This window comes from Halomonas almeriensis (genome assembly GCF_030409235.1).
Classification (GTDB): domain Bacteria; phylum Pseudomonadota; class Gammaproteobacteria; order Pseudomonadales; family Halomonadaceae; genus Halomonas; species Halomonas almeriensis.
In genome coordinates this window covers 1-56,672 of the sequence record NZ_JAUFPO010000005.1, presented here as the reverse complement: position 1 = coordinate 56,672, position 56,672 = coordinate 1, and the positions used below count along the sequence as shown (strand labels likewise).

At 64.5% G+C, this 56,672-nt stretch carries 51 protein-coding genes, 2 tRNA genes and 1 pseudogene (1 of these 54 running past the window's edge); 32 read left to right on the top strand and 22 right to left on the bottom strand.

Going from position 1 to position 56,672, the window contains the following annotated elements; all coding sequences use genetic code 11:
* A protein-coding gene (smpB, locus tag QWY74_RS02680) for an SsrA-binding protein SmpB (protein ID WP_264827553.1) crosses the window boundary here: on the bottom strand, positions 1 to 106 show its beginning. 386 nt of this gene lie to the left of the window's left edge; 106 of the gene's 492 nt are visible here — the first part of the coding sequence; its start codon is at positions 104 to 106; its stop codon lies beyond the left edge, outside the window.
* 129 nt (positions 107 to 235) lie between these two features.
* Here smpB and QWY74_RS02675 point away from each other — a divergent pair, with 129 nt between their 5' ends.
* Together QWY74_RS02675 and QWY74_RS02670 are read left to right on the top strand one after the other, a co-directional pair.
* The gene (locus QWY74_RS02675; RefSeq protein ID WP_264827555.1) at positions 236 to 670 is read left to right on the top strand and encodes a type II toxin-antitoxin system RatA family toxin; all 435 of its coding nucleotides are present in this window, start codon (positions 236 to 238) and stop codon (positions 668 to 670) included.
* Positions 660 to 986: an RnfH family protein gene (locus QWY74_RS02670; protein ID WP_264827556.1), complete on the top strand. Its 327-nt coding sequence runs from the start codon at positions 660 to 662 to the stop codon at positions 984 to 986. Before QWY74_RS02675 ends, QWY74_RS02670 begins: the two co-directional genes overlap by 11 nt.
* Before the next feature lie 6 nt (positions 987 to 992).
* Here QWY74_RS02670 and QWY74_RS02665 read toward each other — a convergent pair whose 3' ends face one another.
* Positions 993 to 1,466, bottom strand: coding sequence for an outer membrane protein assembly factor BamE (locus QWY74_RS02665; protein ID WP_320109345.1), 474 nt, complete (start codon positions 1,464 to 1,466; stop codon positions 993 to 995).
* Between the two features lie 33 nt (positions 1,467 to 1,499).
* On the opposite strand from QWY74_RS02665, the gene fur reads away from it, so the two are divergent.
* Positions 1,500 to 1,910: a ferric iron uptake transcriptional regulator gene (fur, locus tag QWY74_RS02660; protein WP_264827557.1), complete on the top strand. Its 411-nt coding sequence runs from the start codon at positions 1,500 to 1,502 to the stop codon at positions 1,908 to 1,910.
* A 137-nt stretch (positions 1,911 to 2,047) separates the two neighbouring features.
* On the opposite strand, the gene recN is transcribed toward fur, so the two are convergent.
* Entirely contained in the window at positions 2,048 to 3,721 is a 1,674-nt protein-coding gene (gene recN / locus QWY74_RS02655; protein WP_264827559.1) for a DNA repair protein RecN, read from the bottom strand.
* 217 nt (positions 3,722 to 3,938) lie between these two features.
* Between recN and grpE the strand changes: the two genes are divergently transcribed.
* From grpE to QWY74_RS02630, 5 genes are all read left to right on the top strand, one after another.
* The gene (grpE, locus tag QWY74_RS02650) at positions 3,939 to 4,580 is read left to right on the top strand and encodes a nucleotide exchange factor GrpE (RefSeq protein ID WP_264827560.1); all 642 of its coding nucleotides are present in this window, start codon (positions 3,939 to 3,941) and stop codon (positions 4,578 to 4,580) included.
* Positions 4,581 to 4,702: 122 nt separating this feature from the next.
* A complete protein-coding gene (dnaK, locus tag QWY74_RS02645) occupies positions 4,703 to 6,634 on the top strand; it encodes a molecular chaperone DnaK (RefSeq protein WP_264827561.1) in 1,932 nt (643 codons plus the stop codon).
* Positions 6,635 to 6,726: 92 nt separating this feature from the next.
* Positions 6,727 to 7,863, top strand: a complete 1,137-nt coding sequence (dnaJ, locus tag QWY74_RS02640; protein ID WP_264827562.1) for a molecular chaperone DnaJ — start codon at positions 6,727 to 6,729, stop codon at positions 7,861 to 7,863.
* A 254-nt stretch (positions 7,864 to 8,117) separates the two neighbouring features.
* Positions 8,118 to 8,399, top strand: coding sequence for a DUF2218 domain-containing protein (locus tag QWY74_RS02635; RefSeq protein ID WP_264827563.1), 282 nt, complete (start codon positions 8,118 to 8,120; stop codon positions 8,397 to 8,399).
* 3 nt (positions 8,400 to 8,402) lie between these two features.
* On the top strand, positions 8,403 to 9,290 hold the full coding sequence (locus QWY74_RS02630; protein ID WP_264827565.1) for a DMT family transporter: 888 nt from the start codon (positions 8,403 to 8,405) through the stop codon (positions 9,288 to 9,290).
* On the opposite strand, the pseudogene QWY74_RS02625 reads toward QWY74_RS02630, so the two are convergent.
* Positions 9,285 to 10,113, bottom strand: a pseudogene (locus tag QWY74_RS02625) (esterase-like activity of phytase family protein). The gene QWY74_RS02630 and the pseudogene QWY74_RS02625 sit on opposite strands and share 6 nt — an antisense overlap.
* A gap of 300 nt (positions 10,114 to 10,413) precedes the next feature.
* On the opposite strand from QWY74_RS02625, the gene dapB reads away from it, so the two are divergent.
* The 4 genes from dapB to greA all read left to right on the top strand — a co-directional run bounded on the left by dapB (position 10,414) and on the right by greA (position 16,375).
* A complete protein-coding gene (dapB, locus tag QWY74_RS02620; RefSeq protein WP_264827567.1) occupies positions 10,414 to 11,220 on the top strand; it encodes a 4-hydroxy-tetrahydrodipicolinate reductase in 807 nt (268 codons plus the stop codon).
* Positions 11,221 to 11,465: 245 nt separating this feature from the next.
* The gene (carA, locus tag QWY74_RS02615; RefSeq protein ID WP_264827569.1) at positions 11,466 to 12,614 is read left to right on the top strand and encodes a glutamine-hydrolyzing carbamoyl-phosphate synthase small subunit; all 1,149 of its coding nucleotides are present in this window, start codon (positions 11,466 to 11,468) and stop codon (positions 12,612 to 12,614) included.
* A 57-nt stretch (positions 12,615 to 12,671) separates the two neighbouring features.
* Positions 12,672 to 15,902, top strand: coding sequence for a carbamoyl-phosphate synthase large subunit (gene carB / locus QWY74_RS02610; RefSeq protein WP_264827571.1), 3,231 nt, complete (start codon positions 12,672 to 12,674; stop codon positions 15,900 to 15,902).
* On the top strand, positions 15,899 to 16,375 hold the full coding sequence (greA, locus tag QWY74_RS02605; protein WP_264827573.1) for a transcription elongation factor GreA: 477 nt from the start codon (positions 15,899 to 15,901) through the stop codon (positions 16,373 to 16,375). Before carB ends, greA begins: the two co-directional genes overlap by 4 nt.
* Positions 16,376 to 16,516: 141 nt before the next feature.
* Here greA and yhbY read toward each other — a convergent pair whose 3' ends face one another.
* Positions 16,517 to 16,843 carry a ribosome assembly RNA-binding protein YhbY gene (gene yhbY / locus QWY74_RS02600; RefSeq protein ID WP_264827575.1) on the bottom strand — a complete coding sequence of 109 codons (327 nt, stop codon included), beginning with the start codon at positions 16,841 to 16,843 and terminating at the stop codon, positions 16,517 to 16,519.
* Positions 16,844 to 17,025: 182 nt separating this feature from the next.
* Between yhbY and rlmE the strand changes: the two genes are divergently transcribed.
* The 16 genes from rlmE (at position 17,026) to QWY74_RS02520 (ending at position 34,065) form a co-directional block, all read left to right on the top strand.
* Entirely contained in the window at positions 17,026 to 17,709 is a 684-nt protein-coding gene (gene rlmE, locus QWY74_RS02595) for a 23S rRNA (uridine(2552)-2'-O)-methyltransferase RlmE (protein WP_264827576.1), read from the top strand.
* A gap of 211 nt (positions 17,710 to 17,920) precedes the next feature.
* The gene (gene ftsH / locus QWY74_RS02590) at positions 17,921 to 19,912 is read left to right on the top strand and encodes an ATP-dependent zinc metalloprotease FtsH (protein ID WP_264827577.1); all 1,992 of its coding nucleotides are present in this window, start codon (positions 17,921 to 17,923) and stop codon (positions 19,910 to 19,912) included.
* A gap of 141 nt (positions 19,913 to 20,053) precedes the next feature.
* A complete protein-coding gene (gene folP, locus QWY74_RS02585; RefSeq protein ID WP_435389109.1) occupies positions 20,054 to 20,917 on the top strand; it encodes a dihydropteroate synthase in 864 nt (287 codons plus the stop codon).
* Positions 20,910 to 22,259, top strand: coding sequence for a phosphoglucosamine mutase (glmM, locus tag QWY74_RS02580; RefSeq protein ID WP_264827580.1), 1,350 nt, complete (start codon positions 20,910 to 20,912; stop codon positions 22,257 to 22,259). Before folP ends, glmM begins: the two co-directional genes overlap by 8 nt.
* A 47-nt stretch (positions 22,260 to 22,306) precedes the next feature.
* The gene (gene tpiA / locus QWY74_RS02575) at positions 22,307 to 23,056 is read left to right on the top strand and encodes a triose-phosphate isomerase (RefSeq protein WP_264827581.1); all 750 of its coding nucleotides are present in this window, start codon (positions 22,307 to 22,309) and stop codon (positions 23,054 to 23,056) included.
* Between the two features lie 4 nt (positions 23,057 to 23,060).
* Positions 23,061 to 23,423 carry a preprotein translocase subunit SecG gene (secG, locus tag QWY74_RS02570; RefSeq protein ID WP_264827582.1) on the top strand — a complete coding sequence of 121 codons (363 nt, stop codon included), beginning with the start codon at positions 23,061 to 23,063 and terminating at the stop codon, positions 23,421 to 23,423.
* A 26-nt stretch (positions 23,424 to 23,449) separates the two neighbouring features.
* Positions 23,450 to 23,536: transfer RNA gene (locus QWY74_RS02565), tRNA-Leu, on the top strand.
* A gap of 119 nt (positions 23,537 to 23,655) precedes the next feature.
* Positions 23,656 to 23,732 (top strand) — tRNA-Met (locus QWY74_RS02560).
* A gap of 221 nt (positions 23,733 to 23,953) precedes the next feature.
* A complete protein-coding gene (gene rimP, locus QWY74_RS02555; protein WP_264827583.1) occupies positions 23,954 to 24,415 on the top strand; it encodes a ribosome maturation factor RimP in 462 nt (153 codons plus the stop codon).
* Positions 24,416 to 24,455: 40 nt separating this feature from the next.
* Complete coding sequence (gene nusA / locus QWY74_RS02550) at positions 24,456 to 25,949, top strand: transcription termination factor NusA (RefSeq protein ID WP_264827585.1); 1,494 nt, start codon at positions 24,456 to 24,458, stop codon at positions 25,947 to 25,949.
* Between the two features lie 28 nt (positions 25,950 to 25,977).
* A complete protein-coding gene (gene infB / locus QWY74_RS02545; RefSeq protein ID WP_264827587.1) occupies positions 25,978 to 28,533 on the top strand; it encodes a translation initiation factor IF-2 in 2,556 nt (851 codons plus the stop codon).
* An 18-nt stretch (positions 28,534 to 28,551) separates the two neighbouring features.
* Positions 28,552 to 28,941, top strand: coding sequence for a 30S ribosome-binding factor RbfA (rbfA, locus tag QWY74_RS02540; RefSeq protein WP_264827588.1), 390 nt, complete (start codon positions 28,552 to 28,554; stop codon positions 28,939 to 28,941).
* Positions 28,941 to 29,867: a tRNA pseudouridine(55) synthase TruB gene (gene truB, locus QWY74_RS02535; protein ID WP_264827589.1), complete on the top strand. Its 927-nt coding sequence runs from the start codon at positions 28,941 to 28,943 to the stop codon at positions 29,865 to 29,867. Before rbfA ends, truB begins: the two co-directional genes overlap by 1 nt.
* Before the next feature lie 89 nt (positions 29,868 to 29,956).
* Complete coding sequence (gene rpsO, locus QWY74_RS02530) at positions 29,957 to 30,226, top strand: 30S ribosomal protein S15 (RefSeq protein ID WP_141320481.1); 270 nt, start codon at positions 29,957 to 29,959, stop codon at positions 30,224 to 30,226.
* A gap of 388 nt (positions 30,227 to 30,614) precedes the next feature.
* Positions 30,615 to 32,750: a polyribonucleotide nucleotidyltransferase gene (gene pnp / locus QWY74_RS02525; RefSeq protein WP_264827592.1), complete on the top strand. Its 2,136-nt coding sequence runs from the start codon at positions 30,615 to 30,617 to the stop codon at positions 32,748 to 32,750.
* A 190-nt stretch (positions 32,751 to 32,940) separates the two neighbouring features.
* Positions 32,941 to 34,065 carry an MFS transporter gene (locus QWY74_RS02520; protein WP_264827627.1) on the top strand — a complete coding sequence of 375 codons (1,125 nt, stop codon included), beginning with the start codon at positions 32,941 to 32,943 and terminating at the stop codon, positions 34,063 to 34,065.
* Positions 34,066 to 34,146: 81 nt separating this feature from the next.
* On the opposite strand, the gene QWY74_RS02515 is transcribed toward QWY74_RS02520, so the two are convergent.
* The 11 genes from QWY74_RS02515 to dksA all read right to left on the bottom strand — a co-directional run bounded on the left by QWY74_RS02515 (position 34,147) and on the right by dksA (position 46,634).
* Entirely contained in the window at positions 34,147 to 35,322 is a 1,176-nt protein-coding gene (locus QWY74_RS02515; RefSeq protein ID WP_264827593.1) for an acetyl-CoA C-acetyltransferase, read from the bottom strand.
* A 299-nt stretch (positions 35,323 to 35,621) separates the two neighbouring features.
* Positions 35,622 to 36,002 (bottom strand): aspartate 1-decarboxylase, encoded by a 381-nt coding sequence (gene panD / locus QWY74_RS02510; RefSeq protein WP_264827594.1) that lies wholly within the window; start codon positions 36,000 to 36,002, stop codon positions 35,622 to 35,624.
* A gap of 40 nt (positions 36,003 to 36,042) precedes the next feature.
* Positions 36,043 to 36,906, bottom strand: coding sequence for a pantoate--beta-alanine ligase (gene panC / locus QWY74_RS02505; protein ID WP_264827596.1), 864 nt, complete (start codon positions 36,904 to 36,906; stop codon positions 36,043 to 36,045).
* Positions 36,906 to 37,697: a 3-methyl-2-oxobutanoate hydroxymethyltransferase gene (gene panB, locus QWY74_RS02500; protein ID WP_264827597.1), complete on the bottom strand. Its 792-nt coding sequence runs from the start codon at positions 37,695 to 37,697 to the stop codon at positions 36,906 to 36,908. The genes panC and panB overlap by 1 nt, the downstream gene beginning before the upstream one ends.
* A gap of 103 nt (positions 37,698 to 37,800) precedes the next feature.
* Positions 37,801 to 38,307, bottom strand: a complete 507-nt coding sequence (folK, locus tag QWY74_RS02495) for a 2-amino-4-hydroxy-6-hydroxymethyldihydropteridine diphosphokinase (protein ID WP_264827598.1) — start codon at positions 38,305 to 38,307, stop codon at positions 37,801 to 37,803.
* Positions 38,304 to 39,704, bottom strand: a complete 1,401-nt coding sequence (gene pcnB / locus QWY74_RS02490) for a polynucleotide adenylyltransferase PcnB (RefSeq protein WP_264827599.1) — start codon at positions 39,702 to 39,704, stop codon at positions 38,304 to 38,306. Before pcnB ends, folK begins: the two co-directional genes overlap by 4 nt.
* A gap of 944 nt (positions 39,705 to 40,648) precedes the next feature.
* The gene (locus QWY74_RS02485) at positions 40,649 to 42,052 is read right to left on the bottom strand and encodes a sigma-54-dependent transcriptional regulator (protein ID WP_264827601.1); all 1,404 of its coding nucleotides are present in this window, start codon (positions 42,050 to 42,052) and stop codon (positions 40,649 to 40,651) included.
* Entirely contained in the window at positions 42,030 to 44,990 is a 2,961-nt protein-coding gene (locus tag QWY74_RS02480) for an ATP-binding protein (protein WP_290313681.1), read from the bottom strand. The genes QWY74_RS02485 and QWY74_RS02480 overlap by 23 nt, the downstream gene beginning before the upstream one ends.
* A 14-nt stretch (positions 44,991 to 45,004) precedes the next feature.
* The gene (locus QWY74_RS02475; RefSeq protein WP_264827603.1) at positions 45,005 to 45,184 is read right to left on the bottom strand and encodes a hypothetical protein; all 180 of its coding nucleotides are present in this window, start codon (positions 45,182 to 45,184) and stop codon (positions 45,005 to 45,007) included.
* Between the two features lie 8 nt (positions 45,185 to 45,192).
* Positions 45,193 to 46,077, bottom strand: a complete 885-nt coding sequence (gluQRS, locus tag QWY74_RS02470) for a tRNA glutamyl-Q(34) synthetase GluQRS (protein ID WP_264827604.1) — start codon at positions 46,075 to 46,077, stop codon at positions 45,193 to 45,195.
* A 119-nt stretch (positions 46,078 to 46,196) separates the two neighbouring features.
* Positions 46,197 to 46,634 (bottom strand): RNA polymerase-binding protein DksA, encoded by a 438-nt coding sequence (dksA, locus tag QWY74_RS02465; protein WP_141320454.1) that lies wholly within the window; start codon positions 46,632 to 46,634, stop codon positions 46,197 to 46,199.
* 353 nt (positions 46,635 to 46,987) lie between these two features.
* Here dksA and QWY74_RS02460 point away from each other — a divergent pair, with 353 nt between their 5' ends.
* Together QWY74_RS02460 and sfsA are read left to right on the top strand one after the other, a co-directional pair.
* Positions 46,988 to 48,160 (top strand): pyridoxal phosphate-dependent aminotransferase, encoded by a 1,173-nt coding sequence (locus QWY74_RS02460; RefSeq protein WP_264827606.1) that lies wholly within the window; start codon positions 46,988 to 46,990, stop codon positions 48,158 to 48,160.
* On the top strand, positions 48,160 to 48,897 hold the full coding sequence (gene sfsA, locus QWY74_RS02455; RefSeq protein WP_264827608.1) for a DNA/RNA nuclease SfsA: 738 nt from the start codon (positions 48,160 to 48,162) through the stop codon (positions 48,895 to 48,897). The genes QWY74_RS02460 and sfsA overlap by 1 nt, the downstream gene beginning before the upstream one ends.
* Before the next feature lie 30 nt (positions 48,898 to 48,927).
* On the opposite strand, the gene metW is transcribed toward sfsA, so the two are convergent.
* Genes metW through QWY74_RS02430 form a run of 5 tightly spaced genes read right to left on the bottom strand, consistent with a single transcriptional unit; the run spans position 48,928 to position 52,952 of the window.
* Positions 48,928 to 49,542, bottom strand: a complete 615-nt coding sequence (gene metW / locus QWY74_RS02450) for a methionine biosynthesis protein MetW (protein WP_264827629.1) — start codon at positions 49,540 to 49,542, stop codon at positions 48,928 to 48,930.
* Positions 49,542 to 50,699: a homoserine O-succinyltransferase MetX gene (gene metX / locus QWY74_RS02445; protein WP_264827610.1), complete on the bottom strand. Its 1,158-nt coding sequence runs from the start codon at positions 50,697 to 50,699 to the stop codon at positions 49,542 to 49,544. Before metX ends, metW begins: the two co-directional genes overlap by 1 nt.
* A 48-nt stretch (positions 50,700 to 50,747) precedes the next feature.
* Positions 50,748 to 51,341, bottom strand: a complete 594-nt coding sequence (locus QWY74_RS02440; protein ID WP_264827611.1) for a YggT family protein — start codon at positions 51,339 to 51,341, stop codon at positions 50,748 to 50,750.
* A gap of 26 nt (positions 51,342 to 51,367) precedes the next feature.
* On the bottom strand, positions 51,368 to 52,192 hold the full coding sequence (gene proC, locus QWY74_RS02435) for a pyrroline-5-carboxylate reductase (protein WP_264827613.1): 825 nt from the start codon (positions 52,190 to 52,192) through the stop codon (positions 51,368 to 51,370).
* Positions 52,193 to 52,247: 55 nt separating this feature from the next.
* Entirely contained in the window at positions 52,248 to 52,952 is a 705-nt protein-coding gene (locus QWY74_RS02430; protein WP_264827615.1) for a YggS family pyridoxal phosphate-dependent enzyme, read from the bottom strand.
* 54 nt (positions 52,953 to 53,006) lie between these two features.
* Between QWY74_RS02430 and QWY74_RS02425 the strand changes: the two genes are divergently transcribed.
* Positions 53,007 to 54,053: a type IV pilus twitching motility protein PilT gene (locus QWY74_RS02425; protein WP_290313680.1), complete on the top strand. Its 1,047-nt coding sequence runs from the start codon at positions 53,007 to 53,009 to the stop codon at positions 54,051 to 54,053.
* 2 nt (positions 54,054 to 54,055) lie between these two features.
* Here QWY74_RS02425 and QWY74_RS02420 read toward each other — a convergent pair whose 3' ends face one another.
* Entirely contained in the window at positions 54,056 to 55,186 is a 1,131-nt protein-coding gene (locus QWY74_RS02420; RefSeq protein ID WP_290313679.1) for an anhydro-N-acetylmuramic acid kinase, read from the bottom strand.
* A 113-nt stretch (positions 55,187 to 55,299) separates the two neighbouring features.
* On the opposite strand from QWY74_RS02420, the gene tyrS reads away from it, so the two are divergent.
* Complete coding sequence (tyrS, locus tag QWY74_RS02415; protein WP_264827622.1) at positions 55,300 to 56,499, top strand: tyrosine--tRNA ligase; 1,200 nt, start codon at positions 55,300 to 55,302, stop codon at positions 56,497 to 56,499.
* Positions 56,500 to 56,672 lie beyond the last annotated feature (173 nt).

The following is a 56,672-nucleotide window of genomic DNA, read 5'->3' as shown; positions in this document are numbered from 1 at the left end:
GGCCGGCCTCGAAGGTCTCGTTGATGTGGTACTCGAAGCGCGCCTTCTTGTTCAGGGCGATGGTGTTACCGCCTGGACCCTTGCTCTTGCCTTTCTTGTTGGCCATGGAACCTCATATTCTGTCTTGCCGAAAATGGCCTTCCCCTTCGATATGGGGGGAAGCATGATACCATTCAAGGCCTGAAATCACTGCTCATGATACGCCTTGGGCCCTTTGAAGTCAGCGGAGAGGTCAATGCCAACGGTCAATCGGTCCGCCCTGGTGCGGCACACCCCCAAGCAAATGTTCGATCTGGTCAACGATTTCGAGCGTTACCCGGAGTTTCTGCCGGGATGCCGCGATGCCCGCCTGCTGGAGCAGGATGAAGCACACCTGGTGGGCGAGATGACGCTGGGTCGGGCCGGCATCGAACAGAGTTTTACCACGCGCAATGATCTGCAGGAGCCGGAGCGCATCGATCTGTCACTGGTCAGCGGTCCCTTCAAGCGTCTGACAGGGCGCTGGCTGTTCACGCCAATGGGCGAGGACACCTGCAAGGTCAGCCTGGAGATGGAGTTCGAGTTCGCCAACCGCCTGCTGGGCATGGCATTCGGCAAGCTGTTCCAGCAGGTGGCCGGCCAGCTGGTGGATTCATTTACCCGACGTGCCGATGAGCTCTATGGCCGCTGAGGCGCCGGGCCGGATTCAGGTCGAGGTCGCCTATGCGCTGCCTAGCCGGCAACGCATCATCACGCTGTCCGTGCCGGCGGGTACCACGGCGCGTGAGGCTGTGCAGCAGGCGGATTTGCCGAGCCACTTCCCCGAGGTGTCGCCGAGCGACTTTGCGCAAGCGCCGCTGGGTCTCTTCGGCAAGGCGCTGAATGATCCCCATCAGGTGCTGCGCGAGGGGGATCGCGTGGAAGTCTATCGACCACTGAAGATCGATCCCAAGTCGGCACGGCTTGCCCGGGCGGCCGCCAGGCGAGACTGGTTCACCGCCCCGTAGGGGATATCAGTCGTCTTCCGGGCGGACATTCAGCAGGTTGCCGGTCTGTGCGCCGGAGGACTCAGTGGGGCCGATGCCGCGCTCGTCGGCGACCTCAGGGGGCTTGGAGAAGTCGCCCTGGCGCTCCACATTGGCCACACGATTGCCCTGGAAGGTCAGAGTGATGCGGCGTTGCTCGGTGCCGCCATAGGCCTTGTCCAGATAATAGACGTAGTCCCACTCGCGCACCTCGAAGGGCGCCTCGAGCAGCGGACTGCCCATGATGTTGAGCACCTGCTGGCGCGTCATGCCGGTTTGGACCTGGGAGGCCATCTCGGCGTTCACCAGGTTACCCTGGGCGGTATCGCGCTTGTACACGCCGAAGTAGCTGCAGCCGCTGATCAGGGTCAGGGCGACGGTCAGAGTGGCGGTGAGGGTGACGGTTCGAGTCAGCTTTTGCATTTGCGCCTGTTCTTCACTATCGTGGTTTTGGTCGATCATACCCGACCCTACCTGATACTGCGAAGAGCGAACATGGCCGACCAAAACCACGAGTTACGCAAGGCCGGTCTGAAAGTGACCCTGCCGCGCGTCAAGATCCTGCATATTCTCGAGAACGCCACGGGCCAGCATCACCTGAGCGCCGAGGATGTCTACAAAACGCTGCTGGAAGCGGGCGAGGACGTGGGGCTTGCCACTGTATATCGCGTGCTGACTCAGTTCGAGACGGCCGGGCTAGTTACGCGCCATAATTTCGATGGCGGCCACGCCGTGTTCGAGCTGACTCAGGAAGAGCATCACGATCACATGGTGTGCCTGGACAGTGGTGAGATCATCGAATTTTTCGATGAGACCATCGAGCGTCGACAACAGGAAATCGCCGAGGAACACGGTTATGACCTGGTGGATCACGCTCTGGTGCTCTACGTCCGCCCCAAAAGCTAGGAAGCGTCGCCGCTGACAGTGCGGCTGCGGTCCCTGAAGGATTGCGCGTTTTCCTGTTGACTTCTTCACCTTGGCGGGTGAGGAGGTTTTTGTGTGTCGATCCGCCTGACACGGCGAGCCGGGGCGGCGCGTCTCCCTCAGTGATGCGCTCGCTGGCTGGCAGCCAGCATTTCGCGTGCGTGCGCCAGTGTCTGGTCGGTGAGCTGCATGCCACCCAGCATCCGCGCCAGCTCGCCCACGCGGCCGGCTTCATCCAGCACCGCCATCTGGGTCAGCGTGGTGTCCTCCTCGGCCTGCTTGGCGATGTGTAAATGATGGTGGGCCTGGGCGGCGACCTGGGGCAGGTGGGTCACGGTCATCACCTGGCCGTTGCTGCCCAGCCGACGCAGCAGCTGGCCGACGACTTCCGCGGTGGCGCCGGAGATGCCGACGTCGACTTCGTCGAAGACCAGGCTGGGCGTGGTCGAGTGCTGAGCGGCCACCACCTGAATGGCCAGGCTGATGCGAGACAGCTCGCCGCCCGATGCCACCTTGGTGAGCGGGCGTGCGGGCTGCCCCGGGTTGGCACTGATCATCAGTCGGGCTCGCTCCAGCCCTTCCGCGGAGGGTGTGTCGCGAGGCGTCAGCTCGACGTCGAAGCTGGCCTTGTCCATGGCCAGAAAGGCCAGCTGGTCCTGCACTTCCTTGCCGAAGCGCTTGGCCGCTTTCCGGCGTGCCTGGCTGATGGCTTCGGCCTGCTCCCGCCAGGTTTGCTTGAGCCGCTCGACCTCTGCACTGAGGCTATCCAGGTCGTTGTCGCCGCCGTCGAGTTCGGCCAGCTCGTCGGCCAGACGCTGATGCAGGGCGACCAGCTCTTCCGGGGGCACCTGGTGCTTGCGGGCGATGCGGTGCACTTCGCTGAGGCGTTGTTCAACCTGAGCCAAACGTTCCGGGTCCAGCTCCACGCTGGAGGCGAAGTGGTTGAGTTCTCGGCCGGCTTCCTCCACCTGGATACAGGCGTCGCCGAGCATGCCCAGGGCATCGGCCAGGGCGCCGCGTTCGCTGCCGGGCAGGGTGGAGAGGCGGTTGACCGCCTGGCGCAGCAAGGGGAGTGCACCACCCTCGTCGTCATCGCAGCAGCGGGCGGCGAACTGGGCTTCCTGCAGGCGTTCCTCGGCATGGGCGAGATCTTCCTGTTCGCTCTCCAGTTCCGCCAGTTCGCCCTCGGCCAGGCTCAACTGGTCGAGCTCCTCGACCTGGTAACGCAACAACTGCAGCCGGGCGCGCAGCTCGTCATCATCCTCGGCGAGGCGCTTGAGGCGTTGCTGGGCGTCACGCCAGTCGCGATAGATCTCGGCCAGCGTCTCGATGGCCGCGTGATGGCCGGCGAAGTCGTCGAGCAACTGCAGGTGGGTGTCTTCGCGCATCAGGCCCTGGTGGGCGTGCTGGCCATGGATCTCGATGAGATGGCTGCCCAGTGTTCTGAGGTCGCCGACGGTACTCGGCAGGCCATTGATCCAAGCCTTGGAGCGGCCGGAGCGGGTGACAACGCGGCGCAGCAGGCAGTCATCGCTGGGCAGTTCGCGGGCCTCGAGCCATTCCCGGGCGGCGGGAAGGCAGGAGACATCGAAGCGCGCGCTGAGGTCGGCGCGTTCGCAGCCATGGCGCACACTGCCGGCATCGGCGCGCTCCCCCAGGCAGAGCCCCAGGGCGCCGAGCAGGATGGACTTGCCGGCCCCGGTCTCGCCGGTGATCGCGGTCATGCCGGCCTCCCACTCGAGTGACAGGTGGTCGACGATGGCGAAGTCGCTTATGGCCAGTTCTGTCAGCATGATGCCTCCCCGGTGCCGCTGGAATTCACTGGTTATTCATCCATTGCCTTGTGTGTTTATACAGTAGTTCATGACGGCGAACAACGCGCGTCGCGAATCGCTTTTTCTCGACACCTTGAGTTCTGCGCTCTAAGCCCCATATACCTGCCAGCGACGTTTTCAACCGACAACATGTCTTCAGGCGGCGCGGCCGCCGGCTGTCATTCAGGAGGCACACATGGCCCAAGATCCGCAGACACCACAGGACGAGGAGCTTTCCCGTCAGCGGCAGGAAAGCGACGACCGGGTGGAACCGGAAGTGGTCGATGGAGATCTCGAGGACACCATCGAGGAAGCCATCGAGAACGCTGAACAGGACGAGGTAGAAAGCGAGTCCAGCGACAACCCTGAGGCCGAGATGCTGGCCGCCAAGGTCGAGGAGCTCGAAAAGAGCCTGTCCGAGGCCAACGACAAGGCCATGCGTGAGGCCGCCGAGGTGCAGAACGTGCGCCGCCGTGCTGAACAGGAGACGGAAAAGGCCCGCAAGTTCGCGCTCGAGAAGTTCGTCAAGGAGCTGCTGCCGGTGGTCGACAGCCTGGAAAAGGCGCTGGACGCCATGGGCGAGGATGCCTCGGAAGTTCATCGCGAGGGGGTTTCCATGACCCTCAAGCTGCAGCTGGATGTGCTCAACAAATTTGGCGTTGAAGTGGTCGACCCGGCCGGAGAACCCTTCGATCCGCAGTACCACGAGGCCGTGACCATGGTGCCCAACGCGGAAATGGATCCCAACAGCGTCATGGAAGTGATCCAGAAGGGCTATCTGCTCAACGGCCGTCTGGTGCGCCCGGCGATGGTCGTGGTCAGCCAGGCCGCAGAATGATTTTGCGCTGAAAAGCGCTCCGGGCCCTTGAAAAGGTGCTGAGGGCCCCCAGATACACGGCATCAAGGCGTTAATCGCCTCACACAAACGAATTTGTAACAGCGATTTTTCGAGGATTTCCTATGGGACGCATCATCGGTATTGACCTGGGGACCACCAATTCCTGCGTTGCCGTGCTCGACGGTGACCAGGCCAAGGTGATCGAGAACGCCGAAGGCGCTCGTACTACCCCGTCCATCATTGGCTATACTGACGACGGCGAAACGCTCGTCGGTCAGGCAGCTAAGCGCCAGGCGGTGACCAACCCGCAAAACACCCTGTACGCCATCAAGCGCCTGATCGGCCGTCGTTTCGAAGACGATGTCGTGCAGAAGGACATCAAGATGGTGCCTTACACCATCACGGAAGCCGACAACGGCGATGCCTGGGTCGAGGTCAAGGGCAACAAGCTCGCGCCGCCCCAGGTCAGCGCCGAAGTGCTTCAAAAGATGAAGAAGACCGCCGAGGATTACCTGGGCGAGACGGTCTCCGAGGCGGTCATCACCGTCCCGGCCTACTTCAACGACAGCCAGCGTCAGGCCACCAAGGATGCCGGTCGCATCGCCGGTCTCGAGGTCAAGCGGATCATCAACGAGCCGACGGCCGCGGCACTGGCCTACGGCATGGACAAGTCGCGCGGCGACAAGACCATCGCGGTCTATGACCTGGGCGGCGGTACCTTCGATATCTCCATTATCGAAGTGGCCGATGTCGACGGCGAGACCCAGTTCGAAGTGCTGGCCACCAATGGTGACACCTTCCTGGGCGGTGAAGACTTTGACCTGGCGCTGATCAACTATCTGGCCGATCAGTTCAAGCACGACAGCGGTATCGACCTGTCCGGCGACAACCTGGCCATGCAGCGCCTCAAGGAAGCTGCCGAGAAGGCCAAGATCGAGCTGTCCAGTGCCCAGCAGACAGAGGTCAACCTGCCGTACATCACGGCCGACAACACCGGGCCCAAGCACCTCAACGTCAAGGTTACGCGTGCCAAGCTCGAGTCGCTGGTCGAAGACCTGGTGGCGCGTTCGCTGAAGCCCTGCAAGACCGCGCTGGCGGATGCCGACCTGTCGGCTTCTGACATCGACGATGTCATCCTGGTCGGCGGCCAGACCCGCATGCCGCTGGTGCAGTCCAAGGTCACCGAGTTCTTCGGCAAGGACGCCCGCAAAGACGTCAACCCGGATGAAGCCGTGGCCGTGGGTGCTGCCATCCAGGGCGGTGTGCTGGGCGGCGACGTCAAGGACGTGCTGCTGCTCGACGTTACCCCGCTGACCCTGGGCATCGAGACCCTGGGTGGCGTGATGACGCCGCTGATTGAGAAAAACACCACCATCCCGACCAAGAAGACGCAGACCTTCTCGACCGCGGATGACAACCAGACGGCCGTGACCATTCACGTGCTGCAGGGTGAGCGCAAGCAGTCTAGTGGTAACAAGTCGCTGGGTCGCTTCGACCTCTCCGACATTCCGCCGGCCCCGCGTGGTGTGCCGCAGATCGAGGTCGCCTTCGACCTGGACGCCAACGGCATCCTCAACGTCTCGGCCAAGGACAAGGCGACCGGCAAAGAACAGTCGATCGTCATCAAGGCCTCCAGCGGTCTGTCCGAGGAAGAAGTCGAGCAGATGGTCCAGGATGCCGAGGCCAATGCCGAAGAGGATAAGAAGTTCGAGGAGCTCGTCCAGCTTCGCAACCAGGCCGACGGCATGGTCCACGCCGCCCGCAAGACGCTCGAGGAAGCCGGTGATAAGGCGACCGACGAAGAGAAGCAATCCATCGAGAACGCGGCCAGCGAGCTCGAGGAAGCGATCAAGGGCGACGACAAGGACGATATCCAGGCCAAGCTGGATACGCTGACCGAGGCCTCCGGCAACCTGGCGCAGAAGATGTACGCCGAACAGGGCGACGATGCGGCCGGGCAGGCGGATGCCGGGGCTCAGGCCGAAGGCAAGCAGGAAGACGACGTGGTCGACGCCGAGTACGAGGAAGTCAACGACGACCAGAAAAAGCAGTAACCCACGACGTCTGAATCACGGCCGATACCAGCGCGGGAGCCCGACTCCCGCGCTGGTGTTTGCGCCGCGTCGCTATGGAGGCGGACAGACACATGTCCAAGCGTGATTATTACGAAGTGCTGGGGCTCGAGCGCGGGGCCGATCAGAAAGAGATCAAGAAGGCCTACCGCCGCCTGGCACAGAAATACCATCCGGACCGCAATCCGGACGATGAAACCGCGGCGGAGAAATTTCGTGAGGTCTCCGAGGCCTACGAGGTCCTGACCGACAGCGAAAAGCGTGCGGCCTATGACCAGTTCGGTCACGAGGGCGTGGACGGTCAGGCTGGTGGTGGCTTCGGCGGTGCCGGGGCCGGTGGCTTCAGCGATATCTTCGGCGATGTCTTCGGTGACATCTTCGGAGGTGGCGGGGGTCGCCGTAATCCCAATGCGCCGCAGCGAGGCAGTGACCTGCGCTACAACCTCGAGGTCGACCTCGAGAGTGCCGTCGCCGGGACCAGCGTGGATATCCGCGTGCCGCGCCACATCGAGTGCGAGCGCTGTGATGGTGAAGGCGCCGAGCCCGGCACCAGCAAGGAAACCTGCCCGACCTGCCATGGTCATGGCCAGGTGCGGATGCAGCAGGGCTTTTTCGCCGTGCAGCAGACCTGCCCGACCTGCCACGGCAGCGGCCAGCAGATCAAGGTGCCGTGCCACAAGTGCAATGGCGAAGGCCGCGAACGCGAGACCCGTACACTGTCGGTGAAGATCCCGGCCGGCGTGGATACCGGCGATCGCATTCGTTTGAATGCCGAGGGTGAGGCCGGTATCAACGGTGGCCCGCCCGGCGATCTCTACGTTCAGGTGGCCATCAAGCCGCACCATATCTTCGAGCGTGAAGGCCGCCACCTCCAGTGCGAGGTGCCGATCAACTTCGTCGACGCTACCCTGGGCGGCGAGCTCGAGGTGCCGACTCTGGACGGCCGGGTCAAGCTGAAGATTCCGCCCGAGACCCAGACCGGCAAGATGTTCCGCCTCAAGGGCAAGGGCGTGAAGCCGGTGCGTGGCGGCCCTGCCGGCGACCTGCTGTGCCGCGTCGAGGTCGAGACACCGGTCAAGCTCAGCGAGGAACAGAAAGACCTGCTGCGCAAGTTCCAGGACAGCCTAGACGGCAGCAATAGCCATCACTCGCCGAAGAAGAGCAACTTCTTCGACGGCGTGAAGAAGTTCTTCGAGGACATGAAGCCGTAAGGCCAGGTTCACGAGATGGCGCCCAGAGGCCCCGTACTCCGCAAGGAGGCGGGGCTTCTTCATGTCGTTTCGCTCACCTCTCGGGCCGCTCGTCTGCCTTCCCTGGCCGCCGTCGGCGCGCAGGCCGAAGAGGCGTCGGAACAGGGTCGCCACGGGAGAGGTCAAGGCCTGCGAAGTTGGGGTGGCGCTGTGCGAGGCGTGCGTCTTAATCTGTGTCAGTCCATTCGCTGATAAATATCGAGGGGAGCGGCCCTATGCCGATTTCACGCGCGGTAGTCGTCACCGAGGCCGGTAACAAGCTGGTTCGACAGCTTTGCGAGCACTGGGGTCAGCATCAGGAGGTCGAGCAGTCGGCAGAGCAAAGTCGGGTCCAGTTCGATAGAGGCAGTTGCCTGCTGAAGCCCGAGGAGGACAAGCTGCACGTCGCGGTCGAGTCGCTCGACGAGGAAGGGCTGGATCAGCTCGAAGGCCTGGTGGCGCGTGACATGGAACGCCTGGCAGGCGAGGAGGTGCTGGATATCATCTGGGAGAACTGAGCCGTGACGGCGCGAGCCGCGCATCTGGGTATGCTGTGCTGGGCGGTGCTGGTGGGGCTGTCGTTTCCGGCCGTCGGGCTGATGAGTGAGTTGCCGCCCATGCTGCTGACCGCGCTGCGCTTTGCCATTGCCTGTGTGGGGCTGTGGCCGCTGGCTCTGCGGGGCCAGGGTGCCGTGCCTGCCTGGCAAGGGCTAGCAGTCTACGGCGTGATGGGCCTCTGCCTGGCCGGCTTCTTCGGCAGCATGTTTTGGGCGGCGCATCATGCCACGGCGCTGTCCATGGCTACTTTGTATGTCTGTGTGCCCCTGCTGGCATATGGCCTCGGCGTGCTGCTGCGCGTCGAGCAACTTGCCTGGCGGCTGCCGGCGATCCTGGCGCTGGGCGCCCTCGGGGCCCTGGGGCTGGCGCTGGCCGAGGCGCGGGTGCGGGGTGGCACGATGCAGCTGGGCCGGGGTGAGGCGGTCTTTTTCGCTGGCTGTGTGTGTTCGGCGCTGTACCCGGTGGTGTCCAAATGGGGGCTCAACGCTGGGCTGCTGTCGGCGTCGGCCGCGGTGCGTACTTTCTGGAGCCTGGCGCTGGGCGGCGCGCTGATCGGCCTGCTGGGGCTGCTGGTGGAACCTGCGGTCCGGCTGGGGACGATGCGCTGGAGCGATGGCCTGCTGTTGATCTATCTGGGGTTGTGCTCCAGTGCTCTGACCTTCTGGCTGATGCAGCGGGCCACCCAGGTGCTGACGCCCGGGACAATCACCGCCTATGGCTATCTGGTGCCCTTTGTCTCGATGCTGGTGCTGTTCGTGACCCTGCCCGCGAGCCTCTCCTGGGTCTGGTGGCCCGGCAGTCTCGTGGTGCTGGCGACGATCGTACTGTTGTGGCGGCATGACGCCTCATGAGGGCGCCATGCACGCCAGCAGAGTGCGTTGCAGCGCCCTGGCGTTGTCATCGCTGAGGATCAGCACGCGGCCGTCGTCGAGCCGTGTCATGCCTTCCATGTTGTCCAGCCACCAGCCATCGGCGCTGGAAAAACGGGCCAGGGTCTCGACCTCCAGCCGCGGCGGTTCGCCGAGCCGGGCGCGGCGCAGGCTGATCACCAGCGGGGCGGGCGGGGCGAAGGCACGCTCGAGTGCCAGCAGCTCGTCGCCATCGGCCGTGAGCTCGGTCAGGGCGCTGCCGCTGGCCGCCGCCAGGGGGTAATGCCACGCCTCGCCGTCCAGGCTGAACAGCCGGGTCTGCTTGTCCGGGGCGCCGGCCGTGGGGGCCTCCAGGCCCAGGATGAGCCCGTTTGTCGGGTGCCGGGTCATGGCCTCCATGCCCTGATTGCGGCCTGCCGTGCGGGCTTGCGGCGGACGGAGTGCCGTCCGGGGCGAAGCGTTGCAGGCGATGGTCGCGCTCGAAACTGACCCACAGCTCGGTATCGCCCGCCTGGCCGTTGGCGGCGTCGATCAGGGTCATGGACTCGGCATCGGCGTCTGCGCCGGCGAGGGGCCGACCCCGAATGTCGCGCAGCCGCTGGCTGTCGATGGGGGTCAGCCCGCTCAACTGCCCATTGTCGAACTGGGGTCGTACTCGATGCAGGCGCCCGCGATCCGAGAGCAGGTAGAGGAGACCGGTATCCGTTTCCAGCGCCAGGTCGGAGAGTCCATTGACCGGGGTGCCATCGGGCCAGCGGTCGGGCAGGGCGAGGGTGCCACAGAGTGCCAGCGGTGACCGAGCCATGACCGCCTCGCCGGCCAGTGGAATGGCGCGGACACGGTCGGCGCAGCCGGCCAGCACGGCGGTGACAAGCATCAGCAGGCTGGCGCCCAGCAGCCGGCGCAGGCGCGGGGGCGGCATCCAGGGAAGGGGCATGGCGTCATCTCGCTGTTTTTCAGGGTGATGATGTCAGTCTGCCACACTGGCCCGGCCATTCGCGGTGGCCTGGCGGCGGGGCAGCCCCTGGCGCATGCGTCGCGACGGCTCGTGGCGGCGTTGTTATACTTCGCTCATCTTGATTCCCCTCAACCGCAGGAGTTTTGCATGACTCGAATTGCCATCGTCGGTGTTGCCGGCCGCATGGGCCGCACCCTGGTCAACGCCGTGCAGCAGGATGCCGGGGCCCATCTGGCCGGGGGCGTCGTCGAGCCGGGCAGCTCGCTGGTGGGCGCCGATCTTGGCGAGCTTTCCGGTCAGGGCCGGCTGGGAGTGGCCGCCGTCGATGATCTGGCGCAGATCGTCGATGACGCCGATGTGCTGATCGATTTCACGGCGCCGCGGGTCACGCTGGATAACCTGGCTTGGTGTGCCGCACACGGCAAGCGCATGGTGATCGGCACCACCGGGCTCTCCGAGGCCGAGCAGGCCGAGCTGGACGGCTACCGTGACCGGGTCCCCATGGTCTTTGCTCCCAACATGAGCGTCGGTGTCAATCTGACCCTGAAACTGTTGCAGACCGCCGCCCGGGCGCTGGGTGACGAAGGCTATGACATCGAGGTCATCGAGTCCCATCACCGCCACAAGGTCGATGCGCCCTCCGGCACGGCCCTGAAGATGGGCGAGGTGATGGCCGATGCCCTGCAGCGCCCGCTCAAGGAGTATGGCGTCTTCCAGCGGGTCGGGCAGTGCGGGCCGCGCACGGACCAGGAGATCGGCTTTGCCACCGTGCGTGCCGGCGATATCGTCGGTGAGCATACCGTGATGTTTGCCACCGAGGGTGAGCGGGTCGAGATCACCCACAAGGCCTCCAGCCGCATGACTTTCGCCAAGGGCGCGGTGCGCGCGGCGCGATGGGTCATGGAGCAGCCTGCCGGCCGCTATGACATGCAGGATGTACTCGGTCTGGAGTAAAGGGTGGTCGTCATGGCCGGGATGCTTTAGAATCCCCCAAATTTTAGCCGGGCAGCCGGCATATGCCGCGCGAACGCTTGTTGCGTCGGCCCAGCATTCCGAGCGAATGACAACAAGCGGGATGAAACCGGTCTTCCATGTCGGGTTTCGTCCCGCTTTTTTACGGGCCGGCTGTTGATCGAGGGGCCCGGAGTGCGTGTGCTGTGGCTGGCGAGCTGTCTCTTTTCACCTGGGAGGACGTTGCATTGAACAAACCCGCGATACTGGCCTTGGAAGATGGCAGCGTGTTTTACGGCACCGCCATTGGCGCCGATGGGCAAACCAGCGGTGAGGTGGTGTTCAATACGGCCATGACGGGCTATCAGGAAATCCTCACTGACCCCTCCTACAGCCGTCAGATCGTCACCCTGACCTATCCGCATATCGGCAATACCGGCGTCAATCACGTGGACGTGGAGTCCGGCGCGATTGCCGCGGCCGGCCTGATCATCCGCGACCTGCCGCTTCTGGCCAGCAGCTTCCGCTGCGAGCAGTCATTGTCCGAGTACCTCGCCGACAACAACGTCCTGGGGATCGCCGATATCGACACGCGCCGCCTGACTCGCCTGCTGCGCGACAAGGGTTCACTGAATGGCGCCATCCTCGCTGGTGAGGCGGCCGAGGGTGAGGACGCCGCGGCACGTGCCCTGGAAGCGGCCCGGGCCTTTCCCGGCCTCAAGGGCATGGACCTGGCCCGGGTGGTGTCGTGCGCCGAGGCCCACGACTGGTCCCAGGGCGAGTGGGCGCTGGGCAAGGGCTACGCCGATACCTCCCGGGGCGAGCGCCCCTATCATGTGGTGGCCTACGACTTCGGTGCCAAGCACAACATCCTGCGTATGCTGGCCTCGCGCGGCTGCCGCCTGACCGTGGTGCCGGCCGAGACATCGGCGCGCGAGGTGCTGGACATGCAACCGGACGGCATCTTCCTGTCCAACGGCCCGGGCGACCCCGAGCCCTGTGACTACGCCATCCGCGCCATCCAGGCGTTCCTCGAGACCGAGATCCCGGTCTTCGGCATCTGCCTGGGCCACCAGTTGCTGGCGCTGGCCAGCGGCGCGCGCACCGTCAAGATGGGGCACGGCCACCACGGCGCCAACCATCCGGTGCAGGATCTGGACAGCGGTCAGGTGATGATCACCAGCCAGAACCACGGCTTCGCCGCCGATGAGGCCACGCTGCCGGCCACCCTGCGCGCGACGCATCGCTCACTGTTCGATGGCACCCTGCAGGGCATCGAGCGCACCGACCGCCCGGCATTCAGCTTTCAGGGCCACCCCGAAGCGAGCCCCGGCCCCCGGGATGTGTCGCCGTTGTTCGACCGCTTTGTCCAGATGATGAAGACTCGCCAGGCCTGAGCCTCGGCCGGATTCGAGACACGTCGCCACCGTCACCTTATTTCAGCGGGAAGCACCATGCCCAAGCGTACCGACATCCAGAGCATCCTGATCATTGGCGCCGGCCCGATCGTCATCGGTCAGGCGTGCGAATTCGACTACTCCGGCGCCCAGGCCTGCAAGGCGCTGCGCGAGGAGGGCTACCGGGTCATTCTGGTCAACTCCAACCCGGCGACCATCATGACCGACCCAGTGATGGCCGATGCCACCTACATCGAGCCGATCACCTGGCAGGCCGTGGAGAAGATCATCGAGGCCGAAAAGCCGGATGTCATCCTGCCCACCATGGGCGGCCAGACGGCGCTCAACTGCGCCCTGGACCTCGACAAGCATGGCGTGCTGGCCAAACACGGCGTCGAAATGATCGGTGCCAACGCGGATGCCATCAACATGGCCGAGGACCGCGACCTCTTCGACCAGGCCATGCGGCGCATCAACCTGGAATGCCCCAAGGCCAAGGTGGCCCACAGCATGGACGAGGCCTGGGAGATCCAGGGCGAGCTGGGCTTCCCGGTGATCATTCGGCCTTCCTACACCATGGGCGGCTCCGGCGGCGGGGTGGCCTACAACAAGGAAGAGTTCAAGGAAATCTGCACCCGCGGCTTCGAGCTTTCCAACAACCATGAGTTGTTGATCGATGAGTCGCTGCTGGGCTGGAAGGAATACGAGATGGAGGTCGTTCGCGACAAGAACGACAACTGCATCATCGTCTGTGCCATCGAGAACTTCGATCCCATGGGCGTGCATACCGGCGACTCGATCACCGTGGCGCCGGCGCAGACGCTGACCGACAAGGAATACCAGATCATGCGCGACGCCTCGCTGGCGGTGTTGCGCGAGATCGGCGTGGAGACCGGCGGTTCCAACGTGCAGTTCGGCGTGGACCCGCAGACCGGCCGCGTGGTGGTCATCGAGATGAACCCGCGCGTCTCGCGCTCCTCGGCGCTGGCGTCCAAGGCGACCGGCTTCCCGATCGCCAAGATCGCCGCCAAGCTGGCCGTCGGCTATACCCTGGACGAGCTGCAGAATGACATCACCGGCGGTCGCACGCCGGCCTCCTTCGAGCCGTCCATCGACTATGTGGTCACCAAGATTCCGCGCTTCACCTTCGAGAAGTTCCCCCAGGCCAACGACCGCCTGACCACCCAGATGAAGTCGGTGGGCGAGGTCATGGCCATCGGCCGGACCTTCCAGGAATCGTTGCAGAAAGCGCTGCGCGGCCTGGAGACCGGCAATGATGGCCTCGACCCGAAGATCACGCGCTTCAATGACGATGCCATGGCCCTCATCAAGGGTGAGCTGCAGGCCGCGGGCGCCGAGCGCATCTTCTATGTGGCCGATGCCCTGCGCGCCGGGCTGGGGGTCGAGGAAGTATTCCGTCTGACCAATATCGACCGCTGGTTCCTGGTGCAGCTCGAGGACCTGGTGCACTGCGAGGCTGACCTGGCCAAACGCTCGCTGTCCGAGCTGACGGCACGCGAGTTCTTCGCGCTGAAGCGCAAGGGCTTTTCCGATGCGCGGCTGGCGAAACTGCTGAGCGTGGCCGAGAAGGATTTCCGCAAGGCGCGCCAGGCGGCCGGCATCCGCCCGGTCTACAAGCGCGTGGACACCTGCGCCGCCGAGTTCGCCACCGATACCGCCTACATGTATTCCAGCTATGAAGAGGAGTGCGAGGCCGAGGTCTCCGAGCGCCCCAAGATCATGGTGCTGGGGGGCGGCCCCAACCGCATCGGCCAAGGCATCGAGTTCGACTATTGCTGCGTGCACGCGGTGCTGGCCATGCGTGATGACGGCTATGAAACCATCATGGTCAACTGCAACCCGGAGACCGTCTCCACCGACTATGACACTTCCGACCGGCTCTACTTCGATCCGGTGACCCTGGAAGACGTGCTCGAGATCGCCGACAAGGAGAAACCGGCGGGCGTCATCGTGCAGTTCGGCGGGCAGACCCCGCTCAAGCTGGCGCGCGAACTCGAGGCCGCCGGTGTGCCAATCATCGGCACCACGCCGGATGCCATCGACCGGGCGGAAGATCGGGAGCGTTTCCAGGAGATGATTCACAAGCTGGATCTCAAGCAGCCGCCCAATGCCACGGCGCGCAGCTTCGAGGAAGCCTTCTCCAAGGCCGAGGCCATCGGCTATCCGCTGGTAGTGCGGCCCTCCTATGTGCTGGGCGGCCGGGCCATGGAGATCGTCTATGATGCGTCCGAGCTCGAGAACTACATGACCCACGCGGTCAAGGTCTCCAATGACTCGCCGGTGCTGCTCGACCACTTCCTGAACGCGGCCATCGAGGTCGACATCGATGCGGTTTCCGACGGCACGCAGGTGGTGATCGGCGGCATCATGCAGCACATCGAGCAGGCCGGGGTGCACTCCGGCGACTCGGCCTGTGCTCTGCCGCCCTATTCGCTGCCGGTCGATGTCCAGAACGAGATGCGCAACCAGGTCAAGCGCATGGCCGTGGAGCTGGGCGTCAAGGGCCTGATGAACGTGCAGCTGGCCTGGCAGGATGGCGAGATCCACGTCATCGAGGTCAACCCGCGGGCCTCGCGCACCGTGCCCTTCGTGTCGAAGTGCATCGGCACCTCGCTGGCGCAGGTGGCGGCGCGCTGCATGGCTGGCGTATCGCTTGCCGACCAGGGCTTCGCGACAGAGCTCATGCCGCACTTCTACAGCGTCAAGGAGGCGGTCTTCCCGTTCAACAAGTTCCCCGGCGTCGACCCCATCCTGTCGCCGGAAATGAAGTCCACCGGCGAGGTCATGGGCAGCGGGGAGACCTTTGCCGAGGCCTTCTACAAGGCCCAGCTGGGGGCCGGCGAGGCCATCCCGGCCCTTGACGGGGATCGCAAGGCCTTCCTCTCGGTGCGCGAGCCGGATAAATCGGGTGTTATCGAGGTGGCGCGCTCTCTGTTAAAATTGGGGTTCACCCTATGCGCGACACGCGGCACGGCAGCGGCCCTGAAAGAGGCCGAACTGCCCGTTGAAGTCGTCAACAAGGTATATGAAGGCCGGCCGCATATCGTCGATCTGCTCAAGAACGACGAGATCGCCTATATCGTCAACACCACCGAGGGCCGCCAGGCCATCAATGATTCCTCGGTGATCCGCCGCACAGCCCTGGCCCGGAAAGTGCCCTATGCCACGACGCTGGCCGGGGCCAATGCCGTTTGTCTGGCGCTCGAATATGGAAATGCCATCACGGTGCGGCGGTTACAGGAACTGCATGCAGGAGTCAGTCAATGAACAAGGTCCCGATGACCATCGTCGGTGAGCAGCGTCTGCGCGAAGAGCTCGAGAACCTCAAGGGTGAAGCGCGGCCCAACGTCATCGCCGCCATCGCCGAGGCGCGTGAGCATGGCGACCTCAAGGAGAACGCCGAGTACCACGCGGCTCGCGAGCAGCAGGGCTTCATCGAGGGGCGTATCCAGGAAATCGAGGGCAAGCTCTCGAACGCTCAGGTCATCGATGTCACCAAGCTGCCCAGAACCGGCAAGGTGATCTTCGGTGTTACAGTCGAGCTCATCAATCTCGATAATGATGAAGAAGTGACCTACCGGATCGTTGGCGAAGACGAGGCCGATATCAAGGCCGGCCTGATCTCCGTGACCTCGCCCATCGCCCGCGCCCTGATCGGCAAGGAAGAAGGCGACACGGTGCTGGTGCGCACCCCCGGCGGCGACGTCGAGTACGAGATCTCCAGTGTGGAGCATCTCTGAGCTACGAGCTACGAGCTACGAGCTACGAGCTACGAGCTACGAGCTACGAGCTACGAGCTACGAGCTACGAGCAAAAAAGCCCGCGGTCATGCCGCGGGCTTTTTCGTGGGGTTCGCGTCTCGCCTCTCGTGGCTAGCGGCTTCAGCGTCGGCCGTGATGATTCTCGAAGCGTTTGATGTTGGAGAGCTTCGGGTTGACCTGCGGGTTGTGGCGGTAGAGCAGGGCGACCTTGCCGATCTTCTGGATCAGCTCCGCGCCGCTGGCGTCGAGCAGTTCCTCGATCATCGCGGTGCGGTCCTCGCGTTCGGGCAGTGCCAGCTTGACCTTGATCAGTTCATGGTCGGTGAGCGCGCGGTTCAGTTCGGCGACCACGCCGTCTGAAATGCCGTTCTCCGACACCATGACCACGGGGTCGAGGTGGTGGCCGATGCTGCGAAGTGCTTTCTTTTGTGCCTGTGACAAGCTCATGGTATCTTGATTCATCCCGGTTGACGCGCTGCGCGCCCATGTTACGGGGTATCGCGTCGTAGTGAAACCGCATTATCGGGATATTATGCTGGGCGTTCGGGTGCCCCGGTCGGCATTCTGTTGTTTTGTTTCCCGACTTCGCTTTAACGCCCGTCATCCAGCTCATTGTTACAGGTGATGCCGTGGCATCTTCGCATGACTCTCGCGCCAGGCTTAAGGACTCGTCGGGCAAGCGTGCCTCGTCGAGTGGCGCTGGCCGAGCGCGCAACGATTGGCAGAAAGAGCACTTTGATGACCCCTATGTGCAGCAGAGCTGGCAGGATGGTTATCGCAGCCGGGCCAGCTACAAGCTGCTGGCAATCCATGACAAGGACAAGCTGTTGCGCCCGGGCATGACGATCATCGACCTCGGTGCCGCACCGGGTGGCTGGAGTCAGGTCGCGGCCGACAAGGTGGGCGACAAGGGGCGAGTGATCGCGTCCGATATTCTCGAGATGGACGCTCTGGCCGGCGTCGATTTTGTGCAGGGCGACTTCACCGAGGAGAGCGTGCTCGATGAGATATTGACACGTCTGGAAAAACGTCCGGTGGACCTTGTGATGTCCGACATGGCCCCCAACATGAGCGGCATGGCGGCAATCGATCAGCCGCAGGCCATGTATCTGGTCGAGCTAGCGTTGGATCTGGCCCGTCAGACGCTCTCTCCGGGTGGCAGCTTCCTCGCCAAGGTGTTTCAGGGGGAAGGCTTTGATGGCTACCTGAAGGAGCTGCGGGGGGATTTCAAGCGCGTGGTGACCCGCAAGCCGGAAGCCTCGCGGGCGCGGTCGCGCGAGGTCTATCTGCTGGCGGAAGGGTTCCGTGGTTGAGGCGGCCGGCACATGGATGGTGGCTCTGGGCAAGGCCAGATCGATAGATACATGCTAATGGGTCAATGGCCGGACAAGGCGTGGCAAATATGCCACAGTAGGTAGGCATGGTGTGGACCAGCGGCCAGGTCCTGACTGAACATGTGCCCTGATGTAGTGTCGAAACACTAGGCGTATTCGGCCGACGGATTCTTGCAATGAGGGTAGTCCCTTGAACGATATGGCGAAGAACCTGATTTTGTGGTTGGTCATCGCGGCGGTTCTGCTGACGGTGTTCAACAATTTCAGTGTCGAGGAATCACCGCAGACGATGAACTATTCTCAGTTCGTCGAGCAGGTGCAAAACGAGCAGGTCGAGAGCGTGACCATTGATGGCTACACCATTCGTGGCCAGCGCAGCGATGGATCCGAGTTCCAGACCATTCGTCCGGCGACGGAAGACCCCAAGCTGATGGATGATCTGCTGGCCCATGATGTCACCGTGGTCGGCAAAAAGCCCGAGCAGCAAAGCCTGTGGACGCGTCTGTTGATTGCCAGCTTCCCGATTCTGTTGATCCTGGCGATCTTCATCTTCTTCATGCGCCAGATGCAGGGCGGCGGCAGTGGCAAGGGCGGGCCGATGAGCTTCGGCAAGTCCAAGGCCAAGCTGCTGTCCCAGGACCAGATCAAGACCACCTTTGCCGATGTGGCCGGTTGTGACGAGGCCAAGGAAGAGGTTGAGGAGCTCGTCGACTTCCTGCGTGATCCGACCAAGTTCCAGCGCCTGGGCGGCACCATTCCGCGCGGCGTGCTGATGGTCGGCCCGCCGGGTACCGGTAAGACGCTGCTCGCCAAGTCGATTGCCGGCGAGGCCAATGTGCCTTTCTTCTCGATCTCCGGTTCGGACTTCGTGGAAATGTTCGTGGGTGTCGGCGCGTCCCGCGTACGTGACATGTTCGAACAGGCCAAGAAGCAGTCGCCCTGCATCATCTTCATCGACGAGATCGATGCCGTGGGCCGCTCGCGCGGTGCCGGCATGGGCGGTGGTAACGACGAACGCGAGCAGACCCTCAACCAGCTGCTGGTCGAGATGGACGGCTTCGAGGCCAATGAGGGCATCATCGTGATTGCCGCGACCAACCGTCCGGACGTGCTCGACCCCGCCCTGCTGCGTCCCGGCCGCTTCGACCGCCAGGTGACCGTGCCGTTGCCGGATATCCGCGGTCGCGAGCACATCCTTAATGTGTACCTGCGCAAGGTGCCCCTGGCCGATGACGTCAAGCCGACCTACATCGCTCGTGGCACCCCCGGCTTCTCCGGTGCCGACCTGGCCAACCTGGTCAACGAGGCAGCCTTGTTTGCCGCTCGCGGTAACAAGCGCCTGGTTGGCATGGATGAACTGGAGATGGCCAAGGACAAGATCATGATGGGCTCCGAGCGCCGCTCCATGGTCATGACCGAGAAGGATAAGCTGAACACGGCCTATCACGAGTCCGGCCATGCCATTATCGGCCTGGTGATGCCCGAGCATGATCCGGTTTACAAGGTCACGATCATCCCGCGTGGCCGCGCTCTGGGCGTGACCATGTTCCTGCCGGACGAGGATCGCTACAGCCTGTCGCGGCAGCAGATCATCAGCCAGATCTGCTCGCTGTTCGGTGGCCGTATCGCCGAGGAAATGACGCTCGGAGCCAATGGCGTGACCACCGGGGCCTCGAACGACATCAAGCGGGCAACCGAGTTGGCACACAACATGGTCGCCAAGTGGGGGCTGTCCGACGAGATGGGGCCGATCATGTACGACGAGGACGAGTCGCACCAGTTCCTCGGTGGCGGCAATCAGGGCGGCATGCTGAAGTCCGGCGAGACCACCACGCGTCTCGACAAGGAAGTGCGCCGCATCATCGACGAGTGCTACCAGCAGGCCCGTCAGATTCTCGAGGACAACCGCGACAAGCTGGATGCCATGGCCGAGGCGCTGGTCAAGTACGAGACCATCGATCACAGTCAGCTCAAGGACATCATGGAAGGCCGTGACCCAAAGCCACCTGAGGACTGGGAAGATGGTGGCTCCGGTGGTGGCTCGCCCGTAACCGGTGCCGGCGACGAGAATCAGGCCCCGGAAGCGTCCTCCGACGATGGTCATTCCGATGATGGGGATTCGGACGAGGATACCCCGCGGCGTCGCCCATCCGACCCGCTGGGAGGGCCGGCTGGAACCTGACCCGGCGCCCGTCTCGATGGATACTCAGGCGCCCTGCGGGGCGCCTTTTTCGTTGGGGTTGTTGCACCCAGCCCCGGTCAATGCCGGAGCCACCCTGCGACACAGTCGCTGCGCCGGCCCCACGCTTTACTCAGGATGATGATGTTCACCAGACCCGCTTCCACCCTGCAATGCGGCCGCCACCGCCTGGATCTCTCCTTTCCCCATGTCATGGGCGTGCTCAATGTCACCCCCGATTCGTTTTCGGACGGCGGGCATCACGTTGCCTTGGATGATGCGCGGCGTCGGGCCGAGCGAATGCTCGCCGAGGGTGCCTCGATCATCGATGTGGGGGGTGAGTCGACGCGTCCCGGGGCGGTTGCTGTGCCGCTTCAGCAGGAGCTCGATCGCGTCATGCCGGTGGTCGAAGCCCTGGTGCGTGACCTGGACGCCCTGGTCTCGGTGGATACCAGCTCGCCCGAGGTCATGCATGAAGTGGCCAATGCAGGGGCCGGCATGCTCAATGATGTCCGCAACCTGCGGCGTGAGGGGGCCATGCGGGCCGCCGCGACGACGGGCCTGCCGGTGTGTCTGATGCATATGCTCGGTGAACCGGGCGACATGCAGGATGCGCCCCATTACGATCAGCCGGTCGAGGAGGCCGTGGCCGAATTCCTGGCGGCTCGCGTGGCCGCCTGCGAGGCGGCGGGGCTGCGTCGTGAACGATTGCTGATCGACCCCGGTTTTGGTTTTGCCAAGACCGTGGAGCATAATCTACGACTGTTGAAACACATGGACCGTCTAACGGCACTGGATCTGCCGATTCTGGTCGGCATGTCGCGCAAGAGCATGATCGGCAAGGTGTTGGAACGGCCGGTGGAAGAGCGGCTGTCGGGCGGTTTGGCGTTGTCCGCCATGGCGGTCGAGCGGGGTGCTCGCCTCCTGCGCGTCCACGATGTAGGGCCCCACGTGGATGCTGTCAACATGGCCTGGGCCGTACTCAAGGAAGGTTGCGACAATGACTAGACGATACTTTGGCACGGACGGCATCCGTGGAACCGTCGGCGAAGCGCCCATCACGGCCGACTTCATGCTCAAGCTTGGCTGGGCGACCGGTCAGGTGCTGCGGCGTGACCTGGGCCAGGCCAGGGTGCTGATCGGCAAGGACACGCGGATTTCGGGCTACATGTTCGAATCGGCGCTGGAGTCCGGCCTTTCGGCAGCGGGGGTCGATGTGGCCTTGCTCGGCCCGATGCCGACCCCGGGCATCGCCTACTTGACGCGCACCTTTCGCGCCGATGCCGGTATTGTCATCTCGGCGTCGCACAATGCCTTTGTCGACAACGGCATCAAGTTCTTCTCCGCCGAAGGGGTCAAGCTGGAGGATGCCGTCGAGGAACGCGTTGAGAGCATGCTCGACCAGCCGCTGACCACGGTGGCGCCGGGTGCGCTCGGCAAGGCGCGGCGCGTGGATGATGCGCCGGGCCGTTATATCGAGTTCTGCAAGTCGACGATCCCCAATCGCGTCAATCTGCACGGACTGCGCATGGTGGTCGACTGTGCCCATGGCGCCACCTACCACATCGCGCCCAGTGTGTTCCGCGAGCTGGGCGCCGAAGTCAGCCTGATCGGTGCCAATCCTGACGGTCTCAACATCAACCATGAAGTCGGCTCGACCCAGCCGGCGGCACTGCGCGCGGCGGTGATCCGCGAGGGCGCCGACCTCGGGGTGGCCTTCGACGGCGACGGCGACCGCGTGCTGCTGGTCGATGCCGATGGCCGCGAGATCGATGGCGATGACATCCTCTACATGATCGCCCGGGATCGTCATTCGCGGGGCGAGCTGGGCGGCGGCGTGGTCGGCACCCTGATGAGCAACTTCGGCCTGGCCACCGCCCTCGAGGGAATGGGCATTCCCTTCGAGCGCGCGAAGGTCGGCGACCGCTATGTGATCGAACGCATGGCCGCGCATGACTGGCAGCTGGGCGGTGAGTCCTCCGGGCATATCGTCTGTGGTCATGTACAGACCACCGGTGACGGTATCGTGTCCGCCCTCCAGGTGCTGTCCATCATGGCGCGCGAGGACAAGACCCTGGGCCAGCTGTTGTGCGGGCTGGAAAAGGCCCCTCAGGCCCTGGTCAATGTGCGGCTGCCGGCTGGCGCCGATGCCAAGGCACTGATGGAGCAGCCGGCCCTCAAGGACGCCGTGGCCGCACTGGAAAGCGAGCTTGGCGACCAGGGTCGCGTGCTGTTGCGGCCCTCGGGCACCGAGCCGCTCATTCGTGTCATGGTAGAGGGACGACCGCATCTGGATGTCCAGGCGCTGGCCCGGCGTCTGGCCGATGATGTCGAGCACATGTTGTCTTGACAAAGCCGCTCCTATACCATTTCGGCCCACCTTGAAGAGGATGTCACATGCCTACGCCGCTGATTGCCGGCAACTGGAAGATGAATGGTTCCCTCAGCCTGGTCGAGACCTTCGGCCGGGCCCTGAGCGATGCTGACCTGCCACCGCAGCTCGATGTTGCCCTGATGGTTCCCTTCCCCTACCTGGAGGCCGCGGCTCGCTCCTTGGCAGGCAGCCGTGCTGCCGTGGGGGCTCAGACCCTCAGTGACCAGGCTTCCGGGGCCTACACCGGCGAGGTCAGCGGCGAGATGCTGCGCGAGCTGGGCGCCAGTCTGGTGCTGGTGGGGCACTCCGAGCGGCGTACGCTGTTCGGCGAGGACGATACCGCCGTGCTGGCGCGCGTTCGCCGTGCTCTGGAGGCCGGTTTGCGGCCGCTGCTGTGCCTGGGGGAGACCCTGGAAGAACGCGATGCCGAGCGCAGCGAGGGCGTGGTGCTCGGCCAGCTGGATGCCGTGCTCGCCGGGCTGGACCCGGTACAGCGTCAGCAGCTGGTGGTTGCCTATGAGCCGGTGTGGGCCATCGGCACCGGACGTACCGCGACCCCCGAGCAGGCCCAGGCGATGCACGCCGCCATCCGTCGGCGTCTGGCGAGCCACGACGAAGCGCTCGCCGAGGCCATGCCGCTGCTCTACGGCGGCAGCATGAAGGCCGATAATGCCGCCGATCTTCTGGCCCAGCCGGATATCGATGGTGGCCTGATCGGTGGTGCTTCTCTCAAGATCGACGATTTCCTAGCCATTTGTCAGTCAGCAGGTTGAATCCATGCAAGTTGCTCTTCTCATGATCCACGTGGCGATCGCCATCGCCCTGGTTGCCCTTATCCTGCTGCAGCAGGGCAAGGGTGCCGATGCCGGCGCCTCCTTCGGTGGCGGCGCTTCCCAGACCGTGTTCGGTTCCCGCGGCAGTGGCAACTTCCTGGCCCGCGCCACGGCGTTGCTGGCGGCGGCTTTCTTCGCGACCTCCCTGGCACTGGCTTACCTGGCCTCCCAGGCGGGCGAAGCCCCAGTCGAGACCGGGATTCCCGATGCCCAGCTGATCGAGCAGCAAAATACCTCCTCGACCCTTGACGAAGGGGATAATGGCGGGGATAATGCTGCGCCAGTGCTGGAGGAAGGCGGTAACTGATACGCCGATTCCAGACGTCCCCTGATGCCGAAGTGGTGGAATTGGTAGACACGCTATCTTGAGGGGGTAGTGGCCTTACGGTCGTGCGGGTTCAAGTCCCGCCTTCGGCACCATCTGACATCGAACAGGGTCTGATTGCCCTGTTTCGACCTCAGTAGCAGGATTGGCGAAGCGGTAGCGTTGTAGCTTGACGCCGGAAGGCTTCAGGCATACAATCACTGGCCTAGATTGATGCGGGGTGGAGCAGTCTGGTAGCTCGTCGGGCTCATAACCCGAAGGTCATCGGTTCAAATCCGGTCCCCGCTACCATCTTCCTGGCAGGTATGCAGCAATGCGTTTTGCATGCCAATAATGCCGAAGTGGTATACAGGTTTCTTGTAAAAGCCCCTTCCTGTGAAGGGGCTTTTTGTTAGCGGCCAGCTTGACGACGCAACTCGAAAGCTGACCCGGTACAACGCCCATCAGCCACCTGACTCCATTGTTGACTCCTGGCCAGGTGCCTGATGCAACGGCTGTAGGAGCTTTCTTCCATGGCAACCAAGGATACCGCGCTGAAAGCGCTGATCGAGCCGGTCGTCACGTCCATGGGGTTCGAGCTGTGGGGCATCGATTATCTGTCCCAGGGCAAGCACTCTCGACTGGTGGTCTACATCGACCATGCCAACGGTGTGGGGGTGGATGATTGCGCCGATATCAGTCGTCAGGTCAGTGCCGTGCTGGATGTCGAGGACCCGATTGCCGGTGAGTACCGGCTCGAGGTGTCTTCGCCCGGCATGGACAGGCCGCTTTTTTCCCTCGAACAATTCGAGCGTTATGCCGGCCACAGCGTTGCCCTGAAGCTGCGCACGCCCTTCGATGGGCGCCGCAAGTTTCAGGGACTGCTGGCTGGTGTTGAAGGTGACGAGGTGCTGTTGCAGCTCGACGGCGAGGAATATTGCTTTCCCATCGAAGGCATCGATCAGGCGCGCATCGTGCCGCGGTTCGGTTCGTGATGTTGATGTACAAGGACGGGTTTTCTGGCGAGGCTAAGTCATGAGTAAAGAGATTCTGGCGGTCGTCGACGCGATCTCCAATGAAAAGGGGGTCCCGCGCGAAGTGATTTTCGAGGCGGTCGAGACCGCTTTGGCCAGCGCCTCGCGCAAGCGCTTCGAGGACGAGGAAGCTAGCGTGCGCGTGCGTATTGATCGACGCACTGGGGACTATGAAACCTTCCGTCGCTGGGAGGTGGTTGAGGATGATGACTTTGATGGTCCGGATGCCCAAATCAAGCTGACCTATGCCGAGCGGCGCGATCCGCCGTTGGGCCTCGGAGATGTGGTCGAGGAGCAGATCGAGAATGCCACCTTCGGTCGCATTGCCGCCCAGACCGCCAAGCAGGTCATCGTGCAGAAGGTCCGCGACGCCGAACGCGCCGAGGTCGTCAGCCTGTATGCCGAGCGTGAAGGCGAGCTGGTGGCCGGCATTGTCAAGAAGACGACACGCGACGGCCTGATCATTGATCTAGGGGATAACGCCGAGGCATTCCTGCCACGCAGCGAAATGATCCCCGGCGAGCGCTACCGCATGAACGAGCGAGTGCGTGCCCTCTTGACCAAGGTCGACCCCGAGGCACGGGGTGCTCAGCTGATCCTGTCGCGCATCGCGCCACAGTTGATCATCGAGCTGTTCAAGATCGAGGTGCCGGAGATCGCCGAGCAGCTTATCGAGATCAAGGGCGCGGCACGCGATCCCGGCTCTCGCGCCAAGATCGCGGTCAAGACCAATGATCGCCGTATCGACCCGGTCGGAGCCTGTGTCGGCATGCGTGGGTCGCGTGTGCAGGCGGTCTCCACGGAGCTTCAGAACGAGCGTGTGGACATCGTGATGTGGGACGACAATCCCGCTCAGCTGGTCATCAATGCCATGGCGCCGGCGGACGTGGCGTCCATACTGGTGGACGAGGACGCGCATGCCATGGACGTCGCGGTCGGCGAAGATAATCTGGCCCAGGCCATCGGCCGCAGCGGTCAGAACGTTCGCCTGGCCACTGAGCTGACCGGCTGGCGTATCAACGTCATGACCGAGGCGGAAGCCGAGAGCAAGCGTGATCAGGAAGTCGATAGCCTGGTCGAGTACTTCATTCAACATCTCAACGTCGACGAGGATGTGGCGCGTCTGCTGGTCGAGGAGGGCTTCACGTCACTGGAAGAAGTCGCCTACGTCCCGGTGGAGGAAATGCTGGAAATCGAAGAGCTGGACGAAGAGCTCATCGAGGAACTGCGTGCGCGAGCCAAGGACGAGTTGTTGAACCTGGCCATCGCTTCCGAGGAAGAGCTCGATGGCGCCCAGCCGGCCGACGACCTGCTGGCGATGGACGGCATGGAGCGCCATCTGGCCTTCATCCTGGCCAGTCGGGGCATCGTCACCATGGAGGATCTCGCCGAGCAGTCTGTCGATGATCTGACCGATATCGAAGAACTGGACGACGAGCGCGCTGCGTCACTGATCATGACCGCCCGCGCGCCATGGTTCGAGAACGAACAGTAATACGGGTCACGGGCTGAGGAGGGTCGTAATGTCAGAAATGACCGTTAAGGATTTTGCAGCAAAGGTAGGGCGCGATGTGTCCCGCTTGCTGGAGCAGATGAAAGAAGCCGGACTCGAGCACAAGTCCGAGGGCGACGTTGTGTCCGAGGAAGACAAGCGCAAACTGCTCGATTATCTCACCAAGAGCCACGGGGGAAGTGGCTCGCCGGGAGAGAAAAACCGCGTCACCCTCACCCGCAAGACCCGCAGCCGTATCAATACCGGCGAGCGCGGCAAGAGCATCGAGGTGCAGGTCCGCAAGAAGCGCACCTATGTGAAGCGTGAGGAAGAGCCGGCCGATGAGCCCCAGCAGGAAGAGGCCGGGCCCCGCCAGCTGGTGGGTGACATGGCATCGGCCGAAGCCAAGCGTGAAGCCGAGAAAGCCGAGGACGACAAGCGTCGTGCCGAGGAAGAGCAGGCCCGCCAGGCAGCCGAGCAAGCCGAGGCTGAAAAGGCCGCCGCCGACAAGGCCGCCGCCGACAAGGCCGAGGCCGACAAGGCTCAGGCCGAGCCCGAGATTCCGGTGCCGGAGCTCGAGACCCCGGCGCCCAACGAATCCCCGGCGCCGCCCAAGGAAGGCCGCACCGAGGGACGTCGCGCCGCCGTCAAGAAGGCCAGTGGCAAGCCCGGCAAGAAGGGCCGTGGCAGCGGTGAGCGTGAAGAAGACCGCAGCGACCGTGAAGAGCGGCGTCGTGGCGGGCGCAAGGCCAAGCGCGCCGAGCGTCGCGGCACGCGCCGTGGCGGTGGCCAGGGCGGCGGCAAGCACGGCTTCCAGAAGCCGACCCAGCCGATCGTCCGTGAAGTCTCCATCCCCGAGTCCATCAGCGTTGCCGACCTGGCCGACAAGATGTCGATCAAGGCCAACGAGGTCATCAAGGCCATGTTCACCATGGGCGCGGCGGTGACCATCAACCAGACCATTGACCAGGACACCGCGGCCATTGTGGTCGAGGAAATGGGCCACAAGCCCAAGCTGGTCAAGGATGATGCGCTGGAGACGGAAGTTCTCGAAGGCATCTCCTACGAGGGCGAAGAGATTACCCGCTCGCCGGTCGTCACGGTCATGGGCCACGTCGACCACGGCAAGACCTCGCTGCTCGACTATATCCGGCGTGCCAAGGTGGCCACCGGCGAAGCCGGCGGTATCACCCAGCACATCGGCGCCTATCACGTCGAGGATGACCATGGCGGCGTGACCTTCCTGGACACGCCGGGCCACGCGGCCTTTACCGCCATGCGGGCACGCGGCGCCAAGGCCACGGACGTGGTGGTGCTGGTCGTGGCGGCCGATGATGGTGTCATGCCGCAGACCATCGAGGCGGTCGAGCACTCCAAGGCAGCCGAAGTGCCGATGGTCGTGGCCGTCAACAAGATCGACAGGGAAAATGCCGATCCGGACCGCGTCAAGAACGAGCTGTCCCAGCACGGCGTCATCTCCGAGGAATGGGGTGGCGATACGCAGTTCGTGCATGTCTCTGCCAAGTCGGGCGATGGCATCGAGAACCTTCTCGAATCCATCCAGCTGGTGTCCGAAGTGCTCGAGCTCAAGGCTGTGCCGGAAGCGCCCGGCAAGGGCGTGGTGGTCGAGTCGCGTCTCGACAAGGGTCGCGGCCCCGTGGCCACCGTGCTGGTCCAGAACGGCACCCTGAAGCGTGGCGATATCGTGCTCGCCGGCCTGCACTACGGCCGGGTGCGCGCCCTGACCAACGAACTCGGCAAGCAGGTCGAGGAAGTGGGGCCCGCCATGCCGGTGGAGATCCAGGGCCTGGATGGCACGCCGGAAGCCGGTGATGACTTCATGGTCCTCGACGACGAGAAGAAGGCCCGTGAAGTGGCCAACTTCCGCCAGGGCAAGTACCGCGAGGTGCGTCTGGCCCGGCAGCAGAAGGCCAAGCTGGAGAACATGTTCAGCCAGATGGGTCAGGAAGAGGCGGCCAAGGTCAACATCGTCCTCAAGGCCGATGTGCAGGGCTCGCTGGAAGCCATCAAGGGTGCCCTCGAGGAACTCTCCACCGACGAGGTGAAGGTTGCCGTGGTGTCCTCCGGGGTGGGCGGTATCACCGGTACCGATGCCAACCTGGCACTGGCCTCCGAGGCCATCGTGGTCGGCTTCAACGTGCGTGCCGACGCGGCCGCCCGCGAGATCATCGAACGTGAAGGCCTGGAGCTGCGCTACTACAGCGTTATCTACCACCTGATCGACGAGGTCAAGCAGGCCATGAGCGGCATGCTCGAGCCCGACTGGAAAGAGCAGATCGTCGGTGTGGCCGAGGTTCGCGATGTCTTCCGGGCACCCAAGATCGGCCAGGTGGCCGGCTGCATGGTGATCGAGGGCAACGTGCATCGTCAGAAGAAGATCCGCGTACTGCGCGAAAACGTGGTCATCTACGAGGGCGAGCTGGAATCCCTGCGTCGCTACAAGGATGATGTCAACGAGGTCCGCAGCGGGGTCGAGTGCGGCATCGGCGTGAAGAACTACAACGATGTCCAGGTCGGCGACAAGATCGAGGTCTTCGATCAGGTCAAGGTCGAGCGGACACTGTGACCGTTCGAGGAGCCGATTATGCGTGAGTTCAAGCGTACCGACCGAGTGGCCGACCAGCTCCAGAAGGAGCTGGCGGTACTCATTCAGCGCGAGATCAAGGACCCGCGGCTGGGCATGGTCACCGTCAGCGGTGTCGAGGTCAGTCGAGACCTGGGGTATGCCGATGTTCACGTGACCCTGCTGGGCGAGAATGACGACCAGCGCGTGGCCGAGAATCTGAAGATTCTCAAGCGCGCGGCCGGCTTTCTGCGCGGGCAGATCGCGCGCCGCATCAAGCTGCGCCATGTGCCCGAGCTGCGTTTTCATTATGATGCCAGCCTGGAGCGTGGCCAGCGCCTTTCCTCGCTGATTGACGAGGCCGTGGCTGATGATCGCGCGCGTCATGATGACGAGGAAGGCCAACGCTAATGGCACGCCGTCGTCGCGGCCGCGCTGTGAACGGCGTGCTGTTGCTGGACAAGCCCGCCGGGCTGTCCAGCAATCATGCCCTGCAGCGTGCCCGGCGCTTGTTCGATGCGCAGAAGGCCGGGCACACCGGTACTCTGGACCCGATGGCGACGGGCTTGCTGCCGGTCTGCTTCGGCGAGGCCACCAAGTTCTCGTCGTACCTGCTGGATGCCGACAAGGTCTATCGGACCCGCGTCGAGCTCGGTGTGATCACCGATACCGGCGATGCCGAAGGCGAGGTGCTGGAACGACGTGCCCCGCCGGCACTCGACGAGACCGCGATCAGCGCGGTGCTCGGCGATTTCATCGGCGAGCTCGATCAGGTGCCGCCGATGTATTCGGCCCTCAAGCATCAGGGCCGCAAGCTCTACGAGCTGGCTCGCGAGGGCAAGACAATCGAGCGTGCAGCGCGGCGCGTGAGCGTGTATGATGCGCGCCTCCTGGCGTTCGACGGCACGGCCTTCGAGATGGAGGCACGGGTCAGCAAGGGCACCTACATCCGTACCCTGGCCGAAGACATCGGTCAGGCACTCGGCTGCGGGGGCCACATCAGCGCCCTGCGGCGGCTCAAGACAGGGCCCTTCGTGGCGGATGACATGCTCGACCTGGCAAGCCTGGAGCAGCGGGTCGAGGCGGCCTCACAGGATGCGGCACTGCTGCCCGTCGATGTGCTGGTAGCCCATCTGCCGCGTCATGACCTGAGTGATGCCGGCGCCCGCCACCTGAGCTACGGCCAGGCGGCAGGAAACGAGGCGGGTGTACTGCCCGTCGACAGTTTGATCAGGCTTTACCATGACGAGACCTTCCGGGGCCTCGGCGTGGTGACGGCGGCCGGGGATATAGCGCCCCGGCGTCTGCTGAGCTCCGCAGTCGCGGGGGCGGCGTAAGCCAGTCCGAGACGGGCTGGGCGTGGGGACTGCAAATATGCGTGGTCCCCGACATTCATCATTAGGCATATTGCTTACTGGAGAGACAGATGGCACTGACCGCAGAACAGAAAGCCGCGATCGTCAACGAACACGGCCGTGGTGAAAACGACACTGGTTCCCCCGAGGTTCAGGTGGCACTGCTGACCGCCAACATCGACGGCCTGCAGGGACACTTCAAGACTAACAAGCAGGACCACCACTCGCGTCGTGGCCTGATCCGCATGGTCAACCAGCGTCGCAAGCTGCTGGACTATCTGAAGCGCAAGGATTTCGACCGGTATCAGGCGATTATCAAGCGTCTCGGCCTGCGCCGCTAAGAAAAGGGGCATTCGCTACTGCGCTCGACGACCCACAGGGATGTGGGAAGTGCGATGGTTCGTCGGGAACGAACCTAGCGATCCTGGCCGCCGGCGGTGCTCGGACTCCTCATGTAGTTTCACCTACACTGCGGGTCCTGCGCGCCGGCGGCGACCAGCCTCTCGTCGCTCGCTACGCGAATTCCTCCTTTTCTTCATTCAGGCCAGTTGAAACGGGCGGTCCTTCGGGGCCGCCCGTTTCGTCTGTCAGGGGGCGTCCGGGGCAGTCGGTCGGGCTGGCGAGGCGGGGCGGGTGACAGAATCGGTGGCCCTCTCGGCCGTCAATCCCTAAAATGGTCGGCGAGTCAAAACGACCCGAACATGAATCGACAAGTTGAAGGAAGCCGCCGTGAATCCGGTCAAGAAAACATTTGAATATGGTCGCAGCACCGTCACCCTGGAAACCGGGCGCATCGCCCGCCAGGCCTCTGGTGCCGTGATGGTGACCATGGACAATACCGTTGTGCTGTGCACCGTCGTGGCCAAGAAGGACGCCAACCCTTCCCAGCCGTTCTTCCCACTCTCCGTGCACTACCAGGAGAAGACCTATGCGGTCGGCAAGATTCCCGGTGGCTTCTTCAAGCGCGAAGGGCGCCCTACCGAGAAGGAAACGCTGACCTCGCGGCTGATCGACCGGCCGATCCGTCCGCTGTTCCCCAACGGCTTCATGAACGAGGTCCAGGTCATCTGCACGGTGCTCTCCACCGACCGCAACCAGGACCCGGACATCGCCGCCATGATCGGCACTTCGGCGGCGCTGGCGATTTCCGGCGTTCCCTTCAACGGTCCGATCGGCGCGGCGCGGGTCGGCTTCACTGAAGAGCAGGGTTACTTCCTCAACCCGACCGTCGAGGAGCTGACCAGCTCCGAACTGAACATGGTGGTGGCCGGCACCGAGAAAGCCGTGCTGATGGTCGAGTCCGAGGCCAGGGAGCTGCTCGAGGACGAGATGCTGGGGGCCGTGCTGTTTGCTCACCAGGAGATGCAGACGGTGATCCAGGCGATCAACGAACTGACCGCCGAGGCCGGCAAACCACGCTGGGAATGGCCGGCCGCCGAGGAAAACCAGGCCCTCAAGAGCGCCCTGGCCAGCGACTTCGAGGCCCGCATCGGCGAAGCCTACCGGGTGACCGATAAGATGCAGCGTCAGGATGCTCTGGCGGCGCTGAAGGACGAGGCCATTGCCCGGCTCGCTGGCGACGAGGACGGCCAGTTTGCCGCCGATGAGGTCAAGGGTGCCTTCTCCAGCCTCGAGAAGCGTGTCGTGCGCAGCCGTGTGGTCAAGGGCGAGCCGCGTATCGATGGGCGTGACCTGAAGACCGTGCGCCCGCTGGATATCCAGGTCGGTGGCCTGCCAAAAACGCATGGCTCGGCCGTCTTTACCCGCGGCGAGACCCAGGCGGTGGTCGTGGCAACCCTGGGCACCCTACGTGATGCCCAGCTGATCGAGTCCCTGGAAGGAGAGCGCAAGGATCGCTTCCTGCTGCACTACAACTTCCCCCCTTATTGCGTCGGCGAAGCCGGCTTCATGGGCGGACCCAAGCGTCGCGAGATCGGCCATGGCCGTCTGGCCCGTCGGGGTGTTGAAGCCATGCTGCCGTCCGAGGACGACTTCCCCTACACCATCCGGGTGGTCTCGGAAATCACCGAGTCCAACGGCTCGAGCTCGATGGCCTCGGTATGTGGTTCCTCGCTAGCCCTGATGGATGCTGGCGTGCCCATGAAGGCCCCGGTGGCCGGTATCGCCATGGGTCTGGTCAAGGATGGGGATGACTTCGCCGTGCTGACCGACATCCTGGGTGACGAGGATCACCTCGGCGACATGGACTTCAAGGTGGCCGGCAGTGCCGACGGTGTCACGGCCCTGCAGATGGACATCAAGATCGAGGGCATCAACGAGGAAATCATGGAGCAGGCCCTGCAGCAGGCCCATGAAGCTCGCCAGCATATCCTCGGCCAGATGAACGACGTGATCGGCACCAGCCGTAACGAGGTCTCCGAGAACGCGCCCTCCATGGCGACCATCAAGATTGACCCGGAAAAGATCCGCGATGTCATCGGTAAGGGCGGTGCCATGATCCGCAAGATCTGCGAGGACACTGGCGCCTCCATCGACCTCGACGACGATGGCACGGTACGCATCTATGCCGAGGAGAAATCGGCGGCCAAGGCGGCGATCGATACCGTGCTGTCGATCACCGCCGTGCCCGAGATCGGCAAGCTGTATCGTGGCAAGGTGGTGCGCATCGCCGACTTCGGCGCCTTCGTCAACATCATTCCGGGTACCGACGGTCTGGTGCACATTTCCCAGATCGTGCCCGAGCGGGTCAATGATGTGCGCGACTTCCTGAACGAGGGCGACGAGCCAATCGTCAAGGTGCTCGACATCGACAATCGCAACCGGGTGAAGCTGACCATCAAGGAAATCACGCCGGAAGAGAAGGCCGCCTTCGAAGCCGAGGCCACCGAAGAAGCGCAGCTGTAAGCTGCTGCCTTCAAGCCACCTGCGCTTGAAGCCCACCGCCCCTGCAGCCTGGCTGCGGGGGCGGTTTCGTTAGGGCTGGATCACACGGATAGCAACGAGACAACACATGACACATCCGCATAGCGCCGCGTCATCCACCTCCGCCAAGGCGGTCACCCAGCGCCGTGACTGGCTAGGTGTGGGGGCTGTGATGGCCGGCATCTTCCTGCTGGTGACGGCCGAGCAACTGCCCATCGGGCTGTTGTCACAGGTCGCCGACTCGCTGGACGTCACCCCGGGCGTGGCCGGCCTGCTGATCACGGTGCCCGGCGTCGTGGCCGCCTTCGCAGCTCCCTTGCTGCCGGTGGCGGTCGGTCGACTGGATCGCCGCTGGCTGCTCACCGGGCTGATGGCGCTGATGACCCTGGCCAGTCTTCTGGGGGCATTGGCGAATGACTTCATCAGCCTGCTGGCCACTCGGGTGTTGGTGGGCGTGTGCATCGGTGGCTTCTGGGCCATTGCCGGGGGCCTGGCCTCGCGGTTGGTGGCGCTGGCGCAGGTGCCGCGTGCCATGTCGATGATCTTCAGTGGCGTGGCCGGTGCCACCGTGCTGGGTGTGCCGGCGGGCACCTGGCTCGGTGAGCATACCGACTGGCGCACTGCCCTTGGCGCGCTGGGGGGGCTGAGCCTGCTGGTGACCCTGGCCCTATGGCGGTTGCTGCCGAGCCTGCCGGCCAGCGAGCCGGTGCGTCTGTCGAATCTGGCCGACCAGTTTGCCAGCCGAGGCGTACGGGTTGGCGCGGCGGCGACGGCGCTGATCGTGATAGGGCACTTCTCCGCCTACACCTTCATCAGTCCGATTCTGCAGGAGCTCTCCGGCATTCCGCTGGCCAGTGTCAGTGCGCTGCTGTTGTGCTTCGGCGGGGCGGGGCTGGTTGGCAACTTCTTCGCCGGCAGTGCCGCCGGACGCCGGCCCTATGCCACCGTGCTGGTCATTCCGATACTGCTGGCCTGCGTGACCCTGTCGTTTCCGCTGATCGGGCGACAGCCGTTCGGCGCCACCGTACTACTGATACTGTGGGGCGCCGTGTTCGGCAGTATCTCGGTCAGCCTGCAGACCTGGATTCTCAAGAGCGCCCGCAACACCGAGGCGGCCACGGCCCTGATGGCCTTCGTGTTCAACATGTCGATTGGTATCGGTGCCATGGCCGGGGGGCAGGTGGTCGATGCCACCGGCCTGAGTGGTGTGCTGTGGTGCTCGGGCGCACTGTTCGTCGTGGCGGCGGTACTGGTGGCAGGCACACCATCGCGGGTGGTCGGGTCCAGCTGCGATTGACGGCAACGCAACGACAAGGCCCCCGTCGAACGGGGGCCTGTCGAGGGCGACGATGGGTCGGGAGGGGCCTTCAGCGAGCCATCATCGCTCGATGGCCAGTGCCACGCCCTGACCCCCGCCGATGCACAGTGTTGCCAACCCCCTGTGGGCATCGCGGGCGATCATCTCGTGGACCAGGCTGACCAGGATGCGACAGCCGGAGGCGCCGATCGGGTGGCCCAGGGCAATGGCGCCGCCATTGACGTTGACCTTGTCGGTGTCCCAGCCCAGCTCCTTGTTGACCGCCAGCGCTTGGGCCGCGAAGGCCTCGTTGGCTTCGACCAGGTCCAGGTCCTCAAGGCTCCAGCCGGCCTTGTCGAGGCAGCGGCGCGTGGCCGGGGCCGGGCCGATGCCCATGATGGAGGGATCGACGCCGGCATTGGAGTAGGCCTTGATGCGGGCCAGTGGCTCCAGCCCCAGGGCTTCGGCCTTCTCGGCGGAACACAGCATGACCACGGCGGCGCCATCATTGAGGGCCGAGGCATTGCCGGCGGTGACGCTACCGTCCTTCTTGAAGGCCGGGCGCATGCTACCCAGCTTCTCGGCGGTGACCTCGCGCGGGTTCTCGTCGGTGTCGAAGAGGACCGGGTCGCCCTTGCGCTGGGGGATGTTGATGCCGGCGATCTGGCCCTTGAAACGTTCTTCACGAATAGCGGCGGCGGCCTTCTGCTGGGAAGCGGCGGCGAATTCGTCCATGGCTTCGCGGGTGATGCTGTACTTCTCCGCCAGGTTCTCGGCGGTAATGCCCATGTGATAGTTGTTGAAAGCGTCCCACAGGCCGTCGTGGACCATGGAGTCGATGGCCTTCCAGTCGCCCATGCGCTGGCCGGTGCGCGAATTGGGCAGCACATGCGGTGACAGCGACATGTTCTCCTGGCCGCCGGCGAGGATCAGCTCGGCATCGCCACAACGGATGGCCTGGGTGGCCAGATGCAGGGCCTTGAGCCCGGAGCCGCAGACCTTGTTGATGGTCATGGCGGGCACCGCCTCGGGCAGCCCGGCCTGAATGGCCGCCTGGCGGGCCGGGTTCTGGCCGGTGCCGGCGGTCAGCACCTGGCCGAGCAGCACCTCGTCGACCTGGTCGCCGGCAACACCGGTGCCACCAAGGATATCCTTGATGACATGGGCACCGAGTTCACTGGCGGGAATGCCGGCAAGAGAGCCGCCGAAGGCGCCGACAGCGGTACGGCGTGCAGCAACGATTACCACTTCTGGCATGGTCAAGACTCCTGATATGAGGGAAACACTGGATAAATGCCTGCGCATGCCAATCGCTTCGTTACTCGGTGCTCGAAAGCTCGCCTAACTTATTGTTATGTCTCGCTTTCTGTGCTCCGGGCGCCTTGCGCTTTGCTATGCTCGGCGATTTATTCAGCGCTTCCTGGACGGACATACGCCTTTTCAGCATAGGCGACCATTGTGCGCTGCGGCAATGTCTAGTGTGTGAAAGCTCCATGAACTTACGTCGAACAAGGCCCGGCAATCGGGCCATGCCGGGCCGGGGGAGGTGACAGGCGTCAGGCCAGCTGGACGGGAATCGCGTTGCTGGTGTGGCTGACCGCGTTGCCATCCTGCAGGTAGACCAGGGCCGGCTGATGGGTATCCAGTTCAGCGTCGGTGTACATGGCGTAGCTGCAGATGATGACCCGCTGGTCGGCACTGGCGAGATGGGCGGCGGCGCCGTTGACCGAGATGATGCCGGAGCCTTCCTCGGCGCGGATGGCATAGGTGGTAAAGCGCTGGCCATTCTCGACGTTGTAGATCTGGATCTGTTCGTTGTCGCGGATGCCTGCCATATCGAGCAGCTCGCCATCGATGGCGCAGGAACCTTCATAGTTGAGAACGGCGTGGGTCACACGGGCCATGTGCAGCTTGGCCTTGAGCATATGGGTGAGCATCGCGGGCTCCTCTTATGGGTGAGTCAGGACATGAAGGTGGTCAGGGCGGTGAAGTGGCCGCAGGCAGCCTCAGGGTCAGGTTGTCGATCAGTCGGGTGCTGCCGAGCCAGGCCGCGGCGAGTAGCACGGCGTCCCCTGCCGAGGCATTGGACTCGCTCAGGTCGGCGGCGCGCAGCTCCAAGTAATCGGGCTCGAAGCCGGCCTCGCACAGGCGCTGACGCCCCTCTTGCAGGGTTGCGCTGACTTCGGCGCCGGCTTCCAGGGCATCGCCCAGCTCGCGAAGTGTCTGTTGCAGATGGGGCGCCGTGCGCCGCTGGTCGGTCGTCAGGTAACCATTGCGTGACGACATGGCCAGGCCATCCGCGTCGCGCACGATGGGCACGCCGATGATCTCGATGGGCAGGTGCAGGTCCTCCACCAGACGGCGAATCACTGCCAGCTGCTGGTAGTCCTTCTCGCCGAAGCAGGCCAGGTCGGGCTGGACCAGGTTGAATAGCATGGTGACGATGGTCGCCACGCCGTCGAAATGGCCGGGCCGTGAACCGCCGCACAGCCCTTGCGACACCTCCGGCACGCTGACGCGGGTCTGGCGCTGGCCGCCCCGGGGGTACAGCGTGCGCTCGTCGGGTACGAACACCAGGTCGCAGCCGGCCTCCCTGAGCCTGGCGCAATCCGCCTCCAGGGTCCGCGGATAGGCCTCCAGGTCTTCGCCCGGGCCGAACTGGGTCGGATTGACGAAGATGCTGGCCACCACGATATCGGCATGCTGGCGCGCTGCGGCGACCAGGGCGAGATGGCCGTCATGCAGATTGCCCATGGTGGGCACCAGACCGATACGCTGGCCGGCTCGGCGGTGGCTGTGCAGTGCGTCGCGCAGAGCGTGTATCCGCTGCAGGCATTGCATCAGAAAGAGTGCTCCTCGGCAGGGAATTGACGTGTCTTGACGGCACCATGGTAGCGCTTGAAGGCGTCCTGAATGTTGTCGGCCTCGGTCATGAAGTTCTTGACGAAGCGCGGGCTGCGACCCTCGGTGACCCCCAGCACATCGTGCATGACAAGAATCTGGCCATCGGTGTCCGGGCCGGCGCCGATGCCAATCACCGGCACCTCCAGGGCCTCGCTGACGGCCCGACCCAGGCTGGCCGGAACGCACTCCAGCAGAATCACCGAAGCGCCGGCCTCAACCAGAACGCGTGCCTGCTCGAGAATGCGCGAGGCCTGCTCATCATCCCGGCCCTGCACCTTATACCCGCCGAGCTGATGCACCGCCTGGGGGGTCAGTCCCAGGTGAGCGCAGACCGGCACGCCGCGGCGTACCAGTTCACGCACGCCCTCCGCCATCCAGGCCTCGCCCTCGACCTTGACCATTTCGGCACCGGCACGCATCAGCTCGCCGGCATCCTCGAGCAGACGCTGGGTGGAGGCATTGCTCATGAAGGGAAGGTCGACCATCAGCAGGCTGTTGCCCTTGTGTCGTGCGACGCAGCGGGTGTGATAGGCCATGTCGGCCAGGGTGACTGGCAGGGTGCTGGCGTGGCCCTGCAGGACCATGCCCAGGGAGTCGCCCACTAGCAGCACTTCGATACCGGCGGCACTGGCCGCACGAGCAAAGGTGGCGTCGTAGGCTGTCAGGCAGCTGAAGGCCTCACCGGCGCGCTTGTGGGCCTGCAGCGTGCTCAGGGTGACGGGTTTCATGGCGTACTCTCGTTGTGTCATCGGCCGCACAGGGCGGCGCTTGGGTAACGTGGATTGTTACTTGATTTGGGGCAAGGTGTCGATAGGTAACACTTGTGCCTTGTCAGCGACTTTCCGGTAACACTACTTCCGGCATGCGGCGAGGCGAGGCGGCATCCGGCAACTTCGCCAGGCTCTCGCTGAGGGCCTGGCCGTCGGGTAACGAAAGCTTGGGTGCCACCTCGACCAGCGGTACCAGCACGAAGGCTCGACGGGTCATCTGCGCATGGGGGAGCGTTAGTCGCGGCCAGCTCAGCTGGCGGTTATTGAAAAGGAGCAGATCCAGATCCAGAGTGCGAGGACCCCAGCGACGCTCGCGCACCCGACCATGGCGTTGCTCCAGCGCCTGAAGCTGGTCGAGCAGCGCCAGTGGCGAGAGTCGGGTTTCCAGCCGGGCGACGGCATTGATGAAGTCCGGCTGATCCGCCGGCCCCACAGGCCGTGTGGCATACAGCGATGACGCCAGCACGCGCTGGGTCAGAGGCAGTCCGTCGAGCTCGGTCAGGGCGCGGGTGACATGCTCTGCCGGGTCATCCAGGTTACTGCCCAGGCCGATCCAGGCGAAGCTCATGAGTCCGAGGGCGCGTTCTGTGGCTTGCGTCGGCGCCGCCGACGCCGCTTGCGCGGGCCGGGGGAGCCGGCCGGGTCAACGTCGACCTTGCCCAGCAGGCGGCGCTGCTCATGCTCGTCGGCATTCTGGAAAGCATTCCACCATTCCCCCAGCCCCGGCTCGATCTCGCCGGCGGCTTCGCGCAGCAGCAGGAAGTCATAGGCGGCTCGGAAGCGCGGATGCTCGCGTGTCTGGAAGGCGCGCTTGCCCCGGCGCTTGGGCAGGCGTTGCTGTAGGTCCCAGATATCGCGCATGGGCAGGCTGAAGCGCTTGGGGATCGAGATGTGCTGAAGTTGCCGGGAGACGACGCGCTGCGAAGCGGCCTGCAGCGCCGGGATCGGCGGCATGCCGTCGGCCTCGTGGGCTCGCTGATGCAACTGCACCGGGCCCCAGAGCAGGGCGGCAAACAGGAAAGCCGGCGTGACCGGACGGTCCCGCTGTACGCGCTGGTCGGTACTGGCCAGCGCCTGCTCGATCACGGCCTCGGCCCAGGGCAATTCTTCGAATGCCTCAGCGGTCTCCGGAAACAGCATGGGGAAAAGGCCGTAATCCCTCAGCAGATGATAGGTGGCGACGCCGTGACCGCTCATGAAAAGCTTGAGGGTTTCATCGAAAAGGCGCGCCGGCGGCACTTGCAACAGCTGGGGTGCCAGCTCTTCGAGCGGTGCTTCGGTCGTGCCATCAAGCTCGAAATCCAGCTTGGCGGCAAAGCGGACCGCCCGCAGCATGCGTACCGGGTCCTCGCGGTAGCGGGTCGCCGGGTCGCCGATCAGGCGTAGCGTGCGCGACTCGATGTCACGCACGCCATCGGCAAAGTCATGAATCGAGAAATCAGCGATGTTGTAATACAGCGCATTGATCGTGAAGTCCCGGCGCAGGGCATCTTCTTCAATACTGCCCCAGACGTTGTCGCGCAACAGCATGCCATCGTCGGACTGATGGGCGATGTGCTGGCCATGATCCTCGCCCGGCTTGCCTCGGAAGGTGGTGACCTCGATGACTTCGCGCCCGAATCGCACGTGCACAATGCGGAAGCGCCGACCGATCAGGCGCGAGTTGCGAAACAGGTCGCGGATTTCTTCCGGGGTGGCGTCGGTGGCCACATCGAAGTCCTTGGGCTGGCGCCCGAGCAGTGCGTCACGAATGCAGCCACCGACCAGGAAGGCCTCGAATCCGGCATTGTGCAGGCGATAAAGCACCTTGAGCGCCGAGTCACTGAGTAGCTGGCGCGAAACAGGATGCTCTTCGCGAGGTATGATGCGCAGCACTGGGCCTCCGGCCGGCGCATCCTGAGTGCCGAACAGCGACTTGAGGTGCTCGCCGGGGCTCTGCAGAAAGCGGGTAAAACCTTTGATCATGCGGTGTTGTCGACTCGCGGGAGTTCGAAAAAATAGGGGCAGAGTGAAATCATTGAAGGCGTCGAGTGTAGCGGACACCCGCGGCCTTGCAAAGCATGGCGCTCTTTCGGGGGCCTTGGGGGCAGGACCTCACCCAGCCCGATGAGACGATGGCGCCCAGTGTGAAGCAGTCAGGAAGGGCCGTGGCGGGACAGGCGGTCAACAGAAAGGGGAGGTCATAGGCCTCCCCGCAGTCCTGCAAGATTCAGCTCGTGAGCTGCTGTTGTTCTTCGTGATGGCGCATCGCCTTGAATACGCACCACAGTCACCAAGGAGTCTCAGGCAAGCATATTGTTGTCCTTGTACTGCTCCGGGCAGTGACCGCCTCGTATTCAAAACAATAATCCAACCACGACGGCATGGGTTGCATACCTCCTCCCGGCGGCTTGTTGTTGTTGCCGGGAGTGCCACCTGGCGGCTCTTGTTATTGTTGATGGCCGATGTCGGGGCGTCGCGTGATCCTCTTCCGGTTTCGAGATGCTTGTTCTTGTTGGTCTCGAAGACTCGCGCCTCATGCGGTGTTGTTGTTAGTCAGCAGGGCGCTCCAGTGTCACGACCCGAGTGATTTGTTGTTGTTTCGGGTCATGTCATCGGTGTTGGTCGTTATTGTTGTTGGCGACCTCGATGACATCCGGATTGTTTTTCTTATTTTTATACTTGCACTGGTCGTGCCATTTTGAAAAAAATGCCTTTTATTCAGTTATTTAAATATTTTCATCATGCTGTCACAGAGAGCTGTCTTGGCCTGTGTTACCCGCTGTGCCCGGCCATGACGCAGGGTTGTGTAAGAAGGTAACAATCTGGTGCAGGGCGACGGCGCTGGAGGACCTGATGGGGGGAAGGCGACGGTCAGGCCGGGTCTTAAACTTTCGTTGCATGCAGCGCACGGCATCCGCCAGTCGGCGTCAGCCGGTCTGGCGGCGGGGGCCCTTCTTGCGGGGAATGCCCAGCTTCTGGCGTCGTTCCCACAGGCATTTGCGGCTGATGCCCAGCTTGTGGGCCAGCTCGGTTTCGCTCATCTGGTCCTGATGCTCGAGCACGAAATGCTGAAAGTAGTCTTCCAGCGAGAGGTCGTCGGCATCCTCATTGAGCGGGCCCGGCGCGGGGGGCTCCGATGAGGCGACGTCCGGCGCCGCGGTGGCTGGGCGCGCGTCCAGCGACGTCGTTGCCCCGTCGAGCCCCAGATCATCCGGATGGATGAGGTGGCTTTCGGCGAGGATGACGCCGCGCTCCAGGGCATTTTCCAGCTCGCGGACATTGCCCGGCCAGGGGGCATCCTGAATGACACGTCGGGCGGCACGGGAAAGTCGCAGGCCGTGGCGCTGGTGACGCTGACATGCCTTCTCCAGTAGAGCGTCGGCGATCTCCACAATGTCGTCTTCGCGATCGCGCAGAGGTGGCAGGTCGATCTGCATGACGTTGAGCCGGTAATAGAGATCGAGCCGGAACTCCCCGGTGCGCGAGAGGCTGTAGAGGTCACGATGCGTGGCCGCAATCAGCCGCACATTGACGTGCCGGGTTTCCACCGAACCCACCTTGCGAATTTCCCCCTCCTGCAGCACGCGCAGCAGGCGTGCCTGGGCATCCGGAGGCAGCTCGCCGATCTCGTCGAGAAACAGCGTGCCGTTGTCGGCAGCTTCCACCAGGCCGGTGCGAGCGCTGTTGGCGCCGGTGAAGGCGCCCTTTTCGTGGCCGAAGAGCTCGGACTCGATCAGGGTCTCGGGGATGGCGGCACAGTTGACGCAGATCAACGGGGCCTCGGCGCGCCGGCTCTGCTGGTGCAGGGCGCGGGCGACCAGCTCCTTGCCGGTGCCCGATTCGCCCTGGATGAGAACGGTGACATCCGCGGGGGCGGTCTTGCGAATCCGGGTGTAGACGGCCTGCATGGCCGGGCAGCGGCCGATCATGGGTTGCGCCTGGCCGACCGGGTCGGTCACGGCGGGCGGCTCGGCGCGTTGGCTGGCCTGGCGGTGGAGGATGCGCGAGACCGCCTCCAGCAGTTCGTCATGGTCGAACGGCTTGGCCACGTAATCCACGGCGCCCATTTTCAGGGCATCCACGGCCGAGCGCATGCTGGCGTAGCTGGTCATGATCATGACCGGCGCCGGCTCGGCCAGGCGAATGAGATCGGTGCCCGGCGCGCCGGGCAGACGCAGATCGGCGATGATCAGGTCGTATTCCCGGGGGCCGAGGTCGCAGGCCTCGGCAACCGAGCCGACTTCGCTGACCCGGTGGTCATGACGCTCCAGCAGCCGCCTCAGCGCACTGCGAATGATGCTTTCGTCTTCAACGATCAGGATCCGGCTCATGGGGGCTTTCGTCACAGTCTCGGTACAGGGGCAGCCACAGATGGATTCGGGTCCCGCTGGCTCGTCCGGCGGGTGGCGACTCGATGTCGATGTGCCCATTGTGCTCGGCGATGATGCTGTAGACCAGTGGCAGACCGAGTCCGGTGCCTTCGCCCGCCGGCTTGGTGGTCGTGAACGGCTCGAAGAGATGGTCGCGCACCGCCGGATCGATGCCGCTGCCCTGGTCGGTGATGCTCAGGTGCAGGTGGGGTGCCTGCGCCTCGGCCTCGATGATGACCCGCGCACCAGCCTCGCTGGCGTCGCGCGCATTGCTCAGCAGGTTGATCATCACCTGCTGCAGGCGCTGCGCGTCGCCCAGCACGGCATGCTCGGCACCACAGTGGGTGACATAGTCGATAGCGTCTCCCGAGCGGGCGAGCCGAATCAAGTGCAGTGCCTCATCGATCACCGTTTTCATCTCCGTGCGGGCCAGGTCGCCCCCCGTGACATGCCGGCCGCCATGAGCGAAGCCGACCAGCGAGCCGACAATCTGCGAGATGCGGTCGGTCAGGCTCTGAATCTGCTCGGCGGTTTCCCGGGTGGCCGGGTCGTCGCTGTCATGGCGCAGATTCTGGGCCAGGGAGGAGATACCGGTGACGGGGTTGCCGATCTCGTGGGCCACGCCGGTGGCTAACTGGCCGATGGACGCCAGCCGGGTGGCATGGATGAGTTCGTCCTCGAGCCATTTCATGTCGCTGTGATCCTCGACCAGGATGACGTGGCCCCCGTCCTCACCCTGTTCGCCCTGCAGGCCGGCACGATGCAGGGTCAGGAAGTGTTCTCCCCGGGCCAGGCGGACCGGCTTTTTATAAAGGCGCTCCTGAGGAGTAGCGAGTATCTCGCCGAGCAGCTCGCCCCAGGGGCTGGGCAGGGTGTCCCGGTGCGCCCCGAGCACGGCGTCACCGCTGATGCCCGAGAGGCTGGCCAGGGCATCGTTCCACATCAAGAGCTCGCCGTCCTCGCCGAAGGCGCACAGGCCTACCGGGAGGCGGGTCAGGGTTCGACGATGGTAGCGTCGCAGGCTGTCCAGCTCGCGTGCCAGGCCGGTGAGCCGCGAGCGATAGGCTTCGAGCCGGTTCTCGACGAAATGAATGTCCTCGCTGGCCACCGGCCCGTCATGCTGGTAGGGCAGGCAGCGGTCGACGATGTCCTGCGCCACCGAAGGGCCCATCAGGCCGGAAAGGTTGGCCTGAATCCGGTCACGCAGGCGACGCAGGGCATAGGGGCGGGCTTCCAGGGGCGATATGGCCAGGGCCTCCAGGGCCCGGTCGACCTCGCGACTTGCCACGTCCTGCCCCAGGGCTGGCGACAGCCGCTGCTTGAACTCGGCACCATTGGCGGCGGCGAGCGGCAGGCGCATGGGACGCACCACGGCGTCCACCGAGCAGGCCTCGGCGGCGGCGCGTTCACCGGTGGAGGTCGGCGTGGCCAGCGACACCAGGATGAAGGTCAGGATGTTGGCCGCCAGAGAGACCAGGGCAACGCTGTACCAGGCGGGGTCGCCGGCCAGCGCCGCGAAGCCCGGCGGCAGCAGGACCAGCCCCTGATAGGACGTCAGCAATGGCACCCACAGGCCGGCCAGCCAGATCACCACGCCCACGCTGAGTCCGCTGACCATGCCCTTGCGGTTGGCCCCGGGCCAGTAGAGCAATGCCAGCATGCCCGGCAGACACTGGGCGATGCCGACAAAGGAAGCCAGGCCCAGGGCGGAGAGGTCGTGGTACACGCCGACCAGCCGATAGAACAGCCAGCCCGCGACGATGACAGCGGCAATCAGCCCACGCCGCAGCCAGCGTAGCCAGCCATAGAGGTCGGGCTGGGCGATCGGCGGGTGGGCCACCAGCACCATGTGGTTGAGGACCATGCCCGAGAGCGCCAGCGAGATGATGATCATGGTGCCGCTGGCGGCTGCCAGGCCGGCGATGAAGGCGAGCCCCTGGACCCATCCGGCGGACGATAGCTGAAAGGCCAGATAAGCGGCACCTGTCCCTGCCTCATCGACCCCCAAGCGCTGGGAGGCCCAGATGATTAGCGGGATCGGCAGCGCCATCAGCAGCAGGAACAAGGGCAGGGCCCAGCTGGATTGCAGCAGGGTGCGGCGATCCAGGGGTTCGGCAAAGGTGACGTGGAACATGTGGGGCATCAGAAAGGCGGCGGCGAAGAACAGCAACAGCAGGGTGCGCCACTGGCCGGCATCCAGTTGGGCCATTCGGGTCTGGTGGACGTGGCCGGCGCCGTCGAGCCAGCTCTGCAGGTCGGCCGGCCCGTTGAAGACACTGAACAACGCGATCCCGCCGAGGGCCAGCATGGCGACCAGCTTGACCACGGACTCCAGGGCAATGGCGACCAGCAGGCCGTCATGGCGGGCATGCTGATCAAGGTGGCGTGCCCCGAACAGCATGGCAAAGAGCGCGATCAACAGGCTGAAGCCCAGCGCCAGCAGGGAAGGGCTGGCGCTGCCACTCAGGCGATGGATGGCCTCGCCCATGGTCTGGATCTGCAGGGCCAGCAGGGGCAGCACGGCCAGCAGGCTGACCACTGTCATCAGGGTGCCGACCCAGCGTGAGCGAAAGCGGAAGGCGAATAGGTCGGCCAGCGAGGAGAGCTGGTGAGTGCGCGTGAGGCGTTGAATGGGCACCAGCAGTACGGAGGCCAGCAGGAAGGCACCGGCAACGCCGAGGTAATAGGCCAGATAGCCGAAGCCATAGCGGCTGGCAAACTCGAGGCTGCCGTGGATGGCCCAGGCACTGGCATAGACACCCAGAGCCAGGGTATGGACCGCCGGGTGACGCACCAAACGTTGCGGCAGCCAGCCGCGGTCCACGGCCGTGGCACACAGGAACAGCAGCGACAGGTACCCAGTGCCGAGCCACATCAGGCCGAAGAGATCGAGGCTCATGCGGTTATCACTCCCTAGCGCCGTTCATCCAGCTTGCGCTTCTTTTCCAGCCACAGCGTCAGAGCAATCAGCCCGGCCCAGATCAGGAAGGGGCGGTACCAGGCCATTTCGGGATTGGCCCAGCCACTCATCAACAGCGGCGACAGCAGATAGCCGCCGAAGACCAGGAACAGCATGATGCGGTAGACGTACATGACATGCCTCACTCGGGCGCCGGTCGCGCGTGACAGGCCACCATGGCGCCCACAGACCAGTGGTCGATGGCCCATGCCAGCTGAGTCTCAACGGGCTCGGTCGCCAGGCCCTCGGGAGGCGACTGATCCAGCGCGACCAGGGCGCGATACAGCCAGGGGCGAGCCGCGTCGGAGGTGTCGGGCAGGGCCGGGGCGAGGTTCTGCTTCGACAGCTTCTGCCCGTTGTCGGCCAGAATCAATGGCAGATGCAGGTAGCGAGGCGTCGGCAAGCCCAGGGCATGCTGCAGCTGTCGCTGCCAGGGGGTGTTGTCGAGAAGGTCGGCGCCGCGCACGATGTCGCTGATGCCCTGGTCGGCATCATCCACCACGACCGCCAGCTGGTAGGCCCAGAGGCCGTCCTTGCGCTTGAGCACCACATCGCCCATGGCGGTCGGCGTGAACTGCTGATGACCGAACAGGCGGTCCTGCCAGCTGATCGGGGTCGGGCCGAGGTCGCTACGCAGCCGCCAGGCGAGGGGGCTGTCGGGCTGCCGCGGGCCGTCCCGGCACCAGCCCGGATAGACGGGATGGTCCTGCCACTGCTTGCGTGAACAACTGCAGGGATAGGCCAGCTCCAGGGCGGCGAGACGCTCGAGTGCCTGCTGGTAGGCGGCATGGCGGTCATGCTGCCAGTGCACCGGGCCATCCCAGTACAGGCCGAAGGCCTCGAGCTGGCGCTGAATGGTCGCCGCGGCACCGGCCGCGCAGCGCGGCGGGTCGATATCCTCGATACGCAGCAACCACTGCCCCCGTTGATGCCGGGCGTCCAGATAGCTGGCCAGCGCGGCGATCAGCGAGCCAAGGTGCAAGGGGCCTGAGGGGGTGGGGGCAAAGCGGCCGCGGTAGGCGCGCATGCACGGCTCCGGGGCGTTTCGGCGCACCCTGCGCGCATGCGGCGACGCGGGCAGGGCAGGCGAGAGTGACCAGGTTACACCGGGGCGGTGCCCGGCGCGGCATTTTCAGCTGGCTAGTATCAGCCGCCGAGTTGCTTTTCCTTGAGCTCGGCGAGTGTCTTGCAGTCGACGCACAGGGTGGCTGTGGGGCGCGCCTCGAGGCGGCGGATGCCAATCTCTACGCCACAGGCCTCGCAGAAGCCGTAGTCGTCCTCATCGATCTTGTCGATGGTCTCGTTGATCTTTTTCAGCAGCTTGCGCTCACGATCGCGGGTGCGCAGCTCCAGGCTGAAGCCTTCTTCCTGGGTGGCCCGGTCCGCCGGGTCCGCATAGTTGTTGGCCTCTTCCTGCAGGTGGCGCACCGTGCGGTCGACTTCCTCCATCAGCTCCTGCTTCCAGCCCTGAAGAATCTGGCGGAAATGGGCGAGCTGCTTGTCGTTCATGTACTCTTCATCCGCCGCCGGTTCGTATGGGGTGAATTTCCGGGGCGCTTCCATTTTCTGTTCGGCTACTGGCATGGGACTGCCTCGCTACTTGAGTGACTACTGATCAATACCCGCCATGCTGCTCCGGGAACGCTGCATCAAGGTGGTGGCCAATGCCGACGCTCGGCCAGCCGCGCTGGCCTGCCTCGGTGTCGGCGCCACGCCTGATCCGTCAGGCGATGCTTCCAGCGTTTCCCCTAAGGTATCTCACGCCAAAGGGATGCTTGTTTAGCGAAAAATTGGCAGTTTTGCAAGGTTGTTGTGTAAAGGACTGTGGTGTGGCGGTGCCGTGACCCCAGCACTGCGTCGCCTGACCAAACGTCGTAACATGCCTGGACGGATCTTGACGACCCCTGGGGGGCACAGTGCAACGGGAGGACAAGAAGATGAGCTGGAGCACGCGGCTGGATGGCGTGGCGCCCTTTCGGGTGATGAACCTGCTGGAAAAGGCGCAGGCGCGTGAAGCGGCCGGCCATGACGTGATCCACCTGGAGATCGGCGAACCGGACTTTCCGACGCCGCCACCGGTGCTGGAGGCCGCACAGTCGGCGCTCGCCCATGGTCGTACTCGCTATACGCCGGCCAGCGGGCTGCCGGCACTGCGCGAGGCGATTGCGGCCCACTACGCCGAACACTTCGGTGCATCGGTGGCGCCCGAGCGCATCCTGGTCACTCCGGGGGCCTCGGGGGCGCTGTTGCTGGCCAGCCAGTTGCTGGTGGAGTCCGGCGACCGGGTCCTGATGGCCGACCCGACCTATCCCTGCAACCGGCACTTCATGTCGCTGGCCGGGGCGGAGGTGGATGCCGTGCCGGTGGACGAGCGCAGTGGCTGGCAGCTGGATGCATCGCTTGTCGCCCGCCACTGGCAGCCCCGGACACGGCTGGCCATGCTGGCCTCGCCCTCCAACCCGACCGGCCATATGCTGGGGCTCGAGGCATTGCGCGAGCTGGCCGCCAGCGTGGCCGAGCGCGGCGGTCACCTGCTGGTGGACGAGATCTACCAGGGCCTGACCTATGATATGCCACCGGTCTCGGCCACCGCGGTGAGCTCGGATGCCTTTGTGGTCAACAGCTTCTCCAAGTACTTCGGCATGACCGGCTGGCGGCTGGGCTGGCTGGTGGCGCCCGAGGAAGCCGTCGAGCCTCTGTCGCGGCTGGCGCAGAACATCTTCCTGGCGGCCTCGACACCGGCCCAGCATGCCGCCCTGGCGGCTTTCCGGCCCGACTGCCGGGAGATCCTCGAGGGGCGCCGTCGCGAGCTCGAGACGCGCCGTGATGCCCTGCTGAAGGGACTGGCCGCCCTGGGACTGGCGCCGTCGCTGGCGCCCCAGGGGGCGTTCTACCTGTGGCTGGACATCTCGCACTACAGCCAGGACAGCGAAGCCTTCTGTCTGCGTTTTCTCGAGGAAGAAAACGTGGCCATCACCCCGGGAACGGATTTTGCCGTGCAGGGCGGCGAGCGCCATGTGCGGATTGCATTCGCCAATGACGTGGCGCGGCTGGAGGAGGCCGTGGCGCGTCTGGGGCGCTTCCTGCAACGCCAGCCAAGGATGGCGTGATGCGTTATCCGAGCCTGGTGGGCGGTACCCTGCGGCGCCGCTACAAGCGCTTTCTGGCCGATGTACAGTTGGACGATGGCCGCGAGGTGGTGGCGCACTGCCCCAATACCGGCTCGATGCGTGCGGTCAATGTGCCGGGTTGCCGGGTCTGGCTGGCGCCCAGCGACAATCCGCAACGCAAGCTGGCCTGGACCTGGGAGCTGATCGAACTGCCCGAGCCGAAGGGTGGCGTGGCACTGGCCTCGGTGCATACCGGACGCACCAACCGCATCGTCGCGGAAGCGCTGCAGGCGCAACGCATCGCCTCGCTGGCCGGTACCGGGCACTGGCAGGCCGAGGCCCGGGTCGAGGGGAGTCGCCTCGATTTCCGGCGTCCCGGCAGCGCGGGGAGCGACACCTTCGTGGAGGTCAAGCAGGTCACGCTGCGCGAGACGGATGGCCACGGCTACTTTCCCGATGCGGTGAGCGAGCGCGGCCGCCGGCACCTGGAGGCCCTTGCGTCGCTGGCGGCCCGTGGGCACCGCGCGGTGCTGCTGTTCTGCGTGGCCCATGAGGGCATCGCCGATGTCGCGCCGGCGGACCATCTGGACCCGGCCTATGGTGAGACCCTGCGCCGGGTCGCCGGACAGGGCGTCGAGGTGCTGGCGCATGGGGTCAGGGTGGCGCGTGGCGCCGATGCTGTGCCCGAGGACATCAGCCTGGCGGCGGCACTGCCGGTGCGCCTGCACGGCGCCTGAACGCCGCCGCGCCGATCGTGGCGTGGTGGCTCAGGCCGCCGCCCCTCGGCGGCGCCGCCGGGTAACCCGGAAAATGGCGATTTCGCCCAGCAGGTTGGGCCACAGCCGCGACGCCCAGTGGTCGCGATAATCCCCGGCGCCCACGGCGCGATCGACGATCACCAAGTCCTTCTGGCGGCACAGGTGCTCGAAGTCGTTGAAGGTCGAAAGGTGGATGTTGGGTGTGTCGTACCAGGCGTGCGGCAGCGACTTGGACACCGGCATGTAGCCGCGCATGCCGAGATGCACCCGGTGGCGCCAGTAGGCGAAGTTGGGAAAGGTGATGATGCACTCCTCGGCGACGCGCAGCATCTCGTCGAGCATCCGGTCGGGCCGCCGCAGGGCCTGCAGGGCCTGGGTCATGACGACCAGGTCGCAGGCATCATCCTCGAAGTTGGCCAGCCCTTCATCCAGGTTCTGCTCGATGACGTTGACGCCTCGGGCCAGGCAGCGGGTGATGCCCTCGGGGTCGATCTCCAGGCCATAGCCGGTGACGTTCTTGTCACGGGCCAGGGCATCCAGCAGTTCGCCATCGCCGCACCCCAGGTCGAGCAGGCGGGCTTTTTCGGGCACCCAGTCGTAGATCAGTTTCAGGTCGGTACGCATCACAAACGGCCCTCCAGTCCCTCGTCATCAGCCACGCGATCCATGAAGGCGGCGAATACCGCCTGGTAGCGGGGCTCAGGCAGCAGAAAGGCGTCGTGACCATGAGACGATTCGATATTGGCATAGCTGACCGGCTTGCCGGCGCGAATCAGGGCGTCGACCAGTTCCCTTGAGCGCGAGGGCGTGAAGCGCCAGTCGCTGGTGAAGCTGACCACCAGGAAGGGGCAGCGCGCCGGGGCCAGAGCGGCGGCGAGGTCGCCGTCATGGTTCGCGGCAGGGTCGAAGTAGTCCAGCGCCTTGGTCATCAGCAGGTAGGTATGCGCATCGAAGGACGATGAAAAGGTGTCGCCCTGATAGCGCAGATAGGACTCCACCTGGAATTCCTCGCCATAGCCGAAGTTCAGGTCCTCGCTGCGCAGGTCGCGGCCGAACTTGCTGCCCATGGCGTCTTCCGAGAGATAGGTGATGTGGCCGATCATGCGCGCCAGCTTGAGCCCGCGACGCGGCAGGGTGTCATGGTCGGCATAGCGGCCATCGAAGAAGTCCGGGTCCGAGCGGATGGCCTGGCGCGCCACTTCGTTGAAGGCGATGTTCTGAGCCGACAGCTTGGGCGTCGCGGCGATGACGCCGGCATGCGCGATGCGCTCCGGGTAGCTGAGCGCCCACTGCAGTACCTGCATGCCGCCGAGGCTGCCGCCGATGATGGCGGCGAAGCGCTCGATGCCCAGGCGGTCGGCCAGCCGTGCCTGGCTGTGCACCCAGTCGATCACCGTCACCATCGGGAAGTCCGGCCCCCAGGCTTCCCCGGTGGCGGGGTTGAGGCTGGTGGGGCCGGTGCTGCCGTGGCAGCCGCCCAGGTTGTTCAGCGACACCACGAAGAAGCGTTCGGTGTCGATGGACTTGCCGGGGCCGATATGCGCATCCCACCAGCCGGGCTTGCGGTCCTCGCTGCTGTGAAAGCCGGCGGCGTGATGGTGCCCGGACAGGGCGTGACAGATCAGCACGGCGTTGCTGCGCTCGGCGCTGAGCGTGCCGTAGGTCTCGTAGACCAGGTCATAGGCCGGCAGCGTCTTGCCGCAGGCAAGCTCCAGGGGGTCGTCGAAGTGCGCCGTCTGGGGCGTCACCAGGCCGACCGATTCACGAGGCAGTTCGGTCATCGGGTGTATCGTGTCCCTTGTTCGCGTTTGTGGGCAGCGTGCCGCTCGTCACAGGCCGACCAGCACGCCGACGACGCCGGCGGCGCGGATCAGTGAACCCACTACGATACCATCGATCAGGTTGATGGCGATGAACACCACGATCGGTGACAGGTCGATCATGCCCAATGGCGGGATGACACGCCGCACCGGGGCCATGATCGGCTCCACCAGCTGCATGATCAGCAGGGCGCCGGGGTGGCTGGCCTGGGGCGCGACCCAGCTGAGGATGATCATGGCGATCAGCGCGAAGAAATAGATCTTCAGGATGGCATTGGCCAGTGCCGCCACGGCGCCGATGGCCAGGCTGTCTAGGGGCGCCATGCCGTAGCCGGCGATCTGCAGGACGACGATGATGGCGATCAGCTTGATGACCAGGCCGCTCGCCAGGGTGGCCAGGTCGAAGCGTCCCATCACCGGCCCCAGAAAGCTCTGGAAGGGGCGAACGGCCGGCTGGGTGATCTTGACCACCGACTGGCTGATGGGGTTGTAGTAGTCGGCCCGCGATGCCTGGAGCAGGAAGCGCAGCATCAGCAGGAACAGATAGATATTGACGATGGTGTTGACCAGCAAGAGGCCGGCGTTTCCCAGTTGACTGCCCATTGGGCTCCTCCGTGGTAGAGCGGGTTTCAGCGCTTGTCGAGTTCGTCGGCCATTTCACTCGCGCGGTCGGCGCAGGCGCGCATGGCCCCTTGCATGATGTCACGCAGGCCGGCGTTTTCCATGTGCTGGATGGCGCGTTCGGTGGTGCCGCCCGGTGACATCACGTTGCGCTTGAGTTCACCGGGCGTTTGGTCGCTGTCCATGGCCATGCTGGCGGCGCCGTAGGCGGTCTGCATGGCCAGGCGGCGTGCCGTGTCGGCGGGCAGGCCGAGTTCGGCGCCAGCCTGCTCCATGGCCTCGAACATCAGGAAGAAGTAGGCCGGTGCGCTGCCGGACACGGCGGTCACGGCATCCAGCAGAGATTCTTCGTCGACCCACTCGGCCAGCCCCACGGCCTCGAGCAGCTCGCCGGCACTGCGCTTCTGATCGTCGCTGACACGGGCATTGGCGTACAGGCCGGCGGCGCCGGCGCCCACCAGCGAGGGCGTGTTGGGCATGCAGCGGACCACCGGCAGTTCCCCGCCGAGCCAATGCTCGAGGGTGTCGGCCGGCAGGCCCGCGGCCACGGAGAGAATCAGCGGCTTGCGAGCCTGGATGGCCGTCTGCATGCCGGCGCAGACGCCCTGCATGATCTGCGGCTTGACGGCCAGCACGACCACGTCGGCCTCGGCCACGGCGGCGGCGTTATCGGTGGCGGTATGGATGCCCAGGCGTTTGCGCAGCGGGGCCAGCACGCTGTCATCCGGCGAGGTGGCGGTAATCGCCTGACGCGCAAAGCCGCTGTCGATCATGCCGCCGATGATGGCGCCGGCCATGTTGCCGGCGCCGATGAAAGTCACTCGAGTTGTCATGCGGGTGTCCTGTGTCTGTCGGTGAGTCGCGGGGCGCCGGGTCGGCGCGGCAATGTCAGCGATAATCGCGTGTGCCGAAGATGGCGGTGCCCATTCTTACCAGGGTAGCGCCTTCCATCACGGCGGCTTCCATGTCGTTGCTCATGCCCATGGAGAGCGTATCCAGTGGTGCCTCGGGCAGGTGCTCGCGCAAGGCGTCGAGCGCCTCGCGCAGCTGCCGGAAAGGACGGCGCTGTGCGTCCGGGTCGTCGTACTGGGCCGGAATGGCCATCAACCCTCGCAATTGCAGGTTCGGCAGTGCCTGGACGCAGGCCGCCAGGTCTGGCAGCTCGTCGAGCGTCACGCCGGACTTGCTGGCCTCGTTGCTGATGTTGACCTGCAAGCAGACGTTCAGTGGCGGCAGCGTCGCGGGCCGCTGTGCATCCAGGCGTCGGGCCAGGCGTTCACGGTCTATGCTGTGTACCCAGGAAAAGTGTTCGGCGACGCTGCGGCTCTTGTTGGTCTGCAGCGGGCCGATGAAGTGCCAGACGATATCGCTCAGGTCGTCGAGTTCGGCCTGCTTGTCCAGGGCTTCCTGGACATAGTTTTCGCCGAACTCGCGCAGCCCCAGGCCCCAGGCCTCGCGAATCATGGCGGCGGGCTTGGTCTTGCTGACGGCCAGCAGCCGCGCCTCGCCCTCGGGGCGCCGAGCGGCCTGCAGGGCGGCAGCGAGGCGGGCGCGGGCGGCGTCCAGTGACTCGGAAAGTGCTGGGTCTGTCATGTCGTGTGGCCCGTCATGCAACAGGAACCTCTGGCGAGGGAGCGAGGGAATCGCATGGATATTACCGAATTGCTGGCATCCTCGGCAAAGCACGGCGCCTCGGATCTGCATCTTTCGGCGCAAACGTTGCCTATGGTGCGTGTTGACGGAGCTCTGCGACCTCTGGGGAGTGAGCTCCTCGACGATGCGGATTTGCGCCGGGAGCTGCGCGGCCTGCTCGGCGAGTCGCACTGGGCGACGCTGGAGGCCGAGGGGCAGGTCGATCTGTCGCTGGCCATGCCGGACGGGGCCCGTTTCCGCGGCAATGTCTTCGAGCATGGTCGCGGCATCGGGGCCGTGCTGCGCGCCATCCCGGTAACGGTGCCGAGCCTCGAGGCCCTCGGGCTGGCCGCGGAACTCGGCCCGCTGGCCCGGCTGAGGCAGGGCCTGGTGCTGGTGACCGGGCCGACCGGCTCGGGCAAGAGCACCACCCTGGCGGCGATCATCGATGCCATCAATGCGACACGCCCCGAGCACATCCTGACCATCGAGGACCCGGTGGAATTCGTGCATCAGGGTCAGTGCGCTATGGTCAGTCAGCGCGAGGTCGCGCGGGGTACACAGAGCTTTTCGGCTGCCCTGCGTGGCGCCCTGCGCGAGGATCCTGACGTGATCCTGGTCGGTGAAATGCGCGACCTGGAGACCATGCGGCTGGCGCTGACCGCGGCCGAGACCGGCCACCTGGTACTGGGAACCCTGCACACCCTCTCCGCGACCAAGACCATTGATCGCATCATCGATGCCTTTCCGGGGGCCGAGCAGCCGATGGTGCGGGCCATGCTGTCGGAATCTCTGCAGGCGGTGGTTTCCCAGGTGCTGCTCAAGCGTCGTGAAGGCGGCAGAGTGGCGGCACTGGAGCGCCTGGTGGCAACTCCGGCAGTGCGCAACCTGATTCGAGAGGACAAGGTGGCCCAGCTCTATTCAGTGTTGCAGACCGGAGCGGGCCAGGGCATGCAGACCCTCGATACGGCATTGAACCGCCTGGTGAATACGGGCGTGGTCGACCCGGACGAGGCGCAATCGCTGGCGCGTGCTGACCTGCCGGGCGTCGCGGCGCCCTGAGCTTAGGCGGCGTAGATGCCGCCCAGTACGCGTGGTCCGAGGGCGCCGGTGACCGAGGGCAGGTTGCCGGGCAGGCCTTCGAGTCGCCGCCAGGCCAGCCAGGCAAAGGCGCCGGCCTCCAGCCAATCGGGTGGCCAGCCGGCCTCGCTGCTGTCGGTCACGCGGGCCTCGGGCAGCTGGCGGGCCAGTCTGGCCATCAGGTCGGGGTTGTGCGCCCCGCCGCCACAGGGCAGGAGTCGCGTCATTGCCGGGGCTTCCAGCTGTTGTCGGGCCATCTCGATGCCCTGGGCGATACTGCTGGCGGTCAGCTCGGCGAGCGTGGCCTGGACGTCGGCGGGACACTCGTTGCCGCTGAGTCGGGCGCGCAGCCAGTCGAGGTGGAAATATTCGCGGCCGGTGCTGCGCGGTGGTGTCTGGTCAAAGAAGGGGTCCCCCAGCAGGCGATCGAGCAATTTCGGGTCGAGGCGCCCCGAGGCCGCCCAGGCGCCTTCGGCATCGAAGGGGCCGTCACGGTGCAGGCAGTGCCAGGCATCCAGCAGGGCATTGGCGGGGCCGGTATCGAAGCCCAGTGGCTCACGCGCATCGGTGGTGGGGGGCAGCACCGTGATGTTGGCGAAGCCGCCCAGATTGAGCACCACACGCCACTCGTCGGCAGCGCGGAAGAGCGCTTGATGAAAGGCCGGCGCCAGGGGAGCCGCCTGACCACCTGCGGCCAGGTCGCGGCGCCGGATGTCGCCAACCACCTGGCAGCCGGTGAGCTCCGCGAGCAGGCTCGGGTTGTCCAGTTGCAGGGTATAGGCGGGGCCTCCCTCGTGGCCTTCCGGCGCATGTTCCACAGTCTGGCCATGACTGCCGATGGCGGTGATCGCTGCGCTGTCCAACCCTTGCGATTCGAGCAGGGCATGCACGGCCTGCGCCTGCAGGTGTGTCAGGTCATGCTCGGCGCGGGCCAGCTCGGCGAAGCGTACTCGGTCGGTATGGCACAGGGTCCATAAACGATCGCGCAGCTCGCCGGGCATGGGCTCGGCCCGGGTGGCCACCAGCCGCGGTGGGGCGTCCTGGGTCACGTCGACCAGGGCGGCATCGATGCCATCCAGGCTGGTGCCCGACATCAGGCCGATGAACAAGCTCATGGTATCTCCTGCCAATAGGCTCAACCGTTTTTCGTGCGACATGATAGCATTGGCGCATCAATGTCGCCGATCAAGGTCCCGGGTGGGCCATCTTGCCGAGTGGAGAGGAGAGAATGTCCGATGTCGCCGACGCGCTTGCGTTGCTCAAGCGCGGTACCCACGAAATCCTGCTGGAAGACGAACTGGTCAAGAAACTCGAGTCCGGTCGCACCCTGCGCATCAAGGCCGGGTTCGATCCCACGGCGCCGGACCTGCACCTGGGGCACAGCGTTCTGTTGACCAAGATGCGCCAGTTCCAGGACCTGGGCCATGAGGTCATCTTTCTGATCGGCGACTTTACCGGGCGCATTGGCGACCCGACCGGCAAGAGCGTGACCCGCAAGCCACTCACTGAAGAGGAAGTGCGCGCCAACGCCGAGACCTACAAGGAGCAGGTGTTCAAGGTGCTCGACCCGGCCAAGACCGAGGTGCGTTTCAATGCCGAGTGGTTTTCTGCCATGAGCTCTGCCGACATGATTGAATTGGCCGCGCAGAGCACGGTAGCTCGCATGCTCGAGCGTGACGATTTCGAAAAACGCTATCGTGGTGGCCAGGCGATCTCCATTCACGAGTTCCTGTATCCGCTCGTGCAGGGCTACGACTCGGTGGCACTGGAAGCCGACATCGAGCTCGGCGGCACCGATCAGAAGTTCAACCTGCTCATGGGCCGCGAGGTGCAGAAGCACTTTGACCAGGAGTCCCAGGTCGTCATTACCATGCCGCTGCTGGAAGGCCTGGACGGCGTGCAGAAGATGTCCAAGTCGCTGGATAACTATGTCGGTGTCGACGAATCGCCCGGTGCCATGTTCAACAAACTGGTCTCCATGCCCGACAGCCTGATGTGGCGCTACTTCGAGTTGTTGTCGTTGAAGAACAATGACGAGATCGAGGATCTCCGCCAGCGTATCGAACGCGGTGACAATCCCCGCGATATCAAGATGGAACTGGCGCGTGAGCTGATCGGGCGTTATCACGGCGCAGAAGCGGCGGCCAATGCGCATCGCAGTGCCGGCAACCAGCTGGCGGATGGCGAGTTGCCGGAAGACCTGCCGGAAGTCGAGGTCGATTTCGAGGGTAGCGAGCAGGCCCCGATCGGAGCCGTCCTCAACCGGGCCGGCCTGGTGAAGAACAGCGCCCAGGCCAAGGACATGCTGGGCAATGGCCGGGTGAAAGTCGACGGCGAGGTGGTGGCGCGCGACCATATGCTGGATACCGGCAAGGATTACGTCATCCAGGCTGGCAAGAAGCGTTACGCCCGCGTGACTCTCAACTGATAAGCGCTCTCAGCCGGTCGAACGAGCGGCTGTGGAGTGCCCTGTCACGCAGGTTTCAGCAGGCTGTCATATGGCCGTAAACAATTATCGCAAAAAACTCCTTGCATGAAGCCGGCTGAGGTCATATAGTACGCATCCGCTGCCGGCGACGGGCCAACCTCGCTAGCGGCATG

Coding starts and splice junctions, on each gene's coding strand:
- pcnB (WP_264827599.1), bottom strand. CDS start 39,704: ATGATCAAAGGTTTTACCCGCTTTCTGCAGAGCCCCGGCGAGCACCTC.
- QWY74_RS02670 (WP_264827556.1), top strand. CDS start 660: ATGGCCGCTGAGGCGCCGGGCCGGATTCAGGTCGAGGTCGCCTATGCG.
- folP (WP_435389109.1), top strand. CDS start 20,054: ATGTTCACCAGACCCGCTTCCACCCTGCAATGCGGCCGCCACCGCCTG.
- nusA (WP_264827585.1), top strand. CDS start 24,456: ATGAGTAAAGAGATTCTGGCGGTCGTCGACGCGATCTCCAATGAAAAG.
- gluQRS (WP_264827604.1), bottom strand. CDS start 46,077: ATGCGCGCCTACCGCGGCCGCTTTGCCCCCACCCCCTCAGGCCCCTTG.
- glmM (WP_264827580.1), top strand. CDS start 20,910: ATGACTAGACGATACTTTGGCACGGACGGCATCCGTGGAACCGTCGGC.
- QWY74_RS02520 (WP_264827627.1), top strand. CDS start 32,941: ATGGCCGGCATCTTCCTGCTGGTGACGGCCGAGCAACTGCCCATCGGG.
- panB (WP_264827597.1), bottom strand. CDS start 37,697: ATGAAACCCGTCACCCTGAGCACGCTGCAGGCCCACAAGCGCGCCGGT.
- QWY74_RS02480 (WP_290313681.1), bottom strand. CDS start 44,990: ATGAGCCTCGATCTCTTCGGCCTGATGTGGCTCGGCACTGGGTACCTG.
- truB (WP_264827589.1), top strand. CDS start 28,941: ATGGCACGCCGTCGTCGCGGCCGCGCTGTGAACGGCGTGCTGTTGCTG.
- QWY74_RS02485 (WP_264827601.1), bottom strand. CDS start 42,052: ATGAGCCGGATCCTGATCGTTGAAGACGAAAGCATCATTCGCAGTGCG.
- QWY74_RS02420 (WP_290313679.1), bottom strand. CDS start 55,186: ATGAGCTTGTTCATCGGCCTGATGTCGGGCACCAGCCTGGATGGCATC.
- QWY74_RS02430 (WP_264827615.1), bottom strand. CDS start 52,952: ATGACAGACCCAGCACTTTCCGAGTCACTGGACGCCGCCCGCGCCCGC.
- rimP (WP_264827583.1), top strand. CDS start 23,954: ATGGCAACCAAGGATACCGCGCTGAAAGCGCTGATCGAGCCGGTCGTC.
- rbfA (WP_264827588.1), top strand. CDS start 28,552: ATGCGTGAGTTCAAGCGTACCGACCGAGTGGCCGACCAGCTCCAGAAG.
- QWY74_RS02515 (WP_264827593.1), bottom strand. CDS start 35,322: ATGCCAGAAGTGGTAATCGTTGCTGCACGCCGTACCGCTGTCGGCGCC.
- carB (WP_264827571.1), top strand. CDS start 12,672: ATGCCCAAGCGTACCGACATCCAGAGCATCCTGATCATTGGCGCCGGC.
- metW (WP_264827629.1), bottom strand. CDS start 49,542: ATGCGTACCGACCTGAAACTGATCTACGACTGGGTGCCCGAAAAAGCC.
- recN (WP_264827559.1), bottom strand. CDS start 3,721: ATGCTGACAGAACTGGCCATAAGCGACTTCGCCATCGTCGACCACCTG.
- dapB (WP_264827567.1), top strand. CDS start 10,414: ATGACTCGAATTGCCATCGTCGGTGTTGCCGGCCGCATGGGCCGCACC.
- infB (WP_264827587.1), top strand. CDS start 25,978: ATGTCAGAAATGACCGTTAAGGATTTTGCAGCAAAGGTAGGGCGCGAT.
- fur (WP_264827557.1), top strand. CDS start 1,500: ATGGCCGACCAAAACCACGAGTTACGCAAGGCCGGTCTGAAAGTGACC.
- yhbY (WP_264827575.1), bottom strand. CDS start 16,843: ATGAGCTTGTCACAGGCACAAAAGAAAGCACTTCGCAGCATCGGCCAC.
- QWY74_RS02675 (WP_264827555.1), top strand. CDS start 236: ATGCCAACGGTCAATCGGTCCGCCCTGGTGCGGCACACCCCCAAGCAA.
- dnaK (WP_264827561.1), top strand. CDS start 4,703: ATGGGACGCATCATCGGTATTGACCTGGGGACCACCAATTCCTGCGTT.
- panD (WP_264827594.1), bottom strand. CDS start 36,002: ATGCTCACCCATATGCTCAAGGCCAAGCTGCACATGGCCCGTGTGACC.
- tyrS (WP_264827622.1), top strand. CDS start 55,300: ATGTCCGATGTCGCCGACGCGCTTGCGTTGCTCAAGCGCGGTACCCAC.
- QWY74_RS02425 (WP_290313680.1), top strand. CDS start 53,007: ATGGATATTACCGAATTGCTGGCATCCTCGGCAAAGCACGGCGCCTCG.
- QWY74_RS02460 (WP_264827606.1), top strand. CDS start 46,988: ATGAGCTGGAGCACGCGGCTGGATGGCGTGGCGCCCTTTCGGGTGATG.
- QWY74_RS02635 (WP_264827563.1), top strand. CDS start 8,118: ATGCCGATTTCACGCGCGGTAGTCGTCACCGAGGCCGGTAACAAGCTG.
- rpsO (WP_141320481.1), top strand. CDS start 29,957: ATGGCACTGACCGCAGAACAGAAAGCCGCGATCGTCAACGAACACGGC.
- dksA (WP_141320454.1), bottom strand. CDS start 46,634: ATGCCAGTAGCCGAACAGAAAATGGAAGCGCCCCGGAAATTCACCCCA.
- secG (WP_264827582.1), top strand. CDS start 23,061: ATGCAAGTTGCTCTTCTCATGATCCACGTGGCGATCGCCATCGCCCTG.
- greA (WP_264827573.1), top strand. CDS start 15,899: ATGAACAAGGTCCCGATGACCATCGTCGGTGAGCAGCGTCTGCGCGAA.
- metX (WP_264827610.1), bottom strand. CDS start 50,699: ATGACCGAACTGCCTCGTGAATCGGTCGGCCTGGTGACGCCCCAGACG.
- dnaJ (WP_264827562.1), top strand. CDS start 6,727: ATGTCCAAGCGTGATTATTACGAAGTGCTGGGGCTCGAGCGCGGGGCC.
- tpiA (WP_264827581.1), top strand. CDS start 22,307: ATGCCTACGCCGCTGATTGCCGGCAACTGGAAGATGAATGGTTCCCTC.
- folK (WP_264827598.1), bottom strand. CDS start 38,307: ATGAGCTTCGCCTGGATCGGCCTGGGCAGTAACCTGGATGACCCGGCA.
- QWY74_RS02440 (WP_264827611.1), bottom strand. CDS start 51,341: ATGGGCAGTCAACTGGGAAACGCCGGCCTCTTGCTGGTCAACACCATC.
- sfsA (WP_264827608.1), top strand. CDS start 48,160: ATGCGTTATCCGAGCCTGGTGGGCGGTACCCTGCGGCGCCGCTACAAG.
- panC (WP_264827596.1), bottom strand. CDS start 36,906: ATGCAATGCCTGCAGCGGATACACGCTCTGCGCGACGCACTGCACAGC.
- grpE (WP_264827560.1), top strand. CDS start 3,939: ATGGCCCAAGATCCGCAGACACCACAGGACGAGGAGCTTTCCCGTCAG.
- QWY74_RS02475 (WP_264827603.1), bottom strand. CDS start 45,184: ATGTACGTCTACCGCATCATGCTGTTCCTGGTCTTCGGCGGCTATCTG.
- proC (WP_264827613.1), bottom strand. CDS start 52,192: ATGACAACTCGAGTGACTTTCATCGGCGCCGGCAACATGGCCGGCGCC.
- QWY74_RS02665 (WP_320109345.1), bottom strand. CDS start 1,466: ATGATCGACCAAAACCACGATAGTGAAGAACAGGCGCAAATGCAAAAG.